Here is a 52,123-nt window from a genome sequence, read left to right on the forward strand (position 1 = left end):
CGGCAATGACCGCCGTCGTCAGGCCGGCGGCGGCGCCGAGACCCGAACTGATCCCGAACCCCAACGCCAGCGGCAGCGCCACCAGCGCGACGATCAGCCCGGCGAGCAGGTCCGCGCCCGGGGCACCAGACGCGGGTGTCCACTCACCCCAGCGCGGCAGCAGCGCGGCCACCGACCGCGCCGCCCGCACGAGGGCGCTCTCGGCCGCGTCGGCCGGGCCGGTCGGGGTTGGTTCGGTCATCGACGTTCCTCGGTAATGACGGCCAGCGGGCCATCTGTTCTATAATTGCTAATGTTAGCAAGTAACCATCATGGAAAGTTGAGTGATGCGGGTAACCCCGATCACCGCCCTGCGGGGGCGGATTCTGCACTGCACCGACTGCGGACGGTGGTGCCGGGTGTCGGCGCTGCGGACCGGCACCGACTGCTGCCCCAGGTGTGGGCACGGGGCGCTGGTCGTGGGCGGGACCGGACGGCCTCACCGCTCGGAACCCGGCACGGTCTCGAACTGATCCGTGCTGCCCGGCCGGCATGGGGGACCAGGCGCCCCAGGGGCGTTGCGCGTCCCGGGTCAGAACTGCGGTTGTGACCGGCGCGAATCCTTCTCGGGGGAGGTAGGGTGAGCGCCCCGGCGGTGGAGGACGTCGCCGAGTTCGAGATCGGCCAGGCGGAGCTTGAGGGCCCCGAGCTCTTCGCGCAGGACGTCGGGCAGCGTGTTGCCGCCGATCCTCGCGTACCACTCGTCGATCAACCGGGTCTCGGCCACCCATTCGGTCGTGTCGACCTTCAAGGCGGCGGCGATCTTGGTGTGATCGAACTTCAAGCCCGTCAGGTCGAGGGCGCCCGGGGTGGGCACCAGGCCGATCGGGGTCTCGTCGGCTTCGGCGGTGCCCTCGATCCGCCGCAGCGCCCACTCGAGGATCCGGGAATTCTCCCCGAAGCCCGGCCAGAGAAATTCGTCGTCATCGCCGCGGCGGAACCAGTTGACGTAGAAGATCTTCGGCAACAACCCGGCGTTCGTCCGGGTGCCGATGTCGAGCCAGTGCTGGAAGTAGTCCCCGACGTGGTAGCCGAGGAACGGCAGCATCGCCATCGGGTCGCGGCGCACGACGCCGACCTGCCCGGCCGCGGCGGCCGTGGTTTCCGACGACAGGGTCGAGGCCAGGAACACCCCGTGCTGCCAGCTGCGCGATTCGGTGACCAGTGGGATTGTGGTGGCGCGGCGGCCGCCGAAGAAGATCGCCGAGATCGGCACCCCGGCCGGATCGTTCCATTCGGGGGCGACGGTCGGGCACTGGGCGATCGGGGTGCAGTACCGGGAGTTCGGGTGCGCGGCAGGCTCTCCGGAGGTCGGGGTCCAGTCCCGTCGTTTCCAGTCCGTCAGGTGCGGCGGCGGCGTGTCGGTCATCCCTTCCCACCAGATATCGCCGTCGTCGGTGCGGGCGACGTTGGTGAAGATCGAGTTGCCCCGCTCGAGAGTGGCCATGGCGTGCGGGTTGGTGTGGACGCCGGTGCCGGGGGCGACGCCGAAGAACCCGGCCTCCGGGTTGACCGCATAGAGCCGGCCGTCGTCACCGAACCGCAGCCAGGCGATGTCGTCGCCGATCGTTTCGGCCGTCCATCCGTCGAGGGTGGGGTCGAGCATCGCGAGGTTGGTCTTGCCGCAGGCCGACGGGAACGCCGCGGCGACGTAGTGCACTCGCTGCTCGGGTGAGGTGAGTTTGAGGATCAGCATGTGCTCGGCAAGCCAGCCCTCGTCCTTCGCCATCTTCGACGCGATCCGCAGTGAGTAGCACTTCTTGCCGAGCAGGGCGTTGCCGCCGTAGCCGGAGCCGTAGCTCCAGATGGTGCGCTCCTCGGGGAAGTGGGAAATATATTTGGTGTGGTCGCACGGCCACGGCACGTCGGCCTGCCCCGGGTACAGCGGGGCGCCGACCGAGTGCAGGCATCGGACGAACTCGGTGCCCGCGATGAGCCTGTCCCACACCGGGGTGCCGGAGCGGGTCATGATCTGCATCGAGACCGCCACGTACTCCGAATCGGTGATCTGGACCCCGAACTTCGGCTCGGCCGCATCGAGGGGGCCCATACAGAACGCGATGACGTACATCGTCCGCCCGGCCATCGCGCCGCGGAAGTGCTCGGTCATCACCGTTTTCATGTCGACCGGGTCCATCCAGTTGTTCGTCGGACCCGCGTCGGCCTGGAACCGGGAACAGATGAAGGTGCGGTCCTCGACCCGGGCGACGTCCTCGGGGTCGGAGACGCACCAGAAGGAGTTCGGTTTGCGCTCCAGCCGCACGAAGGTGCCCCGCTCGACCAGTTGGGTGGTCAGCCGGTCCCACTCGCCGGCGCTGCCGTCGCACCACACCACCTCGTCCGGTGCGGTGAGGTCGGCGATCTCGTCGACCCAGGACACGACGGCGGGATGCGCGGTCGGGGCGGCGGCGGTGGGGGTGCTCACGGTGTTCTCCTCAAAAGAATTCGACAAAAGACTTCGACAGAATGTGTTTGCGGCGCGGTGCGTTCGATCACCGATGGTGATCGCGATACGGGACGGGATGGCCCAGGGCCCGGCTCACGTGGCGGGCGACGGCGGACACCAGCAGCCGATCATCGGCGAACGGCAGCATCTGGTCGGCGGGGGTGATCAGCGCCAGCGCCCGCACACATGCGGGCACCACCTCGACCGTCACGGTCCGCACCTGGTGTCCACACAGCGCGGCGAGCAGCCCGGGTAGCACCAGCGCACCATAGGCGAAGCCGTCGGCGGGGACCGTCACCGTGCGCCCGAGCGCCGCACCGTCGGGGGCGCAGCCGGAGAGATCGACCAGGACATCGTTGTGTTCCATCAATCGGCGCAGCGGGAACGCCTCGGCATCACGCTTGTGCCAGCTGCTCAGATCCCCGACTCGGGAGGCGATCAACACCGGCGCCAGCAGCGGCGCCCACGACGCGCCGGTGATGACGACTCTGCCGGCGCGTGGGGGGACGCTGCGGCGGCGCAGGGTGGTGATCGTCGCGGCCGCCACCGCCGCTGTCAGCACGTCCAGTTCGGTGAGGATCACGGGCCCGCGCTCGGTCAGTATGTGCGGTTCACTCGTGGTCACCGTAAGGCACAGCGCGCGCATCGGAGTCCGCTCCCGGATGAGTGCCGCATAGTCCTCCATCGCGACCCACGGCGGCCGGGTCCGCGCCGACCCGGCCGTGCCCGAGCGGGTGGTGGACACCGCGACGACGGCAACGCTGACTCCCGTCAAGGCCGGACCGGCGCCGTCGGGCGAACCGCTGGCACCACCGTCGTGATTGTTCGTCACCGCCCACTTCTCTTTTCTCGTTTTCCGATCGAGTGTGAAATCTCCGCGCCATCATCTACACGATGTACGCACTTAAGAAAATTCGCAATCAGCATGTGCAATGGGGGGATTCCTGCCTCGGTGAGCCCCCGTCAGCCCCCGGGTTCACCCACCAAGGCAGGAGGTTCGGACACGTCCTCGAGTACTTCGGCCTGCCCGGCGACCACCCCGGTCAAGATCCCCCGCGCAACCCGCAGGAGCTCGGCGATGCGGGGGGAAGTCAGCGCGTAGGACACCGACAGGCCCTCGCGGCGGGCGGTGACCAGGCCGGCCCGTCGGAGGATCGACAGCTGCTGGGACAGGTTCGCCGGCTCGATGCCCACCTCGGGCAACATCTCGGAGACGGCGTGTTCGCGTTCGCTGAGCAGCTCGAGGACCCGGATGCGCGCCGGGTGCCCCAAGGTTTTGAAGAAGTCCGCCTTCATCTGATACAGCGGTTGGCGCGAGTTCGCGGTCATGGCTCCTCCTGTCGTCCGGGTCGAGCCAGCGGCGGCGAGGTGCGTGTCGCGCTCGCCGCGGCGCCGGGTCTGCTGCCTCGCCTGCAACCTGCAATCCCGGCAGGTTGCGTTACTTGCGAATCTTAGCAATTCGCTAGAATTCGCGCTGCAGAGCCCCTTCCGGCCCCGCATCCCGAAACCCGGGGCGCCCGTAAACGGTCGCGGCAGGCGCTCGCCACCGAGGGGAGAGGACCGGACCGACTGCGCTGGTCAACGATCCCCACCCTGTCCGATGCCGGCCATCGGCCGGTGGTGAGAGAGCCGATGAGCACAGCCGATGCAGAGATGACAGCGCCACCTGGGTTACGGCGACCGGGGCGACGATCGTTGCGATGCACCTCGGTTTCGTCGACGCCTTCGGGTTCGTCGTCTTCGGCGGGTTCTTCGTCTCCTCGGTCGATGCCACCACCACCCGGACCGGCGTCGCCCTCGGCGGCAGTTCGTGGTTCGTCGTGGGCCTGGCCGGGGCCATTCTTGCCGGGTTCGTCGTCGGTGTCGTCATGGCCGCGGTGGTCGGCCGGATGTGGCCACGCCAGCGGGTGCCGGGGGTTTTGCTGCTCACGGCGGTTCTCCTCGCGGCGGCCGGCGCTCTCCATGCGGTCACCACCACTGCACCCCTGATCGGATTCGCCCTCGCCCTGGCTATGGGCGTCGAAGCCACCCTTCTCGGAGACCGGTGGCCTGCTCGCCGCGGCGGCGCGGTCCCTGACCGACCGCCTGTTCGGCAGAGGGGATCCCGGTGATGGGTTCGATACCTGCGGCTCTGGGGTGCGGTCGCGGTGGGGGCGGCCGCTGGCGCGGTGGCATACCGGGTGCTCGCATTCAACGCCGTGTGGATCGCCGTGGGTGCCGCGACCCTCGCCGCCTACGCATTCAGGAACAGCCCCACCGACCCGGCCGACGCCGCCGGCCCGTAGGGACTGGAAAGCTTGGCGCCCCACCGCCGACCGATCAGCGCGGGGGTCCCGTCGGCCAATCCGGACCGGACCCCGGAGTCGTGTACAGGCCCCCGGAGACCGCCGCCCGGCCGCGCAAGGCCGCGGTGTCACCGCGACGACGGCCTCGTGCGAACCGGGATTTCCATTTGCGGGTGGTGTGCGGTGGTGGTGTGCGGTGGTGGTGTGGGGCCGGAAGGGTGTGCCTTGGATGCGGGGAGACTTGCACAACTGACCCGCGCCGAGGCATCGTGCCTTACTTCTTCTGACACGTCCCGTCGCCGGTGCGCGAACCGGAATTTCCGTCGGCGTAATGTTCCCGCCGAGCAGGCGCAACAGGGCGGGTGAACAATCACCGCATGCCCCACTCCCACCCGGTCTCCGCGTGGAAAACCCTCCGCCAGGGTAACGAGCGCTTCGTCAGCGGAGTCTCGATCCACCCCAGTCAGGGAATCGCCGACCGCGCGCAGCTCGTCGACGAGCAGCACCCCACCGCGGTGGTGTTTGGATGCGGAGACTCACGTGTCGCTGCGGAAATCATCTTCGATCAGTGCCTCGGTGACATGTTTGTCGTCCGAACGGCCGGCCACGTCCTCGACGACGCCGTGCTCGGTTCCATCGAGTACGCGGTGCAGATTCTCGAGGCGCCCTTGATCGTCGTGCTGGGTCATGACGGTTGCGGGGCCGTGAAGTCCACACTGGACGCGCTGGACAAGGGCAAGGTTCCGGACGGCTTCATCCGCAGCATCGTCGAACGGGTGGCGCCGTCGATCATGATGGGTCGCAAGGAGGGCCTCACGGCCGTCGACGAACTCGAGGGCCGCCACGTCGTGGAGACCGGGGCTCTCCTCATGCAGCGTTCGCGCATCATCGTCGATCGCGTCGGAAGTGGTGCCTGCGCGATTGCCGGCCTCACCTACAAGCTGTCGGACGGCCGGATGCACCTGCAGGGAGGGGTCGGAGACATCGGCGAGCTCCGCGACTGACGCGGCCGAACCCGCTGAGCCGCTGGAGCACGGCACCGAACTACCGTGCGGAACGGTGTGCACCCACGATTTGCGCACCGCGGTCGGCCCCGGGGTACCAGATAACAGCGATCGCTCGGAAAGACCCCACCGACCCGCCTCGTAACCCGACGTCGACGACACCCTTCGGAGCAGCCAGGCGAACATATGTACTGCTGATCCGTTGAGCGGGGTCTGATTATCAACTTCACCGAAAGTGGTTGCTGGAGGGGCCATACCGTCGCCCTGACGGCAGCATCGGCCGGCGGATGATCGTGCAGCTGCGGGATATCACCGAGGAATGAGGGGAACGAGATGGGACTGTTCACCGACGACAAGGGCCGACCCGAGTTGGTCGTGCACCCGGACATCAAGTTGGGACGCGCGCACTTCCGGCCCGTCGACGACCAACCCGAGAGCGAACCCGAGGAGACACCGAAGCAACGCGCCCGCCGGGAGCTGAGGAAGCGGATGACCGAGGAACGGCTGTCGAGACAGAAAACCGAAGGCACCAACCCCGAGAAGGGGTAAACGCGTCCGGCTCATCCTGTGCACCCGCAGTGTCCAAACTCTAGCCCATTCTTGCTCATGTACTAGACAGCACGCGTTGTTCGAGCGGCCCCGACACCGCGATCAGAGGATCGGGGGACGTGTCATCATCCCTGGTGAAAACCGCACTCCGTAGCGGTCGGAGCGGCGGCAAGGAACGGGCGCACCTCGAGCCACTCGTGGATCGGCTTGCCACCCGCCCCCGGAGCCGCGGGCAACTCGCCGGCCAGTTCGAGTGCCCGCTCGTGGGTCTCGACGTCGATCACCATCCAGCCGGCGATCACGTCCTTGGTCTCCGCGAACGGGCCATCGGTCACCGGCGGCCGCCCCTCGCCGTTGTACCGGACGAACGTGCCCTCCGCGGAAAGTGTCTGACTGTCGACGAATTCGCCGGTGCCCTCGAGCCGGGCGGCGAAGTCGTGAGCAGCAGCTCACGGGCTGCCGGAGAGGCACCGGCGAGCATCTCGTCCCGGTGCTCCTTCCAGTCATCCCAGTCCCAGCCCGCACCGGCATCGATGCAGCTCTCGAACCGCTTTCCAAACACTCACTGAGTGGATGTACGAGAACCTCACGTAGGGATCGCCGGTGCCATCGGTGTTCCGCCGAGATGTGACAACGCTGCTGCCGCCCTATATCTCGGGCGACTGCGGCGTTGAGGTGGGTGGGTTTAGATGGCTTGTGCGGTGGGGAGGATGGTGATTTCGGTGAGGTTGACGTGCTTGGGGACGGCGGTGAGGAAGGCGACGGTTTCGGCGACGTCTTCGGATTGGAGGACGTCGATCTGGTCGATCAGGTCGGCCATGAGTTTGCTGGCGTCGGGGTCGGTGACGTGGTCGGGCAGTTCGGTGTCGACCATGCCGGGTTCGATGGTGGCGACGCGGACGTTTTTTCGGCCGAGTTCGGTGCGCAGTAGGCGGGTGAGCTGGCTGATGTAGGCCTTGGTGCCGGAGTAGACCTGGAACTTTTCGAGGACGCGGGTGGCGGCGATCGAGGAGGTGGTGATCAGGTCGGCGGGTTTGTCGTCGGCGGCGGCCTGGACGAGGGGTTCGACGAAGGCCTGGATGGTGTTCATCACGCCCTTGATGTTGAGGTCGATCTGGGTGTCCCAGTCGTCGACCTTGAGGTCGACGATTTCGGAGATCAGCTGGACGCCGGCGTTGGCGAAGACGAGGTCGACGGGGCCGAGTTCGGTGGTGATGCGGTCGGCGGTGGCTTGCATGGCGGTGCGGTCGGTGACGTCGGTGGTGACGGCGATCGCGGTGCCGCCGGCGGCGTTGATGCGGTTGGCGGTGGTGGTGATGCGGTCGGTGCGGCGGGCGAGGAGGGCGACCTTGGCGCCGAGTTGGGCGAGTCGTTCGGCGGTGGCTTCGCCGATTCCGCTGGAGGCGCCGGTGACGACGGCGATGCGGCCGGTGAGGGGGGTTCCGGTCAGGACCTGGCTCATGGGGTGTGTCTCCTTGACGGTGGTGTTTCGAGGTGTGGTTCCCTCGGGGTACGGATTCCATCGTCGGCGTGATCGGGGTGGGCGAACAGGCCGCGATCTGCCTAGGTGCGCCACACCCAGGCAAATCGCTATGCCGAGGCGGGGGCCTTCCTCATTGAGCCGCTGATGCTTCGTCCTCCGCATACCGGAATGCTCTGTCCAGTCAGGTAACCGGATCCGGCGTCGGCGAGGAACGCAACGGTGCGTGCGACATCGAGGGGCTGTCCCACTCGGCCGACCGGGATGGATTGGCGCACTCGCTCGATGATCTCGGTGGGCATTGAATTCGACATCGGTGTTTCGATGAACCCGGGCGCGATGCAGTTGACGGTGATGCCGTCGGTTGCAAGACCCAGCGACAGGCTTCTACTCACGCCGGCGATCCCGCCCTTGGAGGCGGCGTAGTTGGTGGAGCCGAAGTTGCCCAGCCATGCGCGCGAGGTCAGCGAGATGATCCGGCCACTTCCCGAGTGGCGCAGCGCCGGTAATGCGGCGGCAGTGGTGGTCAGCATCCCGATCAGATTGACATCGAGAACCTGCCGGAAGACTGCGGGATCCATCTTCTCGATTCGGGCGTCGTTGAGGATTCCCGCGCAGTTCACCAGAACATCGAGCCCGCCGAGTCGGGAGACGGTGGCGTCGACCGCGGCCTGCACGGATTCCCGGTCGGCTAGGTCCGCGGCGCGGGCAGAAACAGTGACACCGGTCTCGGTGATGTCGTTCGCGACTGCCCGCAGTCCGGTTTCGGAGATGTCGGAAAGGCCGAGACTGTATCCGAGTTCGGCCAAGTGTTCGGCGATGCCTCGCCCGATACCGCCTGCAGCGCCGGTGATGAAGGCGACCCGAGGTCGTGGTGCGAGTCTTTGGCCGTCTGAGTTCATGGGTGCAGCCTTCCGAGGTCGGTGCCGTTGGCGGCGTAGATTTCCTGACCGGTCACCGCAGCCGCGTGCTCGGCGGTGAGTGTCGCGATCAGTTCGGTGACGGCCGGTTCGTTGGGATCGGTGTCGTAGAAGACTGCGTTCGCGGCACCGCCGTGCCGCTGCAGCTCGATGGCAACAGACCGGACGAAGCTGATCAGTGCACCGGTAACCGCGCAGTCCAACGGTCTGAGCGGGTCTCCCAATGCCGCCGACGCCGGGGCGAGGATGACCACCCGGCCGCGATGGCGTGCCTCGGTGATGGCTGTCCAGTGATGCTGAACGGCGGAAAATGCAGTCATCAGTGGATCTACCACCGCCCGCTCGAGGTCCGCGGTGTCGAGCGTGGGGTCACCCTCGGCGCCACGGTAGACGAGCACCACGACCGAGGAGGCGGGTGCGTCGGCGGGAGGGGTGGTGTCGGCGAGATCGATCGTAGTGAACGCCGAGGTGGTCATCGCGTCACCAGCAGGACTGTGACAGAGCCACCGTCGGTGCCGCTGACAGTGCCTCCCTTGCAATAGGCGAGCCCGATATTCGCGTCGTCGACCTGCCGTTGCCCGGCACGGTCGGTGAGTTGCCAGGTGAGCTCGCAGATTTGTGCGACCCCGGTGGCACCCACCGGGTGTCCACGACTGAGGAGTCCACCGCTGGCGTTGACGGGGAGTTTGCCGCCGATCGAGGTGTTACCGTTCTCGGTCCACCTCCCGCCCTCGCCGACGGGGACGACGCCGAGGCCTTCCAGGCGGACGATCTCGGCGATCGTGAAGCAGTCGTGCATCTCTACCAGGTCGATGTCTTCCGGCCCGTATCCGGTGATGTCCCAGGCCTGTTCGCCGGCGCGGCGTGACACGTCCTCGTCGTTGAGGTTGGTGTCGGCGGTCACGATCTTGCCGCTGACGAGGGCGCAGCCGGCGATGCGCGGAGCTGATGATCGCCCGAGTTTGGCGAGACCGGCTGCACTGCACAGCACCACTGCGGCGGCGCCGTCGCTGATGGGACTGCAATCGAGCAATCCCAGGGGATCGGCGATGGTGCGGGCGTCGAGAACTTCCTGCAAACTGATCGGCCGCTGGTATTGAGCGAATGGGTTGTGCACCGAGTGTGCGTGATTCTTCACGGCCACCGCGGCAATCTGCTCGCGGGTGGCACCGTGGTCGGACATGTACCGCCGAGCGCTCATCCCGTGATTGGCGGCCATGACCAAGCCGTTGATGGCATCGAGGTCCGTGGGATCGGGCATGACCCCACCGGACACGCGGTCGGTCATCTTCTCCGCGCCGATGACCAGCACGATGTCGTACAGGCCGGCCTTGATCGCGATCCAGGCTTCTCGGATCGCGGTGGCACCGCTGGCGCAGTAGTTTTCGTGGTTGGATACGGGGAGTCCGCCGAGGCCCATTTGCGCCGCGACGCGTTGGCCGGCGACCGGACCGCCGAAGACATGCCCGACGTAGACGGATTCGATGTCCTTAGTGCTCACGCCCGCGTCGGACATCGCTTCGCGTGCGGCGCCGACGGCAAGTTTCTCGAACGTGACGTCGACGGGGTACTTGCCGAATCGCACCATGCCAGCGCCGGCGATGTAGGTCTCGCTCATCGGTTCTCCTCGGTGCCCCGGAAGCGGTACCACCACAGTGGCTCTCCGGAGGAATCGGTCTTCAATGTGAACAACTCGACAGCAACTTCGTCGTCGATCTCGACGGCACCTGTCGCCGCGCCCAACAATCGGACACCGTCGTCGAGATCGACGGTCACCAGGGTGTACGGCGTCTGCAACGGGGGCGGGGCCTGGTGAACGACGGTCCAACTGACGACTCGACCTCGGCCGGCCAGCAGGACGTTGTCGACGGCGTCAGCCCCGCAATGAGGGCACAGCGGCCGCTCCGGGAACGAGCGTCGGCTACACACCCGGCAGGCAATACCCTTAAGGCCCTGCGGCTCCAAATTGACGACATCGCTTCTCAGTGGTGAACCTGTGGAAATCATGGGCTACATTCCGCCTCTCTGAACTAGCTGCGCTGCAATGACGTTCTTCTGGATTTCGTTGGTGCCCTCACCGACGACCACCAGGGGGCGTCGCGGAAGTCGCGCGAGAGTTCCTCGGTGACCTGGACATAGCACGGCGTCGAGACCGGGGCGCCCCCGAATTCTTCGGGAACGGCCAGCCCGCAGATGCCGATATCCTTCATCTGTTCGATGAATTTCTCGGGGTACTCGTTCTGGTGTTCCATCTCGTTGACCACGGGCTTCACATCGCGGGTCGATGAAGTCGCGGACAGTCTGGATGAGGAGTTGTTCTTCCTCGGGGATGTCGAAGGTCACGTGAGAGTCCGTCTGTGTCAGTGGTCGGCGAGCGGAGTGGGAACGGACCGGGTGGGCATCCCGGTGGCGTCGAGCCCGAGTTCGGTGAGCGCAAGTTCGCGTAGGCGGGCCTTGGGTACCTTGCCGCTGGCGACGCGCGGGAAGCTGGCGCTGGTTCCGTAGATCGCATGGTGCGGGGCTTTGTATTTGGCGGCCTTGCTGCGGACGTGGTCCTGGATCCGGGCGAGGGTGACGTCGTCGCGGTCGGCGTCGACGAAGACGACGATCGCCTCACCGCGGACGATGTCGGGGATGCCCACGGCATGCACTTCCCGGACGCCGGCGATTTCCCCGACCAGGAGTTCTACTTCGAGGGGGCTGACGTTGATGCCGCCGGGTTTCATCATTTCCGAGAGCCGGGAGTGGAAGTGCAGGTACCCGTGCTCGTCCATGTATGCGAGGTCGCCGGTGCGGAAGAAGCCGTCGGGTGTCATGACCTCGCGGTTGCGGTCGGGATCCTTGTAGTAGCCGCGCATGACGTGTCCGCGGATCAGGATCTGTCCGATTTCACCGGCCGGTAGGGGGTCGTCGGTTTCCGGGTCGGCGATGCGGAAGTCCCAGTCGGGGAGGGGTCGGCCGATGGTGCCCTCGGCCCGTTCGACGGGGTCGTGGGCATCGGTCAGCGCGCACAACCCGTAGGACTCGGTCAATCCGTAGATGCTGGTGCCCAGGGTCAGTCCGAGTTCGGTGCGGGCGAGTTGGCGGTCGGCTTTGCTCAGGCCGAGGACACCCTTGCGGAGGCTGAGTTGGCGGCGAGCGCGGTCGGGATGGTCGACGAGGCTTCGGGTCATGTTGCCCAGTCCGTAGTAGGCGGTGCAGCGTTCACGTTCGAGCAGTTCGAGGGCTCGGCCGGGTTCATACACCTCCATGAGGACCACGCACGCGCCGTGGGTCCAGGTCGCGCCGAGGGCCTGAATGACACCGAGACCGTAGAACAGCGGTGTCGCGAGAAATGACCGGTCGTGCTCGTCGAGCGCCTGCCGTTCGCCGATGTTGAAGGTATTGACGATGGCGTGGTGGTGTTCGAGAGCGACACACTTGGGTCGGGCCGTGCTGCCACTGGTGTAGATGAGGTACGCGAGGTCGTCCGGTTCGACAGCGGCTTCGGCATCGGTCAGTGCGGCGTCGCTGATCTGTTCTCCGCGCCCGAGGAACTGGTGCAGCGGTACCGCAGCCGGGAGACGGTGGTCTCCGAGCTCGACGACCTGACGCAACGTCGGCAATGCCGTGTCGTGGAGTACGCCGTCGGGGCCGGGTGAGTCGGTGACCGCCGCGACGGCGCCCGCGACGATGGGGGCATAGTCCGTACCGCGCAGTCGGTCGAAGAACAGCAGGGCTTTCACGTCGCCGTGGTCGAGCGCATACGAGAGTTCATCGGTCTTGTACCAGGTGTTGATGGGCACGACGGCGGCGCCTATCCGGGCCCCGGCCATCGCGGTATATAGCCACTCGGGCCGATTGCCTGCCAAGATGGCGATCGAGTCACCGCGACCGATTCCTATGGCGAGCAGTGCCTTCGACCATCTGCTGACCTCGCGATCGAGGTCGGCGAAGGTGATGTCGGTCCCTTCGAAAGAGAGCGCGGCGCGTCTGGGGAAGCGGTCGGCCATTTCGTGCAGCAATGCCCCCCAGGTGTGAGCGGCAGGAGCTGATGCGGTCATTGGAGTTCCTCGGGTTGTGCAGGCGACGAAACGATGGGGACAGCTGCAGGCGGGGTGGGTAAGCCGGGTGTGTCGACGGCAAAGGCGAGTACGCGCCCGCCTTTGGCGACCGTCACGATGAGACGGTCGAGCGCGGCGCCGGCGAAGCAGACACTGGTGGGCATCGTTCCTTTACCGATCGCCAACTGCTCGCGCAGCTGCGCGGCCGGGTCGAAGTAGGTAACCGTGCCCGATTTGCTCCCCGCCACCCACAACCCGCCGCGTGCGTCGACGGTGATGCCATCGGGGGTTGGGACGGTGATCTCCGGGAAGTCATGATCGACGGTCGCGGTCGAAGCTGTGACCACATAGCGGCGCACCCGGTCGCGCGCGGTCTCGGCGACGTACAGGTGTTCCGGGGAGGTTCCGAACGCGATGCCGTTGGGGAAGAAGACGTCGTCGAGAATGACGGTTGCGTGATCGGCCGCGGGATCGTATCGCCAGACGCGGCCCGGCAGGGCTGCGTCGCCGAAGCCGTGACCGTTCGGGTCGGTGAACCAGAGCGCGCCGTCCGGCCCGAACGCACAGTCCGAGGGAGCATGGACGTTCTCGCTGAGGATGGTGCGCGGCGCGGCGGGAGCGTGGTGATCCCAGACCTGGATGGACGGGGTGGTGTGCAGCTGTGACCTGGTGGGCATCGCCTCGCCACCATTCTGGGTGATCCACAGTCGACCGTCGCACCCGAGCGTCATGCCGTTGGGTCCGCCACCGGTTTCGGCGACCGCAACGGCCGGTTGGCCGTCGAGGAAGACCTCGTACAACGCGCCGCGGCTGACGCTCGTGACGAATAGTCGGCCGTCGGTGGTCCACACGGGGCCCTCGGTGAAGCCGATGTTCTCTGCGAGTGTCAGGCCGTCCTCGACTGTTCTGGTGGTGATCGATGGTGCAGCCATCAGTGTTGTCCTGTTCTGGTCGTCGCCGGTGTCGTGCAATCGGTCGACGCACAACGCGTCATCAACGTTGTTGCCGGCTCCGTGTTTTCACCGTGTCCGCCGGCATTGCCCGGTGTTCTGCTGTATCGGGGAGCGGGGGCAGGTTCGACGCGTTCTCCCCGGATGAGGGTGTTTCGGAACTGCATGTGTGGGTCGGTCACCGCTTCGTCGAGAGTGAGAACCGGGGACACACACGCGTCGAGTTCGGCGAAGACCACCGTCCATTCTTCGCGGGTTTTCGTCCGGAAGATACTCGCGAACCGATCCTTCATGGCCGGCCACTGCGCCCGGTCCTGTTGTGCCGGCAGGTCGGCGTCGGCGAGCCCGAGCCCGAGGAGCAGCCGCTGGTAGAACTGCGGCTCGATACTGCCCACGGCCATGAAAGCGTCGTCCGAGGTCCGGTAGACGTTGTAGAAGTGCGCACCACTGTCGATACTGTTCGTGCCGGGTTCGCTCGACCAGTTCCCGGTGGCCTTGCGGTTCCAGATACCGCTCATCAGCAAGCTGGTTCCGTCGATCATCGCAGCGTCGACGACCTGACCGACATTGCTCGACACCCGCTCGTAGAGCGCGGCGAGTATTCCCGTGACCAGCAGCATCCCGCCGCCGCCGTAATCACCGACGAGATTGAGCGGCGGAACGGGAACTTCCCCCTGGCGGGCGATGGACCGAAGGGCACCGGTCAGCGCGAGATAGTTGAGGTCGTGGCCGGCGGTATCGGCGAGCGGTCCGTCCTGCCCCCAGCCGGTCATTCGGGCATAGATCAAGGCAGGGTTGCGGCCTAGACAGGTATCGGGTCCGAGCCCAAGTCGTTCCATCACGCCCGGCCGGAATCCTTCGATGAGCACGTCGGCGCGATCGATGGCGTCCAGGGCACGGTCGCGTTCGCAGGGGTCCTTGAGATCAAGGCTCAGCGTGGTCCGTCCCCGGCCGAGGATGCCGGCGTCGTCGGTGGTCTGGCCGGGCCGGTTGATCCGCAGGACTTCCGCGCCGGCGTCGGCGAGCATCATCGCGGCGAACGGTGCCGACCCGAGCGCGGCGATCTCGACGACGCGCAGTCCACGGAGCGGGCCGGGGGAGGGGGCTGTGTCGGTCATGTGCCTTCCTTGTCGGCTGCGACGAAGATCAGGTGCGACTCTCCGTCGTCGGTGATGAATTCGGCGCGGACGCGCTGCCCGATCCGGAGGGAGGGCATTGGCACGCCGACGAGGTTGCCGTAGATTCTGGCGCCTTCGTCGAGTTCGATGACCGCGACGACGTATGGACTCGGCAGGTGGAAGTCGGTCCGGTAGGTCTTGCGGAAGGTTGCGTAGGACCATAGGTGGCCCTCTCCGGTCACCGCGTTCCACTGTGGAGTCTCTGTGTCGCCGCATCGAGTGCAGACCGCTTTCGGAGGGAACTGCTGGGTTCCGCAGGCCGCGCAGGCACTGATCAACAGCTCGTGGCGGGCCAGCCCCTCGCGATGGGCGGTCAACGAATAGCGGGGGCTCATGCCTGTGCTCCGTATACGACCGAGGTCACCACGGGAGCGGCGCACAGGTATTGAGCGATCGTCGCGTCGTGCACCTGGCGATCGCCGCAGGTCTTCCTCAACTGGCGGATCGCCTCGACGTTCAACCCCCACCCTTGCATGTAGCTTTCCGACAGGTGTCCGCCGGAGGTGTTGATCGGCAGCTCACCACGCAGCCCGATTCGGCCGTCCTGGATCCATGCTCCGGACTCGCCGGGTGCGCAGAATCCGAGGCCCTCGAGGGTGAAGAGCACGTTGGGGCTGAAGTTGTCGTAGGCCATCAGGACGTCGATGTCGGCGCGGGTGCAGTCGGCCATTGCGTAGGCCTGCTGCCCGGCGCTGGCGATCGCCTCACGCCAGAAGTCGTCCGGGGGGAAGTCAGAGTTGCGTAGCTGCCCTTGTTGTCCGAGCCCGAGGACATGAACGGGCGGTTGAGCACAGTCGCGGGCCCGGTCCGCGGAGGTGAGGATCATGGCCACCCCGCCGTCGTTGATCAGGCAGTAGTCGTAGATCTTCAGCGGTTCGACGATGAATCGGGACTCGAGGTAGATCTCGCGTGAGATGCGGTCTGTGAACACGGCCTGCGGGTTGAGCGAGGCGTGCTCTCGGAGGGTGATCGCGACTTGCGCCAGCTGTTCGGCGGTGGTGCCGTACTGCGCACAGTGCCGCTGGAACATCATTGCGTAAAAGGCTCCGGGAGAAGTCATTCCGTAGGGCAGGGTCAGCGCCGGGGTGGTGCCGTATCCCTCGGCGGCCGCGCTGGCGCTCGCGCTGCCGCCTCCATAGGTGTGCCCACCGGAGCGCCCGTTGTTGCCGTACACCAGCGCGATGGTGGAGGCCATCCCGGTAGCGATGGCCAGTACCGCCATCTGGATGGCGATGCCGGTCATGCGTCCCTCCGCCGGTAGCTGCGCCGACCAGCGTGGTTCGATTCCCATCCGTGAGGCCACTGCTTCGTAACTACTGACCCGGTTCACGATCAAGCCGTCGAGGTCGCCGGGAGTCAGTCCGGCATCGGTGAGTGCCGCCTGAAGGGCGGTCAAGCCCAAATCGTCGGCGGAGGAACCCGCGAGATTGCCGAATTCGGTCGTGCCGACCCCGACCACCGCGGTGGCCGCGCGAAGTACGGCCTTATCTGTGGGCCGGTATGGCTGCACTACAACTCCAAATTTGATAACTGATACGTACGGACAATTTACTGTGCCATGCCCGGCGACGTTTCCGCAAGGGGGGACGAGAATCGGGCAGCAACGTCGGATAACGTTGTGCAGCGGTGGATTCGATGCGAGGAAGAACGGGCGCCACCGGCCGCGCGGGCACGCCAGGCACCCTTCCGGTCTCATAATGCGAGGAGACCGGAAGGGTCGAAGCACCCCGGGGGAGGTCAGAGTGAGAAGTCGATGACTCCGCGGATGTTCTTACCGTCTCGCAAGTCCTGATATCCCTGGTTGATCTCGTCGAGCGTGTAACGGGTGGTGATGAGCTCGTCGAGTTTGAGCCGACCTGCATCGTAGAGTCGCAGCAAGCGGACGATGTCGTACTGCGGATTCGACGATCCGAACAGGGTGCCCTTGATGGTCTTCTCCATGAACACCATTTCCTGGCCCGACACGTGGACGGTGAGGTTGGCTGCGTTGGACACACCCGTGACCACGACCGTCGAGCCCTTCCCGATCACGTTGAATGCCGCGGTGATGGTTTCCTCGTCCATGGTTCCGATGAGCACGAGGGCCTGGTCGGCACCCTGGCCCCAGGTCAGTTCGGTGACCTTCGCGTGCGCATCTTCGGCATTGGAGAAGACGTGGGTCGCACCGAATTTGAGTGCCGTCTCTCGCTTGAACTCGACGGGATCGACGCACACGATGTACTTGGCACCGGCGTGCACCGCACCCTGCACCGCGTTGATACCCAATCCGCCGATCCCATAGATGACGGTGGTGTCCCCGGGGCGAACGTTGCCGGCGTTGACCGCGGTTCCCCATCCGGTCGGGACACCGCACCCGACGAGTACCGCGGAGTCGAGCGGAAGCCAGTCGTCGACCTTCACGACCGAGTATTCGGACACAGTCGCGAATTCGGAGAATGCCCCGAGCATGCAGAAAGCGCTGTAGTCGGTGCCGTCCTTGTGGAGACGGAAAGTGCCGTCCGGCATGCTGCCTTCGAGAATCGTGGACCCTGCGTCGCAGAGATTCTGGCGTCCGGTCGAGCAGTACCGGCAGATGCCGCAACTCGGGGTGAAGCTGCAGACCACGTGGTCACCGACCGCGACCTTCTTCACTCCGGGGCCAACCTTCTCGACGATGCCCGCCGCTTCGTGGCCGCCCACCATCGGATAGCGCACCGACAGATCTCCGTCCATCATGTGCAGATCCGAATGGCACAGCCCGGCCGCGGACATCCGCAGCATGACCTCCCCGGGGCCGGGATCGTCGATGTCGAGTTCCATGATCTCGAAGGGGGCGTGGGGCGCGGTCAGTACGGCAGCGCGTGTCTTCATTGTTCTTTCCGATCGTTCGAGGGAAATTCAGCTGTGCATGGTCCAGACGGACTTGGTTTCCAGGTATCCGTCGAGGCTGTCCGGGCCCAGGTCGCGGCCGTAGCCGGACTGGTGGAACCCGCCGAAGGGAGCCGCCGGATCGGTCAACCCCCACCCGTTGACGTAGACGGTTCCGGCCTGCAGTCGGCGGGTCATCGTCTGGACGGTGTTCACATTCTTCGTCCAGATGCCCGCGGCCAAGCCGTAGTCGCTGGCATTCGCGCGCTCGATGACCTCGTCGATGTGGTCGAAGGTGAGAACGACGACGACCGGACCGAAGATCTCCTCACGGGCGCATTCCATGTCGTCGGTCGCATTGGCGATGATCGTCGGGGGGTGGAAGTGTCCGGTCAGATCCTCGGGTATCTGCGCGCCCTGATAGATCGTGGCGCCCTCTTCCTTTGCGCGCTGGACGTATCCCCGGACACGCTCGAGTTGCGCTTTGTTGGCCAGGGGCCCGAAGTCGACGCCCTCCTCGATGCCGGGCCCGATCCTCAACTGGCCGGCGATCGCGGTGAGTCGCTCGATGACCTCGTCGTGAATGTCATTGTGCACAAACAATCGCGATGGGGCGCTGCAAGTTTGGCCGGAGTGCCAGAAGATGCCACCCGCCGAACCGGTCACCGCCTCCTGCACATCGGCGTCGGGAAGGATGATGTTGGCGGACTTGCCGCCCAGTTCGAGCGTCACCCGTTTGACGTCGTCCGCGGCTTGGCGGGCGATGTGCTTGCCGACCTTCGTCGAGCCGGTGAAGGTGAGCTTGTCGACCCCGGGATGGGTGACCAGTGCTTGCCCGGCGGTTCCGCCAGTGCCGGGGACGACGTTGAGCACGCCGGCGGGAAGTCCGGCCTCGGTGGCCAGCTCCGCCAGCCACAGCGCCGACAGGGGCGTTTCCTCGGAAGGCTTGAGGACAATCGTGCACCCGGACGCGAGGGCGGGACCGATCTTCCATCCGCACAGCAGAAGCGGGAAGTTCCACGCGGTGATCGCGCCCACCACCCCGACCGGCTCACGTTCGGTGCGTATGTAAATGTTGGGATGAGATACCGGGACGGTCGAACCGACAATCTTGGTGGGCCAACCGGCGTAGTAGTGAAATGCTCGGGCGGCGAACTCGACATCGATGTTTCGTGCTGCGCCGAGAACCTTTCCTGCATCAAGGACCTCGAGCTGAGCGAAGTCGTCGGCGTGCTGGTAGATCAGATCGCCGATCCGGTGGAGGATGCGTCCGCGGTCGAGTGGGCTCATCTGCCGCCAGGGAGCGGACTCGGCGAACGCGCGCCGGGCCGCCTCGACCGCGTCGGCGACGTCGTCCACCCCTCCCGAGGCCGCAACCGCAATCTGGCGCCCGGTTGCCGGGTCGAAGATGGGAAGCTCCTCGCCGCTGCGCGCTGCGCGCCGTTCGCCGTCGATGAAGACGTGCGGCGCCGCGTCCAAACGCTTGACGACAGCCGAGGAGAGCAGGTGATCAGTCGATGCGGTGGTTGTCATCGTGCCTCTCAAAATGGATATGTGATACATCAGGTGTGACGCACATTACGTCAGGACGCCCATGAAGTCGAGTCCGACCTGGACGGTGTGGAAACGCGATACGCAGAACTCGACGGGCTGACGACGGATGGTTTCGAAAACCAGCAGGTCAGAGCGATGCTGAAGGTGTCTCGGCGGGGAAAAGCGCGGGTGTGGTGTGTTGCCGAGGGCGATGTGCCCGCCCTCCTGTCGACCGCGTTACACTAGCGATTGTTGATGATTGATCAAATTAGGAGTCGATATGACCACGTCCGACGCTGAGGTCGAATTGTCGAATCGTCGTGCACGGAACGGTGGCAGGAGTGAGGATGCTCGTCCTCATGTCTCGCGGCGGAACATGAGTGGTCAGGTCGTCGACTACATCAAGAACATGATCTTCGACGGGTCTCTGATCCGGGGGCAGCGAGTGCCACAGGACCAAATCGCCAAAGACCTCGGGGTCAGTCGCCTGCCGGTTCGGGAAGCGCTCATCACTCTCGAGGCCGAGGGGTTGATCGACTCCGAACCTCATCGTGGTTCTTTCGTCGTTCCCATCCTGCGCGAGGACATCGACGATCACTACCGGATCTACGGAATGGTGCAGGGGCTCGCATCGCGGCGCGCTGCGTCGCGGATCACGCAACCAACGCTTGCCCGGCTGCAGGAGCTGCACGAGGGCATGCAGGCGAGCGATGATCCTGATCTATTACACAACCTGAACTGGGAGTTCCACGCTCTCATCAACCAGACCGGTGGCAGTCGGCGCCTGTTGTCGGTGCTGCGGCAGCTGGCCAAGAACCTGCCACGGGCCGTGTACGAGGCACCCCCGGGGGCGAGCCCGGAAGCCAATCGGGGGCACCAGAAGATTTTGGACGCCTTGAGGAGTGGAGACGCGGCAGCGGCGGATGCCGCATCGCGCGAACATGTCCAGTTCGAGGGGGAGTACGTGATCGCCAAGCTCAAGCGCGATGGGATCCTCGCCGACGACGCCTAGTGGCAGGCACAAACTTGTCAGTTCTACGTCGTTCACGGCCTGGCCGGCAGGTGGCCGGGTACGGCGGGGCGAGTGTCAGCGAGTGGGGCATGCGATTCGCGGCTGGCGCAACACCAGTGCAATGACTTCTGCCCGTGTGCGCACGCCCAGCTTGCGCAGGATACTGCTGACGTGAAAGCGCACGGTGCTCTCGGCGATGTAGAGCTGCTGTCCGATCTCGCGGTTGGACGAGCCCGCGACCAGGCACCCGAGCACGTCGCGCTCTCGGCCGCTCAATGATGGCCAGGATGCCGAACCGCCGGTGCCATGGATGTCTTTTGGAACCGCGACGAGCTGACTGAGGATGTCGAGAGCCACACGACGGGCGGCCTGGTCGTCCAGCTCGTCCGATCGCAGTGCCGTCACTGCGCGGTGGACAGCGGAACACCTCACGGCACCAGGAACTGTCTCGTTCCGCGAATAGCAGTCGGGACAGGATGTCGACACCTATACCTCCTTTCTAGGCACTGCCGCTTCACGAAGCTCAGATTGTATCAACTATCCGTGCGCTTCCAGCGGGTGCGGGGGTAAACGTCCGGCAGCCTTGTCGAACATCGCCAGTTTAACCGTCCTTTCAAGGACGAAGGGACGAGTCGTTGGCCGTAAGACTTGATAAGTGATACAAAAAGACGCACACTTTGTGGCGCGCGCCACAGCGTGTTCCCCTCCTCCTCGATCGCCCCTCGACGTCACCAGGAGATCCGATGACAGAAATAGCCGTTGACGATGGTTTGCGCGAGAGACCGCCAGCCACTCCTGCCTCGGAGGGGCCGCTGAGGCCCTATCACTGGGCCGTCATGGTGCTCGGCGTGCTCGGTTACGCGACCATCGCGGCCGACGCCGCAATCTTCCCCACCAGTTACCCCCTCGTCCAACAAAGTCTGGGATTCTCCGACAGCGCTGTCGGATACATCTATGCAGCCGGATTCTTCACCTGCGGTGTCATCGCTATGTTCCTCATCGGCCCCATGACCGACCGGTTCGGCCGTAAGCCTCTATTCATAGCGGCTATCGCGATTTGCTCGGCGTTCACGATTCTGACTGGCTTCGCCTGGAACACAGCATCATTCGGTGTCATGCGGTCGATCGCAACCATCGGTTATGTCTCGTGGGGGCTAGCCACCGTACTCATTGCGGAATCGGTACCCGCGAAGCATCGCGGATGGATGACCGGGACTGTGCCAGTGGGGTGGGCCATCGGATTCGGATCGTCGGCGTTCTTCTCCGAACACATCGCCGCCGGCATGGGATGGCGGGCGGTGTTCTGGATCGTCGGCACACTCCCCTTGGTCTTCGGTATCGCCGTCTCCTTCGTCATCAAGGAAACACCGCACTTCCAGGATCTCCAGCATGCCCGTCGAACTGGGGCGAGCAGGTTCCACATCGACGTCGCTATGACGGAGAAGAGTGTGCTCGCTCAGCTGTGGGCAGCCGATATGCGTCGCCGCACCATCGGCGTCACCGTGTTCTTCCTCTTCATCGTGCCCCAATACGCCATCATGTCCTACTTCGGACTGAGCTTCATGCAGGCGAAGGACATTTCGTTCCTCGAGGCCAACCGTGCGATCAGCTGGGCGAACTGGCTCGGTATCGTCACCATCCTCGCCGCCAGTTTCCTCACACGGGGCAAAGGTGCCCACTACACCCTCACGGCCGTTGGAGTGCTCGGATCTGTATGCGCCATCTTCATGGTGTACCTGGCGACACCGTCGACGATCGTGCCCTGGTTCATCGTGTACGTCTTGATCACCATCGGTCTCTGGGGCGGATCCTCGAATTTTCTCCAGGAAGCCTTCCCCACGCGTATCCGTGGCACGGGCGGAGCCTGGGGTTCGGGCATGCTGTGGGCCAGCTACGGAACTCTCGCGCTCGTCGTCGCCCCGCTGCTGACCCTCTACAGCTGGAATGTGCTGGTCATCGTCTTCGGTGCCGTGCTGCCGCTGATCGCGTTGGTCGGCCTGTGGCTGGTCCCGCAGCCGAAGGCGCTCAACTCCAACCTCGAAGACCTGGTGCACTGACATGCGTTGCTGCACAACCGGGACCAACCGGAGCATTGCGACCCCGCCATCGAACAAAATCCCCTTGTGCTACCCCACCGGCCCCTGGCCGAGCGACACGATGCCCTGGCCCGAAGGAAAGAACCGATGAACGTTTTCGACGTCGAAGATCACGGACCCGGCCCAGCAGTGCTTTTCAGCCACGGCACGCTCCTGGATCGGACCATGTACGCCGCGCAAACCGCTGCTCTGGCCGATCGCTACCGAACCATCGCCTATACCAGCAGGGCCGGAACATCGGAATACGCCACCGCGTACGACCTCGACTCGCTGGTCTCCGATTGCCTGGAGGTGGCCGCGCGAGCAGGAGTCGACCGATTCGTGCTGGTGGGAATGTCGGTGGGCGGGTTCATGGCGATCGAGTTGGCCTTGAAGTACCCAGAACGGCTGGCCGGGCTGGTCCTGATGGACACGATGGCAGACGCCTACACCAGCGAGGAGAAGGCTCAGTTCGCCGAAGTGTTCCTGCCCATGAAGAGCGAAGACCCCATCCCCGCGACCTTCGCAGAAACTTTCATTCCTATCATTTTCGGCCCGCAGGCCGTCGCGAACCGTCCTGACTTGATCGATTCGTGGGTGCGCAAGTGGCGAGCTAGACCATCGCGGTCGGTGTGGGGCGAATACAACTCGTGGATCAGCAAGAGCGACCGCCTCTCCCGCCTGTCCGAGATAGAGATCCCGACCCTCATCGTGCACGGTGAGCAGGACAACGGCATCGACATTGCAGCTGCCGAACGGATGCATGCCCGGATACCGGGATCAGCTTTCGCCCGAATCCCCGGCGCGGGCCACCTGGTGACTGAGGAAAACCCCGACGCCGTATCAACGGCGCTGGCCAGCTTCCTTGACGCCCTTCCGCGTTGGTAGGCCCGACCGCACAGCCTCGCCCACCCCACGCCACCGACGACCCTGAACATGGACACCGAATGAAACCCACCACCCTCGACAACGACGTCACGATCATCTCCGGCGGCAGCCGCGGCATCGGCACCGCCATCGTCCGGACACTGAGCGAGCACGGCAGTGCGGTCACCATCGCCGGCGGCTGCGCCGAGAGCGGCCGTCGACTTGCCGACGAACTGGGTCCACGATGTCACTACATCCCACATGACGTCACCGACGAACAATCCTGGCAGGACGTCATCGACAGCACCGTCGGCCGGCACGGCAAGGTGACGGCACTGGTCAACAATGCGGGTATCTACAAACCGGAAGGCGACATCGAGAACACCAGTCCGGAGAACTTCAACTCCCATTACCGGGTCAACCAACTCGGAGTCTTTCTCGGCATGAACGCCGTCGCGGGGCTGATGAAGGCAGCCCGCCACGGCAGTATCGTCAACATCTCCTCCATCGCCTCCCACCGCGCCTACCCCAACCAAATCTCCTACACCACAACCAAATGGGCGGTTCGAGGTATGACCAAAGCTGCCGCAGTGGATCTCGGACAGTTCGGCATCCGGGTCAACTCGGTTCATCCCGGATTCATCGATACCAGCATGCTGGACGTTGTTCCCGACTCACAACGAGAGGCCGTGGTCAGCGCGACACCACTCGGGCGCCTCGGCCAGACCGACGAAATCGCTGCATTCGTGGCCTACCTTGTCTCCCCGTCGAGCGGCTTCGTTACCGGCGCCGAACTCGTGATCGACGGCGGACTCTCCGCATGAACGTCGCCCACTCCCAGCCCCCGTGCCAACACGTCACCACGACTACTCCCTCGAGCCATTTTCCTGGAGGAACCCATCATGAGCGTGACTGAAAAACGCTCCACCACAAAGATGCTGCGGGTTACCGCAGCAGGATTCGCCGGCACTGCCCTCGAGTACTACGACTTCTTCCTGTACGGCACCGCCGCAGCCCTCGTGTTCGGGCCCTTGTTCTTCCCGTCATACAGCCCGCTAGCAGGGACCCTCGCCTCCTTCGCGACTTTCGCGGTCGGATTCCTGGCCAGGCCGTTGGGCAGTGTTCTCTTCGGCGGAATGGGGGACAAGGTCGGTCGGCGCAAGACGCTCGTGTTTTCGCTGTTGATGATGGGCACCGCGACGGTTCTGATCGGCGTACTTCCGACATTCGAGCAAGTCGGCTGGTTCGCTCCGCTCCTGCTGGTCACCCTCCGATTCGTGCAAGGCATCGCGATGGGCGGAGAGTGGGGTGGAGCTGCTCTGATGCTCGTCGAGCATTCACCCCCGCACCGGCGCGGGCTGTACGGAAGCACCGTTCAGATGGGGGTACCCGGCGGACTCCTGCTGTCGACCATCGCCATCACCGTCAGTGACCACATTTCCGGCGACGCCTTCGAGACCTGGGGTTGGCGGATCCCGTTCCTGCTCAGCGCCGTCCTTTTCGCCATCTCGATGTTCATTCGCCTCGGCGTCGAGGAAACTCCGGACTTCACCGAACTGCAGACCGCCTCGGCCCAGCAAAGCACCCCGGTGCGTTCACTACTGCGCAATCAATGGCGGGAAGTCGCTCTGGCCGCGGGCGTCATCGCGCCTGGAGGCATCCTGTTCTATCTGGTGTCCACCTACGCCGTCTCCTACGGCACCACGATCTTGGACATCAGCCGCACCTCGATGCTCAATGCGCTGCTCGCCGCATCAATCGTCTACTTGATCAGCCTGCCGGTATCCGGTCATCTGAGTGACCGGTTCTCCCGCCGCATCGTCATTCTCGCCGGGTGCTTCACCGCTCTGTTCGGAGGTTTCGTGCTGTTCGCGCTGATGGATACCGGGTCGGGGTGGGCCGCGTTCTTGGGTATCACCTTCATGCTGGCGGTGGTGCATTCGGCACTGCAAGCCCCGCAGCCGGCGTTCCTTGCGGAGCGATTCAGTGTCGATGTCCGGTTCAGCGGCGTCGCGTTGAGTCAGGCGCTGTCAGTTAGTGTCATCGGTGGCACCGCCCCGTTCATGGCGACGCTGTTCTACAGCTGGACACACTCCACCTGGCTGATCTGTACCTGGCTCGCACTCTGGAGCGTGGCTGGGGCCGTCTCGACGATCGCGCTCAGCAGGAGACCATGCGCGATCGACGATGCCGACCAGCGACCGGCCGATACCGACCGGGAACCCCGACTCGGTGCGTCACGACAACTGACCGGCACCCACGAATAGTTCCGTAGATGCGCATAGCTCCGCGGACACCGCATCCGCGGAGCTATGCGCCGGGGGTACCCGGCGCGCCACCGACATAACGCCACTCGATCCGACCACGCAGTCCGCCGAGAATCTCGGCGGGCGTCGTCCCGAGCGCGTGAGCCCACCGCTGCGCACCCGCGGTGCTGCCAGCGGTTCCCCCGAACAACACGGCGCGATCTCCTTCCACCACATCGGTGTCGGTCCCGAGGTAGACCAGTATCTGATCCATGCACACCCGCCCGACCTGAGGGCGCCACCTGCCGCCCAGCAGCACCGACATACGGCCACCCAGCGCACGCGGAATCCCGTCCGCGTACCCCACAGGCAGCAATGCGATCGAACAGTCCCTCTCTGCCACCCACCGGAATCCGTACGAGACCCCGTCGCCCGCCGCGATCTTCTTCACCAGCGCCACCTCCGCCGACAACGTCAGGGCCGGAACCAGTTCCGCTTCGAGGGCAGAACCGGTTGGCGCGACACCGTACAGACCGAGATCGGCGCGGACCAGGTCGAAGCGTAAGTCACTGCGACGCAGCGCCTGCGCGCCGGCGAGATGGGCGGATTCGAAGGTCACCCCGGCTGCGCGTGCGAACCGTAAGTACTCGAGAAAATGGTCGCGGTCTCGATCCACCACAGAGTCGGCATTGGTGTCGTCGCCGGTCGACGAGTAGATGCCGCGAACGTGCACCGTCCCCTCCGATTGAGCGGCGCGTAGCGACCGGATCAGATCTGCCCAGTGCGGGACCCGCTGGGGTGCACGTCCGCAGTCGACGGCCACCTGGACCGTCGCAGTTGTCCCGCACCGTGCCGCCGCCCTCACGGCCGCCACCTGATCGGCGGATTCAACCGTTACGGCGACGCCGGTTCGTATTCCCGCGTCGAGGCAGTCCTCCCCGTACCCACGTACCGGCGCGAACGCCAGGATCGGGGCGCCGATACCGGCCCGGCGAAGTGCGCACCCTTCATCGATCGTCCGAACCCCCAGTTCCCGCGCCCCAGCCGCCAAGGCGGTGACCGCGACCGGCACCGCACCGTGGCCGTACGCGTTGGCCTCGACTACCGCCATCAACGACGCCGTCCCGGCCCGAGCGGCCAGGGCCCTCGTGTTCCGGGAGGTGGCGTCCAGGTTCACACAGGCCTCGATCACCGGTCGACGGCCCTCCAGAGATCCGGCGCCGGGAGCGACATCGGTCTCCGAGTGGAAGGCTGACACGGTTCTGGCCCTCGATTCAATGGCAAGCACCCACCCATACAGGGGTGGGGAGGACGGAGTGCCTCGGACGAGGCTGCGAATTCTGCCTGACACCTTACTCGGCCACAACCTCGGTCATCGGGCATGTAATTTGACCACGTTAAGCCCAGTTCGGTCGACTGCCAGATTATCCTCGATTCAGTAGGCGAGGTGGGTGATGAGCCGATTCAAGGCACCAGATGCCGGTCCGAGGGGATAGATGGCCGAGACCGATCCGGGGGCAACACAGCGCGACCAGACTCCAGACATCGCCACGGAGCTGGCGGCGGAGGGATTCGAGTGCGCCACCGAGATCGGACGGGGCGGCTTCGGGATGGTGTACCGCTGCGAAGAGCGGACTCTCGATCGCGTCGTCGCGGTCAAGGTGCTCACCACCTATCACGACTCGGAAGGCGTGGCCCGCTTTCTCCGTGAGCAAAAAGCAATGGGACGCCTGTCCGGGCACCCCAACATAGTCACGATTTATCGCGTCGGAACGACGGGCGCCGGCCAACCGTACATCGTCATGCACTACCACGAGCCGGGCTCCCTCCAGGCACTGATCGAGTCGGGTCCGATTTCCTGGATCCGTGTCCTGCACCTCGGGATCAAGGTGGCCGACGCGCTCGAGGCCGCCCACCAGCAATCCATCCTGCACCGAGACATCAAACCCGCGAACATCTTGATCGACACCTTCGGAGAGCCGCAGCTGACAGATTTCGGCATCGCCCGCATCACCGGCGGATTCGAGACCACGGCCGGTGTCGTGACCGGATCACCCGCCTACACCGACCCCGACGTGCTGCTCGGGCATCCCCCCAGCCCAGCCGGCGATATCTACAGCCTCGGAGCGACCCTGTTCAGCGCGCTCACCGGACACGCGGCCTTCGAACGGCGCAGCGGTGAGCCTCTGATCGCTCAGTTCCGGCGCATCACAAATCCGACCGGTCCCTTGCTAGGTGACTGGCGGGGAGACATCCCCGAGGAACTCTGCACTGCGATCGAGCATGCCATGGACCGCGATCGCGGCAACCGTCCCCGCGCGGCAGCCGAATTTGCGGACCAGTTACGCCACGTCCACCACAACTCCGAGAGCAGCGCACCCGAGGGGATCGCGCCAGAATTGAGCGCCGACCCGGAACACCATTCATCAACGTCCGGTTTCCAATCCCCGTCACCGCACTCGCGGACGCCGACACCCTCCGGTCGGTACTCGGCACCTCCCACGCCCGCCACCAGATTCCGACCACCACCACCGAGCCGCACCCTGGTCCCCCGTGCCCGCCTGATGCAGGCTCTCCACACCGATCGACGGCGGCGCCTGGCCGTGATTCACGCACCCACCGGCTACGGAAAAAGCACCACGGCGGCACAGTGGCTCCGTCAGCTCGCCGACGAGGGCATCGCCACCGCATGGTTGACCGTCGACCGAGACGACAACAATCCGCTGTGGTTCCTCGCACATCTCATCGAAGCCGTCACCACCGCATTGCCGGCCGTGGCGACCGACTTGCGGGACACCTTCGAAGCACACGGTGACCACGCATGCCCGCACGTGCTGACAACGCTGATCAACACACTGCACGATCAGGACCAACACCTGGCCCTCGTCGTCGACGACTGGCATCGGGTCTCGGATCCCTCGAGTGTGGCGACGCTGACGTACCTACTGGACAACGGGTGCCACCACATCCAGGTCATCGTGACCAGTCGCAGCAAAACAGGACTGCCGATGAGCCGAATGCGCGTTCTCGACGAACTGGTCGAGATCGATTCGGCAGTACTGCGATTCGACGAAGAAGAAACACGCACCTTCCTCACTGAAACATCGGGAGTGGACCTGGCGACAAGTGACATCGCCAACCTGGCGAGGTCGACCGACGGGTGGGCCGCCGCCATCCAGCTGGCGTCGCTATCTCTGCGCTCGTCCGCGGACCCCGCCGGTTTCATCGAACACCTCTCGGGCCGCCACCAAGCGATCGGAGATTTCCTCGCCGAGAACGTCCTCGACTCCATCGACACGGACACACGCGCATTTCTGCTGGCCACCGCCATTCCCGACCGCATCTGCGCCGACCTCGCCTCCACCCTGACCGACGTGCGACGCGGACAGGCGATGCTCGAGCTGATCGAAGAACGCGACCTGTTCCTGCGCCGAGTCGACGACGAAGGACACTGGTTCCGCTACCACCACATGTTCGCCGAATTCCTACGCGGCCGCCTCGACACCGACTTTCCCGGACGATCGACGCAGTTGCATCGCTCCGCCTCCACCTGGTTCGCCGAGCACCACTTCCTCAGCGAAGCGGTCGATCACGCACTGCGTGCCGGCGATACGACCGGTGCGGCGGAACTGATCGAACGCGACGGGACGTATCTGCTCGAGCATTCGCAGATGTCGACGTTGCGTGGACTCGTCGACAAGCTGCCGATCGACAGCGCGGTATCGAATCCGCGGCTGCAGCTCGCCGCCGCCTGGTCGAACATCCTGCTCTACAACCCCGACCCGGCTCTGCAGGCACTCGACCGCGTCGATACCGCGCTCACCCACCGCAGCGACCCGGACACCCCCGCGCTGGCCGCCGAAGCGTCGGTGGTCAGAGCAGTCGTGGAATTGCGCGCCGACCGCGCCTCTCGCATCGACGACTTGGTGCGTCCGTGTCTCGATCGACCCGATGACCTCAGGCCGTGGGTCGTATCCGTCGCGGCGAACGTCGCGACGTTCGCCGCAATCTGCCAAGCGGACTATCGCGCCGCCTATGCCCTTCAGCAATGGGCCGCAACGTATCACCAGCGGAACAACGGGCCGTACAACTCGGTGCACGGACACTGTTGGGTGGGTATAGCCGCCTTCGAGCAACTCGACGTGAGCTTGGCGGAATCGAGTTTCCGAACCGCGATGAAGATCGCTCAGCAAATGGATGGACGTCGGTCGTACACAGCTCGGCTGGCCGGGGGCCTGCTCGGTGAAGTTCTGTACGAGAAGGGTCAGATCGTCGAGGCCGAGCGACTGCTCGACGACGGATTCGACCTCGGGCCACACGCGGGGGCCGTCGACTTGAAGATCACCCGGTACGTCGTCGGAGCCCGAATCAAAGCGATTCGCGGTGACCGTTCGGCGGCGGTTCAACGGCTGGACGAGGGCGCACGATTCTCCATGCAGATGCAGCTGCCGAGGCTCCACAGCGCCATCGTCAACGAAGCGGCGCGCCTGGATCTCGTCCTGCCGTCCTCAGATGCACAACCTGAGGACCTCACCTATGCCGAACGCGCCGAGCAAGTGTCCGGTCTCGACGAGGCGATCGCGCAGTACCGGGAGGAGGCGGCAATCCGGGGATTGGTGCGAACCGGATCCCCGGCGAATACCGACCTCGCATGCCAGTGGGCCAGAGAGTGGGTAGAGCGCCTCGCGGACAGCGAACGCCACCGGGCCGCGCTGCGGGCCCGCCGACTGCTGGCCGGCTGCCTCGCCGCATCCGGCCGCAGCGAAGAGGCCGGAAAGGTGCTCACCGGGGTGATAGCCCGCTGCTCGCAGGCCGGGTTGGTGCGGTTCCTCGCCGACGGGGGCGAACACGTCATGGACACCCTCCAACACATCGTCGACACCGACCATCCACCAACTCATCCGCCGCACTCGTCGGACGTGCCCCGCGACTTCTTGTTGGCGGCGCTCGCGGCTGATGCCGGCCTGACGTGAGACCCCCTACCGCAGGGGGGACACCGCATCGTCGGTGTCGTGTTGAACTGACCGTCGGGCCACGGTTCCCGCGGCAGAGAAGAGGATCAGGCCCGCCCCGATGGCGAGCCAGATGGCTGCCGTAAGCATGCCGATGCCAAATCCCCACGGGCTGACCCCCGAAGCGAGTGCCGGACCGGCGCTGGCACCGAGGAAGGTAAAGGATCCGTACAGTGCCGTTGCGCCGCCCGTTTCCTCCGGATGTACTTGCGCCAGAAGTGATTCGACGATGGCCGACGCCGTAATGGCGATGGCCGCCACGAGCACCAGCACCGTGATCGACAAGGCAACCAGGGAACCTGACAGAACCGATCCGCCCGCACCCATCGCCGCCACACCCATCGCCGCCACACCCATCGCCGCCACACCCATTGCCGCCGCGCCCCGGCGGGCCGGTCGGCACCGCCTCAGCACCCGACCCAGAAATGGAATGACGAGCAGTGCCGGCACGGTGGCCAATCGCAGCACCTGCAGGGCCTCGGGATTTCCGGCAATTGAAGGCGGCCCCACCAGCGAGATGGTGGTGAAGACGCTGACATACGCCCCGAGGAAAGTGGCTGCAGCACCAAACAGCGCGACCAACCGCCACCTGCCCAGAATCGTCACCAGGACTCCGAAAAGGCGCGTACCACCGGGGTGGTCCCTGGGCTGCGCCCTCGGAACCAACGCAGCAACTGCCACGGTTGCCACCACGAGCGCGCCTGCGCCGACCACAAAGACCGCACGCCAGCCGGCTGCAGCGGCGATCATCTGCGCGGCGACGGGAACGACCGCCGCAGCGGCGAGAAAACCGCTGGTCAAGCAGCTCAAAGCGAGTAGGCGGTGGCGCGGATCGATGCTCTCGGCGATATACGTGAACGCGGCCGGGGCGAAGGCGGCGGCTGCGCAGCCCTGCCCCGCGCGAGCGATCAACTCCAGAAGGAGCGTGGACGGCAGCGCTGCCAGCAGTGTGGTGACCGCGGCGGCGAACAGGCCGACCGTCATCACGGTATGCGGCCCGAACCGCGACGCCAGCGGCCCCGCGGCGAGGAAGCCGAGAGCATAGGCGACGCCGAACACAGTGGAGGTTGCCGTCACGTGCGCAGGGTCGACACCGAAGGTAGCGGCCATCTGCGGAAGTAGCGCCAGTACCGAGTACATCTGTCCCACAGCGGTGATGGCCGTAACGGTGAGAATGACGATTACTCGTCCGGACGGGGCATATCGATCCCGGACTACGTTGATCGGACCGATGTCGGTGTTCGGCTGTAGGCCCACACCGCCTCCTTCGTGCGTTCCCGATGGGTGAACCGTGTGATGGTCGCGCCTATCGCTTCGTGGTGGCCCAGTAGCACACCGGGCACGGATCGTGGGCCCCCATCAGCGGCGCCGGCGCAGGTCCATCCGGTAGCTGTAGCGGCGGGGATTGAGTCGCGAGGTGGTGAACTCGACCGGCCGCCCCCCGGCGTCGTGGTACAGCCGCTCGATGAGCAAGACGGCGTCTCCCGCCGAGCATCCGATCAGTTCGCTCTCCGCCTCCTCGGCTTGGGTGGCGTGGATATTCTGAGTTGCGGAGACGATGCTCTCGGGTAGTAATCGCTCTGCCGATTGAATGATCGTGCTGTCGGTCTCCCACAGTCCCCGCTCGATCACGTTGTCCGCCAATGAGGAAACCATGTAGTGCCGGGTCAAGGCGAAAGGCGCATGGTTGTAGCAGCGTTGGACGAGTGCGCAGCGGACGTCTGAGATATCCGCACCGAGGTGGCGGGCGATCGCGGGCTCGCTCACTCCCCGTCGGAAAGGCTCGAGTAACCGGGTGGTGGTGCCGGGCCAGCTCATGATTTCGTCGAGCGATCCGATTGCACGCTGGTAGCGACCTGAGTTCGTCTCGTGCCCAATCAAGTACGTGCCACTGCCCTGGACGCGGTGCACCATGCCCTCCTCGACCAGGTGACCGATCGCTTGCCGGATCGTGTGTCTGCTGACGCCGAAACTCTGCCGAAGTTGGTCTTCGGTGGGCAGCTTGTCACCCACGGCGTACTCACCGCGTTCGGCTCGCCGCCGAAGTTGTTCGGCGACGAGCCGGTACGCGGGACGCCTGAGATACGAATGCGTCTCCACAATCACGCCTGTCTGTCATTTCCTCGCGGAGGGTGCTTCCTCGCTGAACAGCGACACCCCGCGGGTCTCGGGCAGATACCGCAGCAGAAGCACGAACGACAGCGCTGCAATCGCGACCAGGTAGAGAGCGGGCGCGACGATGAGCGCTGCCGCAGCTGCGATGGCGGTGGCGATGAACGGGCCGGGCCCGCCGATGAGGGCCTGCGCGACGTTGAAGCCGATCGAGCTACCCGTCACCCGCAGTCGGGCCGGGAAGAGCTCGACCATGAGAACGCCGAGCATGACATTGGCCAGGGCCTCGAAGGCCGCGAAAATCACCAGGCCGATCAGGGCGAGGTACCAGGTGCCGGTCGAGAGCAGAACGAAGCAGGGGACGGCGGTCAGAGCAATGCCACCGGCGCCGAGCAGCATCGTGCGTCGGCGACCGATACGGTCGCCGATCATCCCTGCCACGGGGCACATGAGCGAGTAGATGAGCAACCCGAGCACCGCGAGTTCGAGGGCGGCGGTCTTGGTCATGTGGACCTCGACAGTGAGGAAGGTGACCACGAAGGTTGCAAGGTAGTAGAAGCCGAGGCCGGTCACCGCGGTGCAGACGAACACCAGGAGGATTCCGGATCGGCTGTGCTTGCCGGCGTTGCGCAGGGGGGCGTGCTCGACCTCGTGAGCGCGCTGGAGCTCCTGGAATACGGGAGTGTCCTCGAGCCGGAGCCGGACGTAGAGGCCGAGGACGGCCAGCGGGCCGGCGACGAGGAAGGGGACGCGCCAACCCCAGGTCGTCATCTGGTCGTCGGACAGCAGGGTGGTCAGCAGCAAGGTCACCGCACCCCCGGCCATGACCCCGATGCCGGCGCCGGCGGAGACCACACTGCTCCACAGCCCGCGTCGGCGGGCCGGTGCATATTCGACGAGGAAGGCAGCTGCGCCGGCGTACTCGCCACCCGCGGAGAATCCTTGGGCGCACCGAAGGAGCACCAGAAGAGCGGGAGCGGCAAGGCCGATCGTGGCGTAGGTCGGCAGGATGCCGATGCCGATGGTGCAGATACCCATGACGACGATTGCGAGTGAGAGCGCCGCACGGCGACCGGCGCGATCGCCGAAAGCCCCGATCAGCAGCCCCCCGAGCGGACGAAAGAGGAACGCGACGCCGAAAACGGCGAGGGAGGCCAACAGCGACGTAGTGGCGTTCCCGGACGGAAAGAACAGCGCCCCGATGGTCGCGGCCAGAAACCCGTACACCGCGAAGTCGAACCACTCGAGGAAGTGGCCGATGCCCGCGGCGACGGCCACGCGTCGAGACACGTGGGGTGCCAGCGTCCCCGATGAGGTCAGCGCATCAGTCGTCGGTGCATCTCCCGCAATCGTGGGGGGTAACGGCGATACAGGGGGTGGGTTCGTCATCGAGGTCTCCTCGGGAAGCGTCGTGGACTTCTTTCGCCACGACGTGAATTTGGTCCTGCGGGAATCTGATCGGTCTTTTGGCGCGCCCATGATCCTCCGCCTGGCAGCTCGCAGTGAAGTAAGCCACAGTTGTACGGATGACTTGAAGCTAGTCAGGGTCGGTGCTTGCGTCAACCCCTCAAAAGTTGCGCGCCGGCCGCTGGGCGGGAACTGGCCGATGAAAATGCTGTGAACTGGCAATTGAATGCCCACTGGCGTCTAGTCCATGGGCGGAATGGGAAGGGGTCGGTTTCCATTCGCGTCATGATTGACAGATGTAAGACTTCGCAATAGTGTCTCAAGTCATACGGACAAATTGTGGCGACGGCGGGGATCGGATCCGCGTCCGCGGGCGGCTCCCACAGGAACCGCAACTGACGTGTCCACGAATCATGGAAGGGAAGTGCGCATGTCTGGCAGCACGATCGCCGAACGACTCGGTGTCTTCGCCGCAGGTCTGGAGGTCGATGCGCTTCCACAATCGGTCGTCGAGCGGACGACAGGGTGCCTCATCCACGCGTTGGCGGTGGGGATGGCCGGGTCTGCGGCCGGCTTCGGTCGACAGGCCGAGCAGGCCAGCCCTGGAGTGAGTTCGCCTCCGAACCTGGAGGGATACGCCCGCTCGCTGGTGACCGGGCAATGGCATCCGGCCTCGACGGCGGCCTTCATCAACGGAGTGCATCTGCATGCCCGGGCGCAGGAAGACACACACGGTACTTTTCATCCGGGAGTGAGCGTCATCCCCGCAGCCCTGGCGGCCGCAGAGTCCAGCGCTGTCGACGGCCGGACCCTGCTGGCGGCGGTGGTCGCGGGTTACGAGGTGGGTATTGCACTGTCGGGGCCGCTCACGGACCTGACCACCCCGCCCTTTCGTGCGACGGCGGTCTTCGGGCCGGTGGCTGCCGCCGCTGCCGTCGGGCGGATCCGCGGCCTGAGCGGCGAACGCATGACCTCCGCACTGGCGATCGCCGCATCGATCTCGGGCGGCACGTCCGAATCGTTCGGTGCGGGAACCGACGAGTGGCATTTCCAGTCGGGGATCGCGGCGACGAGCGGGCTGATGGCAGCGCAACTCGCCGAAACCGGTGTCGCGGGGTCCCGGACGGCGTTCGAGGCCGAAGCAGGATTCCTCGACTGCTTCTCGCGATCGCGGGAGGCAGCGGAAACACTCGCCCGTGACCTCGGCCGGTCCTGGAACATCCTCGACGTCACCTTCAAGCCGTACCCGGTGTGTGCGTTCAATCAGGCGCCGGCCATGCTCGCGGTGCGGCTTCGCGAGTCCGGTCTCCGCGCCGACGAGGTCGCGTCGATCCGGCTGCGGATGAACGAACGCGAAGCCACCTATCCGGGCATGCCCTCGCGGGGGCCCTTCGCCAGCACCTCACAGACACTCATGAGCGCCAGATTCGCCTTCGCGACCGGTCTCGTCCAAGGCGACATCACCTACGACCTGCTGCAACAGTTCACCGATCCCCAGGTGCTCGACCTCATCGGCAAGATCGACCTCGTCGCCGAGCCGGGACGCTCAGCGAAAACCGCACACGCTACCGTGACCCAGATCGACGGCACCACGGTCCACGACGCCATCGAGGACTCCGATGCGATGCTGTCGTGGCACATGGACGGCGTCGTCCGCAATGCCGAACGCCTCGCGACCGAGATTCCGTTGGTGACAGAGGAATTGGAGACCTTGGTCGACAGCGTGGCCACGTTGCCGCAGGCGTCCTCCGTCGACCCGTTGATCCGGTCGGCACTGGCGGGAATCTCCGTCGGAACGTGAGGACAGCATCCCCACATCCTCCTTGATGTGCGCGGTACCTCGAAGCCGATACCGCGGCCCCAATTGACAGTGCCGGGCACTCGGTCCGGCCGTGAAACGAGAAAGAGCACTATGACCGAGAACGTCGTTGCCACCGCCGAGAGACGAAACAGCGAACTCCAACACCGAAAGATGTACATCGACGGCGAATGGGTCGATGCGATTTCCGGTGAGGTTTTCGAGACCGTCAACCCGTACAACGGGCAGGCCTGGGCCACTGCACCACTCGCTGGACCGGCCGACGTGAAGAAGGCCGTCGAGGCCGCACGCCGGGCGCTGTCCGGGCCGTGGGGATCGATGTCCGCGGCGCAGCGAGGTGTCCTGATCCGCAGGTTGGCGGCGCTGATCGAGCCCCAAGCAGAGGAGCTCGCGCGCATCGAGACCACCGACAACGGCAAGGTCATCCGCGAGACACGCGGCCAGATGGCCGGGCTACCGGCGACCTACGAATTCTTCGCCGGCGCTGCCGACAAGATTTTCGGTGACACCATCTCCGCGCCCCAGACGAACTTCTTCACCTACACCCGCCGCGAGCCGATCGGCGTGGTCGCCGCAATCTTGCCCTGGAACAGCCCGCTGTTCCTGCTGGCGAGCAAGCTCGCGCCCGCCCTGGCCGCGGGATGCACATTTGTCGCCAAGCCGGCCGAGCAGACGCCGTCGTCCACCCTCGAGTTCGCGAAACTCGTTGATGAAGCCGGTTTCCCGCCTGGAGTGTTCAACGTCGTCACCGGCGCCGGAGCCACTGGAGCCGCGCTGACCGCCGAACCCGGGGTGGACAAAGTCACCTTCACCGGATCGACTGCCACCGGAATCGCGGTCATGAAGAGCGCCGCCGACCACATCGCGGAGGTCACCCTCGAACTCGGCGGCAAGTCCCCGAACATCATCTTCCCCGACGCCGACATCGATGCGGCCGTCAACGGGGTGATGGCAGGAATCTTCGCCGCCACCGGTCAGACCTGCATCGCAGGAAGTCGGTTGCTGGTCCACGAATCGATCCGCGACGCCGTCGTCGAACGGCTCGCCCAGCGCGCACCCCAGATCAAGATGGGTGATCCGCTCGACATCGAAACCGAAATGGGCCCCATCGCCTTCGCCGAGCAACTCGAGAAGGTTCGCTACTACGTCGACCTCGGAGTCAGCGAAGGCGCCACGGTGGTGTGCGGCGGAGAGCGTCCGCAAGACACCGACCTGGCCGACGGGTACTTCTTCCAGCCCACCATCCTCAGCGGCGTCGACAATTCGATGCGCGTGGCACGGGAAGAAATCTTCGGACCGGTGCTGTCGGTCATCACCTTCACCTCGGAAGAGGAGGCGGTCCAGATCGGCAACGACACGACCTACGGACTCGCCGCGGCGGTGTGGACCAAAGACATCCAACGCGCACACCGCGTGGCGCACCGCCTCGAGGCCGGCACGATCTGGGTCAACTCCTACCGTGTGCTCGCCAACAACGTCCCCTACGGCGGCTTCGGCCAGAGCGGCATCGGCCGCGAAAACGGCATAGAAGGCCTCGACGCGTACCTGCAGACCAAATCCATCTGGGTCGAACTCACCGGCGAAAGCCGCGACCCCTTCAAACTCGGCTGAGCCCACGAGGAGAACAAACTGATGACTACCACCTTCGACATCCCCAAGACCAGCCGGGCGGCGGTGCTCACCAAGCACAGCGAGCCGCTCGAGATCCGCGAAATTCCAGTGCCTCAGACCCTCGAACCGGGCGCACTCCTGGTCCGAATCGAAGCCGCGACGGTGTGCGGATCGGACCTGCACCTGTGGGACGGCTCCCTCGGCGGCAGCCAAGCGCTGGATCTGCCCGTCATCCCCGGACACGAAATGGTCGGCCGGGTAATCGCATTCGGTGACGGCGCCGAGCGGGACACCTTCGGTACACCGCTCGAGATCGGCGATCGCATCTGCTTCACCCACGCCTCATGCAACCAGTGCGAGCACTGCCGGTTCGACAACCAGCCCACCCTGTGCACCAACCGCCAGTACTACATGTTCACCAACTGCGAACGTCCCCCGTATCTGGTCGGCGGCTTCGCCGAATACGCCTACGTCTTCCCCAACTCGGGACGAGTGCGCGTGCCGGACGAGGTGGAAACCTCCTGGGCATCAGCGGCCAGCTGCGCATTGCGAACGGTCGTGCACTCCTTCGAGCGCATCGGCAAGATGAACCCCTGGGAAACCGTCGTCATCCAGGGCGCCGGCCCGCTCGGTCTGTTCGCGACCGCCCTCGCCGATCACCTCGGCGCCGGGCGAATCATCACCATCGGCGCCCCCGACAACCGCCTGGCCATCGCCAAGCAATACGGCGCCACCGACCTCGTCTCCGTCGCCGAACACCCCGAACCCGAAGACCGAATCGCCGCGGTCCGCGACCTGCTCGGCGGCCACGGCGCCGAAGTTGTCTTCGAATTCTCCGGCGCACGCACCGCATTCCCGGAAGGCTTGGGAATGATCAAAGAAGGCGGCCGCTACATGGTCACCGGCCAGATCGACGGCCCCGGCAAGGAAGTCCCGGTCCGGCCCGGCTTCATCACCCGACAGCAGCTGACCATCATGGGGACCTGGTCCGGACACATCGCCGAGTACCGCAAGGCACTCGAATTCATGAAGAACACGCACGGCAAGTACGACTTCGGTGCACTGGTCCCGAACCGGTACCGGCTCGACCAGGCCACCGAGGCGCTGACGCGGATGCGGGCGCAAGAGGACATCAAGCCGATGCTCGTCCCGCACGGAACCGAAGGAATCTGACGTGAGGCCCCTCGACGGCATTCGTGTGCTCGAGATGGGCCAGTACATCGCCGCCCCCTACTGTGCGATGATGCTGGCCGACCTGGGCGCGGAGGTCATCAAGATCGAGCGGCCCGACGGCGGCGATCCGCGCAGAATCTATGATCCGCTCGAGCAGACCGAGACCGGGTCCATGAGCGGCGGGTTCCTGAGCTACAACCGCAACAAGAAGTCCGTCACCCTGGACTTGAGCGCGGAGAGTGACCGAGCACGGTACCTGGCTTTGGCGGCGACCGCCGACGTCGTCGTAGAGAACCTTCGCCCCGGGGCAGTCGACCGCATGGGAGTGGGATACGACGCGCTCAAGGAGATCAATCCACGCCTGATCTACTGCGCCATCAGCGGATACGGGAGGTTGTCGACACATCGGGGTGAATTCGCCGAACGGCCGGCCTTCGACACCGCAATCCAGGCGATTGGTGGGCTGATGGCGGTGACCGGAGAACCGGGGGGCCCGCCGTTGCCGACGGTGACCGGTTTCGCGGACGTCTTCACTGCCGTGCATGCCACCGTCAGCGTGCTCGCCGCTCTTGAGGGCCGTCACCAGTCCGGTACGGGTACGTTCGTCGATCAGAGCATGTACGACTCGGTGGCGTCCCTGCTCGAACGCGAACTCATGCTGTGGGATTTCACGGGCGAGCATCGAGTGCGCGGGGTGGATCGGTATTCGCCACTCGGCGCTCTCGAAGCCGAGGACGGTTATGTTGCACTGATTCTGCCCACCCATGAGATGTGGCGGCGGCTGTGTGTGGCAATCGAGCGGCCCGACCTGCTCGACCATCCGCTGCTGGACTCCGTCGTTCACCGGGCCGAGAACTTCGCATCGGTGATCCGCCCAGAAGCCGAACGGTGGACACGGTCCCGCACCCGCCGCGAGATCGTCGAGCACTTCGCCGCGCATGGGCTTCCCGCCGGAGAAACCCAGACCATCGACGAGCTCTACCAGTGCCAACACCTCGACGCGCGTCGCATGTTCCTCGAGATCGACGATCCGCATGCCGGTCGCCGTCGGATGATCCGGACACCGTTCCTGACCGACATCTACGAGGAGCCGCGCACCGACTCCGCGCCCCAGCTCGGCGAGCACAACGACGAACTGCTTACGGAGGTGGAACCGACCACCGCCTGACGCACCCCGCCGACATGCAGGCGGCGGCGGGGACACCAGTACCGCCGCGATTAGCCCGACATCCGTATCGCGGCCGTGTTCTGGTGACGGAAGTCCGTCGGCGGCCTGACTCCGGCGCCGGACGGACTGAGTATGGAGGTGTGATCGCAAACGGTCACACCTCCATACTCGATTGATCAGTATCAATTTTCGAGCTACAGATGTCGAGATGGACTCTGTGGCCACGAATGCTCTGGTTTCGCAGTAGATCACCAATGCGGAGCGGCCCCCGTTGAAGATTCATCCGGACGAGCACTAGTGTGGTGGATGGAACCCTGCCGGCCGCATCAGGGAGAAGGAGGGGCCCGTGGTGACGAACAAGGTAGCTCCCGCGGAGCGTGGTGTGCCGGCGTACAAAGTGCTGGCCGAGAAGTTGCGGACCGACATCGAGGCCGGTGTCTACTCGGTCGGACGGAAGATGCCCACCGAAAGCGTGCTGCAGTCGGTCCACAACGTCAGCCGTCACACGGTCCGCGAAGCCCTGCAGATACTGCTCTCCGACGGGCTGATCTACCGCGTGCAGGGCAGCGGAACCTATGTGAGCGGCCGCCAACAGGACACCCGGGGCCGCTACGTCCGCTCGATCGGATCCCTCGACGAAATCATCGTCTGGCCCGACACGAACACCGAGGTGATCGAACCATTCACGGTCGTCGTCGAGCCCTCCATCGCGTCCCGATTGGAATTGCCGTACATCGAGGTCAGCAAGGCCACCGTTCGCCGTTCCTTTGAGGGGATCCCCTTTGTCCTAACGCGCCACTACGTCGAACCCGACCTCGGTGCGAAACTGGCCGCGGAGGGGGTCCCGTCGGTCGGCGAGGGAACCGTGATCGGGGCGGCAGAAAAACTGCTCACCAAGCCGATCATGGGCGCACGGCAAGAGATCACCGCCATGAACGCCCCGGAGTACGAAGCCGAACTGATCGGATGTCAAGCAGGAGACGCCATACTGCTAATCGAGCGTCTCTACTACGACGCGGACGGGAAATTCGTCGAATTCACGTCCTCTCACTTCAATCCGCGCCGGTACTCGTACCGCATGGAATTGCGGCGGCGAGGAGCCTGAGCACGAGGAAGTGAACGTGTGACTCGCGGCCGTTATAGCGCATGGCGGCGAGCCGCACATTTCCTTGTTGAGTGAACGATTGGGACGCTGTAAGTGGCCCTGGTTGGCCCCTTGTACAACCGTCCGAAGTCCGCATTGAGTGTCGACATCGCGCGCCCTCGCGCGCCTCTCGACGACTAAACGCTGCCACAGAGCTGTTCGCTACAGTTTTTTCGCGCTCGGCTCCTCCGGGCAGGACGTCACCGTCGAGTTCAGTTTCGCCTCGGTTGTATCCAGCAGCGACTGGACCCGTAAGAACACAGCATCGTCGATCTCGTGTCGTTCAAACATGGTCAGAAGCCGACTGCGCTGGGCAGCGAGGATCGCCCGGCGCATCGTCAGTATCTGTATCTGGAGCGATACCGGGTCCTCCTGCCGGACAGTCAGTGCGCGCAGGTGCTCCTGAAGCTCGGCGTCGAGCCGATCGGCAGGGAGGGGGGCGGTGTCGCGCTGAGCCGGGTCCGTCACATACCGCAACCCTTCCTCGGTCAGAGCGATTTCCGCTGTCCGCTGTCCGGCAGAGTCGTCGACGGAGTCATAGTGGGCCCATTTGATCACGCGCGGCAGGGACATGCCCTGCCCGAACAGGGTCACAACGATGACACCAGCTGTGATGAACACGATCAGGCTCTTGTACTCGAAGGGACGCCCATCTGCCGTGGTGTCGGGAACAGCGAGCGCGCCGGCCAGCGATACCCCGCCACGGACACCGGACCATGCGAGCGGAAAACGCTCACGCACACTGATCCGGCGTGAAACTTGACTACCGCGGCGGTCGATAGCCCGAAACACGGAAGGCATCGTGTAGAAGTACAGCAGCCGACAACCGATCACGCCGAAACCGGCCAAGACAACCGCTGCCCACCCTACCAATCAACGATTGAGGCGCCAGATCATCTACAGCGGAGGGGATTTGAGTACCCACCAAGACGAACAGTCCCGAATTGAGGACATACGTAGTCAGTGACCAAAAAGGCTGAGTTTGCATTCGAGTGGCTGGCGGAATTACACGCGGTCCACGCCGGGCAAGCAGGAAACTCGCCGTCACGACAGCAATGACACCCGAGGTATGTATCTGCTCTGCAAGCAGGTACACCACAAACGGCGTCAAGACGCTGAGCACACTCGATAGCATCCAGTCTCGGAGAAACCGGTGAGCGACCAGTGCGGTCCCGGCGACCGCGACACCGAACACCACCCCGCCAAGATAGCTTGCGGCGAAGGCCCAGCTGATGTGCAGCAGATCGAGATGGCGCGCGCCGATCGCGACCGGGACGGCGGTGGCCAGAAGCGCCAGCGCAGTCCCGTCGTTGATCAGGCTCTCCGCTCGCAGCAACGTCATGAACCGGGGCGGTAGGAGGTGAGCCAGCGCGGCAATGGCGGCGGCATCGGTCGGGGCAAGCACGGCCCCGACGACGAACGCAACCGCCCACGGAATGTCCAGGATCCAATGCAGGCAGGCGGCCACTGCGGCGGTCGTGGCAACCACGAGCACGACCGCCAGCAGAACCACAGAGCGGGCATCGCGACTCGCCGTTCGCGTAGAGGTCGTCAGAGCCTCCCAGTACAAGATCGCAGGAAGGAACAGGACGAGGACCCACTCGGGGGGCAACTCGAAAGCAGCAATAGTCGGGTTCAACCCAGTAGGCAGCCACCGAGCAGCAGGGCGGCCGGTTGGACCATCCGAATCCGAGCGCCCCATACGGTGAAGATGATGACCGTACCGAGCACTGCGACGAGTAGTTGAATCGACTGCAATGGTCACCTCATGGCTATTGAGTGCTGCGGGGTACGTGCTTTCTGCGCTGGCGGAAGGTGTGGGTCGGCCGCCAGACAGACGTTGTCGGACCCGCCTCGAGGCGGGTCCGGAATGAGATTGCACGACGGGGGTCGGAGACCCACGTCGTGTTCGTCCCTCTTTGATCCAGTGGGGACCTTTCCCGCCCTCGGGTTGCCCGGGGGCGGGAACGGTGGTGTGGGTGGGTTTAGATGGCTTGTGCGGTGGGGAGGATGGTGATTTCGGTGAGGTTGACGTGCTTGGGGACGGCGGTGAGGAAGGCGACGGTTTCGGCGACGTCTTCGGATTGGAGGACGTCGATCTGGTCGATCAGGTCGGCCATGAGTTTGCTGGCGTCGGGGTCGGTGACGTGGTCGGGCAGTTCGGTGTCGACCATGCCGGGTTCGATGGTGGAGACGCGGACGTTTTTTCGGCCGAGTTCGGTGCGCAGTAGGCGGGTGAGCTGGCTGATGTAGGCCTTGGTGCCGGAGTAGACCTGGAACTTTTCGAGGACGCGGGTGGCGGCGATCGAGGAGGTGGTGATCAGGTCGGCGGGTTTGTCGTCGGCGGCGGCCTGGACGAGGGGTTCGACGAAGGCCTGGATGGTGTTCATCACGCCCTTGATGTTCAGGTCGATCTGGGTGTCCCAGTCGTCGACCTTGAGGTCGACGATTTCGGAGATCAGCTGGACGCCGGCGTTGGCGAAGACGAGGTCGACGGGGCCGAGTTCGGTGGTGATGCGGTCGGCGGTGGCTTGCAGGGCGGTGCGGTCGGTGACGTCGGTGGTGACGGCGATCGCGGTGCCGCCGGCGGCGTTGATGCGGTTGGCGGTGGTGGTGATGCGGTCGGTGCGGCGGGCGAGGAGGGCGACCTTGGCGCCGAGTTGGGCGAGTCGTTCGGCGGTGGCTTCGCCGATTCCGCTCGAGGCGCCGGTGACGACGGCGATGCGGCCGGTGAGGGGGGTTCCGGTCAGGACCTGGCTCATGGGGTGTGTCTCCTTGACGGTGGTGTTTCGAGGTGTGGTTCCTCGGGGTACGGATTCCATCGTCGGCGTGATCGGGGTGGGCGAACAGGCCGCGGTCTGCCTAGGTGCGCCACACCCAGGCAAACCGCAAAACCGTTACCCAATTCATCCGTACGTATCCTCCCTATGATTAGCGGTGCGGTCACAGTGCAACCGATGAAACTGTGTGTTAGTAGATGTTTTGACTGATCAGTGCATGTTCTCGCTCACTCCATCAGGCGTGCTGCAAACCAAAAACCAACCGGATGAATAGTGTCGAAGGAGACTGTGGTGAATGAGATCGCTACGCGGCGGCGGTCAGTGCTGATCGCGCCCGGTTCCGACAAATGGAAGGCGCGCAAGGCGCTGGCCTCGACCGCAGGGGAGGGTGGGTCTCGACCTTGAGGACTCCGTCACCGCCGAAACAAGGAGCAGGCCCGCGACCTCGTGCGCCGACTGGTGACCGAGACCGACGCGCGAGGGCAGTGTGTCGGTGCGGGTGAACGGGCTGACCACCCCCCTGGACACGGGACGACCTCGCCGCGTGCGCCTGGCCTGGCCTGGCGAACATCGTGCTCCCGAAGAACGAGACCGCACGCGACCTTGAGATCGTCGATGAGGCGCTGACCGGCATCGACGCGTACCGCACGCGGGTGCCGGGCACGCATTTCGATGCCGGGCTCGGGGCGGTGTTCGGCAGCAGCGGCGACATGGTCTCGAGCGCCCCGAAACTGGCGCGGCTCAAGCTCAAACATCGCCGCCACCCACCACGAACGGGTCAGTGCCGCCGGCCGCCTCGTCTACGGCGGCACATGATCGGCATCGCCTCGGCCAGGCCACCCGTGTCCTCCCGAACCTGGTGAACGGTCCTGGGCTGGACCTCCTGCGATCACACCGGGCCGGTCTCCGAAGGCGACATTCGCACAGGCGAACTGCAGGTCGAAGGCACCGACGCCCTCGGCGACCGTGAGGTCCTGCACCTTCACTCACTGGTGTTTCTCACACACCGCGACCGCACCGACGCCTCCGTCCTCGACTGGCGGTTCTCCGCCCTCACGGCTTGAGTCTGAAGTGCACGACCCCGATGAAGCCGCTGGGTGGTTCGGCGCTCGGCCTGCTTTCGTATCTAATCCATTGACGCGGTGGGTCGGTCCGCCTGCCCAGCGGGCTGTGCGCTACGTACACCGGCATCGATGCGGTGTGTCGCCAGGTCGAGCAGACGGGTCTCGCCGAGCGAGCCGGGCTCGACCTGGTACACCAGAAGCTGATGACCGGGCGCGCTTGGGACACCGAATGCGTGAAATTCGATCGTGAGCTCGCCGGCGGTGGAATGGCGCAGTTGTTTGACTTCATGAGTCTTCGGCTGTACCTCATGTCGGGCCCACAGCTCGCAGAAACGAGGGCTTCCGGCCTCGAGCCGGGCGATGAGGTCGGTGAACCGGTGAGGAGTCGAGGAGAACTTGGCGGTCGCTCGTAGACTGGCGACCGTTGATTTCGCCGACTCCTCCCAATCGACAAAGAACTCACGGGCGGCCGGATCACAGAAAACCATCTCCACGAGATTGGTCGTATCAGCGAACGGTTCGAACAGCGCCACCGCCAGGGAGTTCATCGCCGAGATGTCCAAGACCGGATCGAGTACGAACGCGCCGGAGCGCTCCCAGGACTCCATCAAACGCAGTAACGCGGGATCGACCTCCCGGCGAAGCTCGGCACCGTCGAGTCGCCACGCCACACCTGCCAGCGAGTAGAGGTGCCGACGTTCCTCGAAAGTAAGAACCAGAGCCTTACTGAGCCCCTCGAGGACCGCTTGGGACGGGTGACGTTCACGGCCCTGCTCCAGCCGGCGGTAGTAGTCAGGACTGACATCGGCTAGCATGGCCACTTCGTCCCGGCGTAACCCCGGCACTCGCCGAGGTCCCGCGGACGCAAACGGAACAGAATCCGGTGATGCAGCAGCACGTCGGGCCCGCAGAAATTCCCCCAACTCAGTGCTCGCCATGGCTTGATTCTAAGGCAACCGGTCAAGTTCCAAGGGGGGTGTGAAAGGGCCACGCGACCATCAGCTGAACCCTGAAAACTATAGGTAATCAACCTGATCGGAAGGAAAACCGCATGACTGGTCCGGATCAATTCTCCCCGTACCCAATTTCCAAAGTGCACAGACTGATCGAGCCAGGCCCTGTGATCACGATTTCGACGTCCGACGGACGGCATGACAATCTGATGACAAATGGTTTCAACATGCCCGTGCAACATGGCGGTCTCATCGGATTCGTGCTCGGCCCGTGGGACTACAGCTTCGACACGCTGCGCGACACCCGCGAGTGCGTCATTGCAATCCCGGCCATCGAACTCGCTGAGCAGGTCGTCGACGTCGGGAACGTATCCGGTGCGGACGTCGACAAGTGGGAGCGTTTCGGCCTCACCCCGCTGGCATCGGCATCCGTTGCGGCCCCCCTCGTCGCGGAGTGCTTCGCGAATATCGAATGCCGCGTCGTCGACGATCGCCTCGTCGATGACTACGGACTCTGGATTGTCCAGGCCCAGCATGTGTGGGTGGACGATTCGAAGCGAGGCACGGGCGAGATCCATCACCGCGGCGACGGAACGTTCTCCGAGAACGGTGAGGCGATCGACCTCCGTGAGCGGATGACGAAGTGGCCATCGTTGATCGACTAGTCAATATCCCGGCACCCGTGTGCAGCCCCGTTTCAAGCTCAGCAAATGGGAGCAGGAGTGGGGGTCGGTAGCCGCGCGACGTCAGTCGGGCGAACTTGCTTCCGCCTCCCGCCGCTCCCGGTCCCTGGTCGCAGTGAGCGAACAAAGCAACTTCAGCGCCTGATCACTCGGGGACCCGCGCTCCGCCTGATAAATCACCAACTGTTGTCCCGGCTTGTCACGCACATCGAAAGCTTGAAACGTCAAGCTCAACGTTCCCACATCGGGATGAACGAGCTCCTTCGCATCCAGTGTCTTGCCCCGCACCTGCCCCTCTTCCCAGTACTGGCGAAACGCGGGGCTGGCCGCCGACAGCTCATCGACCAACTGGGTGAGACGAGCATCATCCGGGTCGTGGCCGACGGCCAAACGTAATGTTGCGACGGTGGCCTGTGCCGCGCGATGCCACTCGGCGTAGAAAGACGCTCCCGCTGGATCGGTAAACACCATCCGCAGCAGATTGTCAGCAGCGGTGAACGGCGAGAAGAGCGCTTCGGCGAGCCGGTTGCACGCGAGAATGTCGAGTGTCCGATTCAACACGAACGCCGGAGTCGAGTCGTAGGTATCCATCAACTGGAGAAGTGCCGGACTGACCGACTCCCGTGCACTGGACCCGCGGGCGCTCGGCACCAGCCGGGCCAACCGGTACAGGTGCATTTCCTGGTCGGCATCGAGGCGCAACGCGCGCGAGAGAGCATCGAGCACCTGAGCGGACGGATTACGTTCGCGCCCTTGCTCTAAGCGGGTGTAGTAATCGGAGCTCAGTCCCGCAAGGATCGCGACTTCCTCACGTCGAAGGCCTGAAACTCTTCGAGTGCCATAGCCGTGAATTCCTGCGTCCTTCGGTGAAACCTGAGCACGACGTGACCGAAGGAAATGTCCGAGTTCGCTGGAAGGCATTTCCCAATGTTAGTTCTGAATTGCCTGGTAGTGGGTGGGTGCACTGCACCCACGACAGACGGGCCGGTCTTCGGCGACAGTGGAACCATCGCCGACGCCCAGCGTCCGGCGCGGAATCCGGACCACACGACCCACAGCAACCACGAAAGGATCCGAGGAGCATGTTGACAGTTCATGCAGAAGTTCGTACCCCGCTGGACCAGAAGTTGGTGTGGGGGAGAATCGGAGACTTCTTTGCCATCCATCGTTGGCATCCCGATGCCGAACACACTGCACGCGACGACAGCCGGAACAGCGTCCGCTGCGTCGCTCTGCAAGGTGGTGGTGAGGCGATCGAAGAACTGATCAATCAGACCGAGCAGTCGTACAGTTACAAGATGGTTGGTGGGTCCATTCCCGTATGCAACTACCAGGCAACCGTTGCCGTCGCCCGGGACGGCGAGTCAGGGGAGACCGTTGTTTCCTGGGACGCCGAGTTCGACGCCGACGGAATCCCTGCCGAGCAGGCTCGCCAGCTCATCACCGGCTTCTACGAAGGCGGGTTGGCTGCCGCCGTGCGGTGACGTTTCGGAGCATCCGCGACCCGAGAGGACGCCGTTCTTCACGAACTGTCCTCGAAATGACGCCCCGGAAACGTTTGTGATGACGCCCATCCGAGGATGGTCTGCAAAACGCGGCAGCATCGGGCCGGACCGGCCACGGGACAGGCGGTCAACTCGCCGCTGTATCTTATAGCGGGCAAAGGATAGTCCTCAGCACTGTCTGTGGTAGCAACCGGACCGCCCAGCCTGGCTGCAGATACGGCGTCGCTTCCGGGTTTCATCATCCTCGGTACGCTTGTGCCCGTCACAGCGAGCACACAAGGCAGATCAGGGGGAGGACGTACGCAGATGTCACCAACCCGTCCAACTAGTGTTGTCCAGCCGGGCCACAGCGTCTGCGACCAAATGCCGTGTATCTGAGGGCGATATCGGCAATCGGCATGACGACATCCGGAAATTGACGAGTGGTCTGAGGTGGCCGTCTCGTCGGGAGACGACCACCTCGGTCCGGCCGAACTACTGTGCGCTCGCGGCGGGGCGAACGACAATCTCGTTCACGTCCACATCCGCCGGCTGATCGATGGCGAACGCGATCGCATTGGCTATCGCCGCGGCCGGAAGTGCGACGGCGCGGTATGCCTTCATGTCTTCGCGTGCCATGTCGTCCGAAATGCTATCCGCTAATTCAGATTCCGTCACACCTGGAGAGACGACGGTGACACGGACATCGCCTGACGATTCTTGTCGCAGCCCTTCGGAGATCGCGCGCACCGCAAACTTCGTCGCGCAGTAGACCGCCGCTGTCGGCACCACTTCGTATGCCCCGACGGATGCGATGTTGACGAAATGTCCATTACCTTGTGCCCGCATGACCGGTAGTGCTGCGGCGATGCCATTGAGAACGCCACGAACATTCACGTCGAGCATCCGGTTCCACTCGTCGATGTTCAGCGCGGCCAGCGGCGACAGGGGCATGACTCCGGCGTTGTTGACCACTACATCGACGCGACCGAAACGCTCGCGGGCAGTCTCCACGAAGGACTGGACGTCGGCTACGTCAGTGACGTCCAACTTGCGGAATGCTGCACCGCCGTTGGCATCGCCAATCTCCTGGACCAAGTGCTCGAGTCGTTCTGTGCGCCGTGCGCCGATAAAGACGTGGTGGCCGTCGGCGGCTAACTTCCGCGCTGTCGCCTCCCCGATCCCACTACTTGCCCCCGTGATCAGGACTACCTTGTGCTCGCTCATGACTGCTTGTCCTCTCGGTATAGGACGAGATGCTCGTGGAACAGCACCCCGTCACTGATGTCTCCTGTTGCGGTAAAACCAAGGTCGTCGATGTAGTCGAGATGGTTTCCTGTCACCGTGTAACTTCCGGTGTACGCACCCAGCCGTGTGCCACGCGCCTCGTCGTACCGCCCATCCGCACGCAGTTCCTGGCGAATGAAGCCGTCTGCTGTCACCCACATGCCGATGACATCTGCCCGGTCGATGGTGGTTCCGGATTCATCCATCACGATCCTCTCTCACAACTTGGTGATCCAATTCTTGCGAGAAGTGGGATGCGTAGACAGGACGCAGCTCGACTAGGTGCCGCGCACCCAGTCAGGTCGCGACCTCGCGCGACGCGTGGGACATATCAAACCGATGGGGCGGAGATCACGCCTTCCACCCTGGGGCGCACAGAGAGGTTGCCGGGCAGCCTGGCATCGATGACCTGCGCACACGGCGTCGCGAGAGTGCGGCGATGGACCTCGGTTGCTCACACCCGCGGTCCTCGGCGCGATCGACACCGGCGTGCCACCACATGACGGAACACCGTAACTGCAACAATACGATCCGAATCACCGCGATGTATTCGACCAAACAGGCCCGCTACGAGTACATCGTCACAGACAAGGGGCGTGACCACGCCCGGTCATCGTGGCCTTGTACCTTTGGGGGACCAAGAACGCGGCGGACGGCCCGCAACGTCGTCCTGGTCGATCAGGTCACCGGATCGGAGATCGTCCCCGAGTTCGTCGATCACTACAGTGGCCGGCCGCTGTCCTCGATGAGGGCCGAGTTCGTCGCCGGTCCGGACGCGTCCGAGGACATGCGACGCAGGCTCGATCCGGACAGGCGGGCGTGCCCGGCGGGACCGCCACAACGCTCGAAGCTCGCCAAGACCCTAGGTCATCCGCATGGTGGATGCGGCGAATGACGTTGCAGGGAAATCTTTGTGCGGCGCGGCCGCGCGCTCGGAACTCGGCCACGCCGAGGTCGTGTTCACCATCCCGCCGAATCGGTGCGGCAGGCCACCTCGACGGCCTTGGCGGTCCTGGAGACCTCCCCCTGGCCGTTGCGGTCGCTGCGGGTGCTCACCACCGCCGATTTCGATCGCCTCACCGACGCGATGGACCTCCGCCGCTGGTGTCGGTGCAGGAGGCCGCCGACGGCCTCGTCAATGACCCGCCAGGGCGTACTGAAGGCGATCAAGGGCAAGGTGCTGCCGGCCACCCGTGTCGGCGGTACCTGGGTGCTCCAGCAGTCCGTGGTCGAGGGCGCCCGCGCCCGCCGCGGCGCATAGCCACCGACAGCCCGACCGGGGGTGACCATCCCGGGGCGTCGGGACCTTCCGGGCGGCTCAGAAAGGCCGACACAGAAAACGGTAATCGGTCGGATAGAGCCGAATCAGTGGTTGAAGATTTTCAGCCCCGGGCGCTGAACGGGACACCCTCGGGGACGCCTCCGGACTCAAGGCGGCGGCGGGTTTCGTCTCGGCGCATGGTCCGCCACAGCGTCTTGGTGACCTGCCGTTCGAGACGGCGTTGGGCTTCGCGGGCGGTCTTGCCCTCGTCGAGTTTGCGCCCGGTATAGGCGTGATCCTCGTTGCCCGAGACCGTTGCCTGACTCAGGGCGACGACATGGATGGCGGAGTTGAGTGTGCGGTTGCCGAACCGGGAGAGTCGGGGCCGGGACTGGTCGGCGCTGAAGATGGGGTGCGGCGGCAACGTCACCGGTGAACGACATCAGGGACAAGCGACGGACTGCAGAGAAGTTTGCCGAGCCGCCCCTACCTTAGAGTCCACCCGTGACACAAAGAAGTTGGCGTGGTACCTGGCAGCCGGTATGGGAGCGGTTGTTCTCTTAGTCCTGGCTGTAGTGGCCGGCCACTATATCTTCGTCTTCATCACAGGCACCCGCTTCAGCGTCGATCAATGGTCAGCGGCCGGTGGCTGGGTCGGCGGCTTCGGGGCGCTGGCAGCGGTAGTTGTCGCGCTCTGGCAGATTAAGAGCGCGCGAGATGATGCAGCTGACGCGAAGGTTGAGGCCGATGAGCGCCTTACCCGTGAACTAGAAGCGGCAGACCAACGCCTAGTGAAAGAGCTGGAACGGGTACACGCAGTTTCGGTTGAACAGATGGTCGCTGCTGAAGCTCGGCACACCGCACAGCTCATGAAGTCAGACGAACTGCTCGCCAATGAACTTGACGCACAGCGCCGCGCTGAACAGATCCGCTGCATTCCGCCGATTTGGGAAGAGATAGCAAACCTCGCCTTCCCATTCCAATCCTTCCTGGAACTCCTGCAAGATGTGCCCTCGATGCCACGCACGAACGAGGCAGCTGCAGAGTTCATGGCTAAGGCCGAGATCTGGATACGAGGCCTGATGTCCATAGAAATGGGATTTAGTACTGCGCACCTCATCGTGAGTGAGCCACATACACACGCGGCTCTTAAGACGCTGTACATCGATACGCGGCGATTCCACGAATTGAGTGCGACCGCCTCGCAGCAAGCAGTGATTCAGCGGTCCGTGCCCGACCTATCTGGACTGCGCGAGTGCTACTCAACGATCATCAATCAGCGGAAGACGATGACAGAGATTGTTCGGGAACACCTAGCGCAGGTACCGCCGCTGGCCCAACCTGATGCCACCGAGGACAGCCGGCACTAAGAAGGAAAGCAGGGGGTCTGCGAGGCGGCACACCGCCTCCTCGTCGGGAATTCCGAACTCTGGGTCGCACACTCGCGGGCCGCGACCGAACTATGAGATTAGCGCCATCACTGCTTCCCACCATCGTGTCGCAATCGTTCCGATGCAGGCCCGCGAGCCCGTCGGTGCAGTGGCACTCGCGCGCTTACCGAGGCAGGTGACTCGGTACCGGCGACCTGACACTCGACCTGCCTTGTCCTGCCCGGGGCGAGCAGCATTTCCTCGTGTCGGAAATCGATCGATTTCTGTCACATGCCTCAGTCCTGGGGGGTGTTACCGGGG

49 protein-coding genes and 3 pseudogenes are annotated in these 52,123 nt (G+C 64.7%); 21 read left to right on the forward strand and 31 right to left on the reverse strand.

Features of this window, described 5'->3' with window-relative positions; all coding sequences use genetic code 11:
- From G9373_RS28480 to G9373_RS28495, 4 genes are all read right to left on the reverse strand, one after another.
- Positions 1–241: SulP family inorganic anion transporter (locus tag G9373_RS28480; RefSeq protein WP_346842855.1), on the reverse strand; the 241-nt coding region annotated here is incomplete at its 3' end.
- A gap of 330 nt (positions 242–571) precedes the next feature.
- Positions 572–2,464 (reverse strand): phosphoenolpyruvate carboxykinase (GTP), encoded by a 1,893-nt coding sequence (locus tag G9373_RS28485; protein ID WP_167117890.1) that lies wholly within the window; start codon positions 2,462–2,464, stop codon positions 572–574.
- 67 nt (positions 2,465–2,531) lie between these two features.
- Complete coding sequence (locus G9373_RS28490; RefSeq protein WP_167117892.1) at positions 2,532–3,317, reverse strand: hypothetical protein; 786 nt, start codon at positions 3,315–3,317, stop codon at positions 2,532–2,534.
- A 131-nt stretch (positions 3,318–3,448) separates the two neighbouring features.
- Positions 3,449–3,814, reverse strand: coding sequence for a metalloregulator ArsR/SmtB family transcription factor (locus G9373_RS28495; RefSeq protein WP_164065334.1), 366 nt, complete (start codon positions 3,812–3,814; stop codon positions 3,449–3,451).
- A 371-nt stretch (positions 3,815–4,185) separates the two neighbouring features.
- Between G9373_RS28495 and G9373_RS28500 the strand changes: the two genes are divergently transcribed.
- From G9373_RS28500 to G9373_RS28510, 4 genes are all read left to right on the forward strand, one after another.
- A complete protein-coding gene (locus G9373_RS28500; RefSeq protein WP_240960782.1) occupies positions 4,186–4,596 on the forward strand; it encodes a DUF1275 family protein in 411 nt (136 codons plus the stop codon).
- 36 nt (positions 4,597–4,632) lie between these two features.
- Positions 4,633–4,770, forward strand: coding sequence for a hypothetical protein (locus G9373_RS46765; protein WP_240960783.1), 138 nt, complete (start codon positions 4,633–4,635; stop codon positions 4,768–4,770).
- Positions 4,771–5,147: 377 nt separating this feature from the next.
- Positions 5,148–5,774 carry a carbonic anhydrase gene (locus G9373_RS28505; protein WP_167117894.1) on the forward strand — a complete coding sequence of 209 codons (627 nt, stop codon included), beginning with the start codon at positions 5,148–5,150 and terminating at the stop codon, positions 5,772–5,774.
- A gap of 333 nt (positions 5,775–6,107) precedes the next feature.
- Positions 6,108–6,323 (forward strand): hypothetical protein, encoded by a 216-nt coding sequence (locus G9373_RS28510; RefSeq protein WP_167117896.1) that lies wholly within the window; start codon positions 6,108–6,110, stop codon positions 6,321–6,323.
- Positions 6,324–6,448: 125 nt separating this feature from the next.
- Here G9373_RS28510 and G9373_RS28515 read toward each other — a convergent pair.
- The 14 genes and pseudogenes from G9373_RS28515 to G9373_RS28580 form a co-directional block, all read right to left on the reverse strand.
- Positions 6,449–6,760, reverse strand: a pseudogene (locus G9373_RS28515) (YciI family protein); the annotation flags it as partial.
- A 248-nt stretch (positions 6,761–7,008) separates the two neighbouring features.
- The gene (locus G9373_RS28520; RefSeq protein ID WP_167117898.1) at positions 7,009–7,785 is read right to left on the reverse strand and encodes an SDR family oxidoreductase; all 777 of its coding nucleotides are present in this window, start codon (positions 7,783–7,785) and stop codon (positions 7,009–7,011) included.
- A 128-nt stretch (positions 7,786–7,913) separates the two neighbouring features.
- On the reverse strand, positions 7,914–8,705 hold the full coding sequence (locus G9373_RS28525; protein WP_167117900.1) for an SDR family NAD(P)-dependent oxidoreductase: 792 nt from the start codon (positions 8,703–8,705) through the stop codon (positions 7,914–7,916).
- Positions 8,702–9,199 (reverse strand): hypothetical protein, encoded by a 498-nt coding sequence (locus G9373_RS28530; protein ID WP_167117902.1) that lies wholly within the window; start codon positions 9,197–9,199, stop codon positions 8,702–8,704. Before G9373_RS28530 ends, G9373_RS28525 begins: the two co-directional genes overlap by 4 nt.
- A complete protein-coding gene (locus G9373_RS28535) occupies positions 9,196–10,341 on the reverse strand; it encodes a thiolase family protein (RefSeq protein WP_167117905.1) in 1,146 nt (381 codons plus the stop codon). Before G9373_RS28535 ends, G9373_RS28530 begins: the two co-directional genes overlap by 4 nt.
- Positions 10,338–10,730, reverse strand: coding sequence for an OB-fold domain-containing protein (locus G9373_RS28540; protein WP_240960784.1), 393 nt, complete (start codon positions 10,728–10,730; stop codon positions 10,338–10,340). Before G9373_RS28540 ends, G9373_RS28535 begins: the two co-directional genes overlap by 4 nt.
- A gap of 101 nt (positions 10,731–10,831) precedes the next feature.
- Positions 10,832–11,066 (reverse strand): annotated as a pseudogene (locus tag G9373_RS28545) (acyl-CoA dehydrogenase family protein); the annotation flags it as partial.
- Positions 11,067–11,083: 17 nt separating this feature from the next.
- Positions 11,084–12,766 carry an AMP-binding protein gene (locus G9373_RS28550; protein WP_167117908.1) on the reverse strand — a complete coding sequence of 561 codons (1,683 nt, stop codon included), beginning with the start codon at positions 12,764–12,766 and terminating at the stop codon, positions 11,084–11,086.
- The gene (locus G9373_RS28555) at positions 12,763–13,698 is read right to left on the reverse strand and encodes an SMP-30/gluconolactonase/LRE family protein (protein WP_167117911.1); all 936 of its coding nucleotides are present in this window, start codon (positions 13,696–13,698) and stop codon (positions 12,763–12,765) included. Before G9373_RS28555 ends, G9373_RS28550 begins: the two co-directional genes overlap by 4 nt.
- Positions 13,698–14,834, reverse strand: a complete 1,137-nt coding sequence (locus G9373_RS28560; protein ID WP_167117914.1) for a CaiB/BaiF CoA-transferase family protein — start codon at positions 14,832–14,834, stop codon at positions 13,698–13,700. The genes G9373_RS28555 and G9373_RS28560 overlap by 1 nt, the downstream gene beginning before the upstream one ends.
- Positions 14,831–15,229 (reverse strand): Zn-ribbon domain-containing OB-fold protein, encoded by a 399-nt coding sequence (locus G9373_RS28565; RefSeq protein WP_167117917.1) that lies wholly within the window; start codon positions 15,227–15,229, stop codon positions 14,831–14,833. Before G9373_RS28565 ends, G9373_RS28560 begins: the two co-directional genes overlap by 4 nt.
- The gene (locus G9373_RS28570; RefSeq protein WP_346842856.1) at positions 15,226–16,404 is read right to left on the reverse strand and encodes a thiolase family protein; all 1,179 of its coding nucleotides are present in this window, start codon (positions 16,402–16,404) and stop codon (positions 15,226–15,228) included. Before G9373_RS28570 ends, G9373_RS28565 begins: the two co-directional genes overlap by 4 nt.
- Before the next feature lie 227 nt (positions 16,405–16,631).
- Complete coding sequence (locus tag G9373_RS28575; RefSeq protein ID WP_167117923.1) at positions 16,632–17,744, reverse strand: NDMA-dependent alcohol dehydrogenase; 1,113 nt, start codon at positions 17,742–17,744, stop codon at positions 16,632–16,634.
- A 27-nt stretch (positions 17,745–17,771) separates the two neighbouring features.
- Positions 17,772–19,274 carry an aldehyde dehydrogenase family protein gene (locus G9373_RS28580; RefSeq protein ID WP_167117926.1) on the reverse strand — a complete coding sequence of 501 codons (1,503 nt, stop codon included), beginning with the start codon at positions 19,272–19,274 and terminating at the stop codon, positions 17,772–17,774.
- A 280-nt stretch (positions 19,275–19,554) separates the two neighbouring features.
- Between G9373_RS28580 and G9373_RS28585 the strand changes: the two genes are divergently transcribed.
- Positions 19,555–20,286, forward strand: a complete 732-nt coding sequence (locus G9373_RS28585; RefSeq protein ID WP_167117931.1) for a GntR family transcriptional regulator — start codon at positions 19,555–19,557, stop codon at positions 20,284–20,286.
- 75 nt (positions 20,287–20,361) lie between these two features.
- On the opposite strand, the gene G9373_RS28590 is transcribed toward G9373_RS28585, so the two are convergent.
- Complete coding sequence (locus tag G9373_RS28590; RefSeq protein ID WP_241031751.1) at positions 20,362–20,691, reverse strand: helix-turn-helix transcriptional regulator; 330 nt, start codon at positions 20,689–20,691, stop codon at positions 20,362–20,364.
- 338 nt (positions 20,692–21,029) lie between these two features.
- On the opposite strand from G9373_RS28590, the gene G9373_RS28595 reads away from it, so the two are divergent.
- From G9373_RS28595 to G9373_RS28610, 4 genes are all read left to right on the forward strand, one after another.
- On the forward strand, positions 21,030–22,343 hold the full coding sequence (locus G9373_RS28595; protein ID WP_167117937.1) for an MFS transporter: 1,314 nt from the start codon (positions 21,030–21,032) through the stop codon (positions 22,341–22,343).
- Positions 22,344–22,469: 126 nt separating this feature from the next.
- Positions 22,470–23,249 (forward strand): alpha/beta hydrolase, encoded by a 780-nt coding sequence (locus G9373_RS28600; protein ID WP_167117940.1) that lies wholly within the window; start codon positions 22,470–22,472, stop codon positions 23,247–23,249.
- 59 nt (positions 23,250–23,308) lie between these two features.
- On the forward strand, positions 23,309–24,052 hold the full coding sequence (locus tag G9373_RS28605; protein ID WP_167117943.1) for a glucose 1-dehydrogenase: 744 nt from the start codon (positions 23,309–23,311) through the stop codon (positions 24,050–24,052).
- A 78-nt stretch (positions 24,053–24,130) separates the two neighbouring features.
- On the forward strand, positions 24,131–25,495 hold the full coding sequence (locus G9373_RS28610; protein WP_167117946.1) for an MFS transporter: 1,365 nt from the start codon (positions 24,131–24,133) through the stop codon (positions 25,493–25,495).
- A 43-nt stretch (positions 25,496–25,538) separates the two neighbouring features.
- Here the strand turns inward: G9373_RS28610 and alr are convergent, their stop codons facing one another.
- Positions 25,539–26,732 (reverse strand): alanine racemase, encoded by a 1,194-nt coding sequence (alr, locus tag G9373_RS28615; protein WP_167117949.1) that lies wholly within the window; start codon positions 26,730–26,732, stop codon positions 25,539–25,541.
- A gap of 238 nt (positions 26,733–26,970) precedes the next feature.
- Between alr and G9373_RS28620 the strand changes: the two genes are divergently transcribed.
- On the forward strand, positions 26,971–30,447 hold the full coding sequence (locus G9373_RS28620; protein ID WP_167117952.1) for a serine/threonine-protein kinase: 3,477 nt from the start codon (positions 26,971–26,973) through the stop codon (positions 30,445–30,447).
- 6 nt (positions 30,448–30,453) lie between these two features.
- Here the strand turns inward: G9373_RS28620 and G9373_RS28625 are convergent, their stop codons facing one another.
- The 3 genes from G9373_RS28625 to G9373_RS28635 all read right to left on the reverse strand — a co-directional run bounded on the left by G9373_RS28625 (position 30,454) and on the right by G9373_RS28635 (position 33,987).
- Positions 30,454–31,743: an MFS transporter gene (locus G9373_RS28625; protein ID WP_167117955.1), complete on the reverse strand. Its 1,290-nt coding sequence runs from the start codon at positions 31,741–31,743 to the stop codon at positions 30,454–30,456.
- Positions 31,744–31,845: 102 nt separating this feature from the next.
- Positions 31,846–32,592, reverse strand: a complete 747-nt coding sequence (locus G9373_RS48280; protein WP_346842857.1) for a GntR family transcriptional regulator — start codon at positions 32,590–32,592, stop codon at positions 31,846–31,848.
- A 9-nt stretch (positions 32,593–32,601) separates the two neighbouring features.
- Positions 32,602–33,987, reverse strand: a complete 1,386-nt coding sequence (locus G9373_RS28635) for an MFS transporter (RefSeq protein ID WP_240960787.1) — start codon at positions 33,985–33,987, stop codon at positions 32,602–32,604.
- 448 nt (positions 33,988–34,435) lie between these two features.
- Here G9373_RS28635 and G9373_RS28640 point away from each other — a divergent pair, with 448 nt between their 5' ends.
- From G9373_RS28640 to G9373_RS28660, 5 genes are all read left to right on the forward strand, one after another.
- A complete protein-coding gene (locus tag G9373_RS28640; RefSeq protein WP_167117957.1) occupies positions 34,436–35,806 on the forward strand; it encodes an MmgE/PrpD family protein in 1,371 nt (456 codons plus the stop codon).
- Positions 35,807–35,917: 111 nt separating this feature from the next.
- Entirely contained in the window at positions 35,918–37,435 is a 1,518-nt protein-coding gene (locus G9373_RS28645) for an aldehyde dehydrogenase (protein WP_167117959.1), read from the forward strand.
- Positions 37,436–37,456: 21 nt separating this feature from the next.
- The gene (locus G9373_RS28650; RefSeq protein ID WP_095869774.1) at positions 37,457–38,608 is read left to right on the forward strand and encodes a zinc-binding dehydrogenase; all 1,152 of its coding nucleotides are present in this window, start codon (positions 37,457–37,459) and stop codon (positions 38,606–38,608) included.
- A gap of 1 nt (position 38,609) precedes the next feature.
- Complete coding sequence (locus tag G9373_RS28655) at positions 38,610–39,776, forward strand: CoA transferase (RefSeq protein ID WP_095869775.1); 1,167 nt, start codon at positions 38,610–38,612, stop codon at positions 39,774–39,776.
- Positions 39,777–40,125: 349 nt separating this feature from the next.
- A complete protein-coding gene (locus G9373_RS28660; protein ID WP_241031749.1) occupies positions 40,126–40,881 on the forward strand; it encodes a GntR family transcriptional regulator in 756 nt (251 codons plus the stop codon).
- 201 nt (positions 40,882–41,082) lie between these two features.
- On the opposite strand, the gene G9373_RS47780 is transcribed toward G9373_RS28660, so the two are convergent.
- The 3 genes from G9373_RS47780 to G9373_RS28675 all read right to left on the reverse strand — a co-directional run bounded on the left by G9373_RS47780 (position 41,083) and on the right by G9373_RS28675 (position 43,682).
- Positions 41,083–41,754, reverse strand: a complete 672-nt coding sequence (locus G9373_RS47780; protein WP_346842858.1) for a cation:proton antiporter — start codon at positions 41,752–41,754, stop codon at positions 41,083–41,085.
- Entirely contained in the window at positions 41,684–42,622 is a 939-nt protein-coding gene (locus G9373_RS47785) for a cation:proton antiporter (protein WP_277346650.1), read from the reverse strand. Before G9373_RS47785 ends, G9373_RS47780 begins: the two co-directional genes overlap by 71 nt.
- Positions 42,623–42,905: 283 nt before the next feature.
- A complete protein-coding gene (locus G9373_RS28675) occupies positions 42,906–43,682 on the reverse strand; it encodes an SDR family oxidoreductase (protein WP_095869778.1) in 777 nt (258 codons plus the stop codon).
- Positions 43,683–44,335: 653 nt separating this feature from the next.
- Between G9373_RS28675 and G9373_RS28680 the strand changes: the two are divergent.
- Positions 44,336–44,764: pseudogene (locus tag G9373_RS28680) on the forward strand (acyl dehydratase); the annotation flags it as partial.
- A gap of 62 nt (positions 44,765–44,826) precedes the next feature.
- Here the strand turns inward: G9373_RS28680 and G9373_RS28685 are convergent.
- Positions 44,827–45,702 carry a helix-turn-helix transcriptional regulator gene (locus G9373_RS28685; RefSeq protein ID WP_095869779.1) on the reverse strand — a complete coding sequence of 292 codons (876 nt, stop codon included), beginning with the start codon at positions 45,700–45,702 and terminating at the stop codon, positions 44,827–44,829.
- A 113-nt stretch (positions 45,703–45,815) separates the two neighbouring features.
- Between G9373_RS28685 and G9373_RS28690 the strand changes: the two genes are divergently transcribed.
- Positions 45,816–46,382: a flavin reductase family protein gene (locus G9373_RS28690; RefSeq protein WP_167117964.1), complete on the forward strand. Its 567-nt coding sequence runs from the start codon at positions 45,816–45,818 to the stop codon at positions 46,380–46,382.
- 81 nt (positions 46,383–46,463) lie between these two features.
- Here the strand turns inward: G9373_RS28690 and G9373_RS28695 are convergent, their stop codons facing one another.
- Positions 46,464–47,321, reverse strand: coding sequence for a helix-turn-helix transcriptional regulator (locus tag G9373_RS28695; protein ID WP_095869781.1), 858 nt, complete (start codon positions 47,319–47,321; stop codon positions 46,464–46,466).
- 161 nt (positions 47,322–47,482) lie between these two features.
- Between G9373_RS28695 and G9373_RS28700 the strand changes: the two genes are divergently transcribed.
- Positions 47,483–47,884 carry an SRPBCC family protein gene (locus G9373_RS28700; RefSeq protein WP_095869782.1) on the forward strand — a complete coding sequence of 134 codons (402 nt, stop codon included), beginning with the start codon at positions 47,483–47,485 and terminating at the stop codon, positions 47,882–47,884.
- A gap of 495 nt (positions 47,885–48,379) precedes the next feature.
- On the opposite strand, the gene G9373_RS28705 is transcribed toward G9373_RS28700, so the two are convergent.
- Together G9373_RS28705 and G9373_RS28710 are read right to left on the reverse strand one after the other, a co-directional pair.
- Positions 48,380–49,111 carry an SDR family oxidoreductase gene (locus G9373_RS28705; RefSeq protein WP_167117966.1) on the reverse strand — a complete coding sequence of 244 codons (732 nt, stop codon included), beginning with the start codon at positions 49,109–49,111 and terminating at the stop codon, positions 48,380–48,382.
- Positions 49,108–49,377, reverse strand: a complete 270-nt coding sequence (locus tag G9373_RS28710; RefSeq protein WP_095869784.1) for an Atu4866 domain-containing protein — start codon at positions 49,375–49,377, stop codon at positions 49,108–49,110. Before G9373_RS28710 ends, G9373_RS28705 begins: the two co-directional genes overlap by 4 nt.
- A 338-nt stretch (positions 49,378–49,715) precedes the next feature.
- On the opposite strand from G9373_RS28710, the gene G9373_RS28715 reads away from it, so the two are divergent.
- Positions 49,716–50,066 carry a hypothetical protein gene (locus G9373_RS28715; RefSeq protein ID WP_167117969.1) on the forward strand — a complete coding sequence of 117 codons (351 nt, stop codon included), beginning with the start codon at positions 49,716–49,718 and terminating at the stop codon, positions 50,064–50,066.
- 84 nt (positions 50,067–50,150) lie between these two features.
- Positions 50,151–50,432 (forward strand): hypothetical protein, encoded by a 282-nt coding sequence (locus G9373_RS28720; protein ID WP_240960789.1) that lies wholly within the window; start codon positions 50,151–50,153, stop codon positions 50,430–50,432.
- A 121-nt stretch (positions 50,433–50,553) separates the two neighbouring features.
- On the opposite strand, the gene G9373_RS28725 is transcribed toward G9373_RS28720, so the two are convergent.
- Complete coding sequence (locus G9373_RS28725; RefSeq protein WP_095869786.1) at positions 50,554–50,862, reverse strand: hypothetical protein; 309 nt, start codon at positions 50,860–50,862, stop codon at positions 50,554–50,556.
- Positions 50,863–51,007: 145 nt separating this feature from the next.
- On the opposite strand from G9373_RS28725, the gene G9373_RS28730 reads away from it, so the two are divergent.
- Positions 51,008–51,802 carry a hypothetical protein gene (locus tag G9373_RS28730; protein ID WP_167117972.1) on the forward strand — a complete coding sequence of 265 codons (795 nt, stop codon included), beginning with the start codon at positions 51,008–51,010 and terminating at the stop codon, positions 51,800–51,802.
- Positions 51,803–52,123 lie beyond the last annotated feature (321 nt).

Source organism: Rhodococcus sp. A14 (assembly GCF_011603105.1).
Classification (GTDB): domain Bacteria; phylum Actinomycetota; class Actinomycetes; order Mycobacteriales; family Mycobacteriaceae; genus Rhodococcus_F; species Rhodococcus_F opacus.

Excerpts from the sequence above, each read along its gene's own strand:
- G9373_RS28495 (WP_164065334.1), bottom strand. The coding sequence starts at position 3,814 with ATGACCGCGAACTCGCGCCAACCGCTGTATCAGATGAAGGCGGACTTC.
- G9373_RS28500 (WP_240960782.1), top strand. The coding sequence starts at position 4,186 with ATGCACCTCGGTTTCGTCGACGCCTTCGGGTTCGTCGTCTTCGGCGGG.
- G9373_RS28505 (WP_167117894.1), top strand. The coding sequence starts at position 5,148 with ATGCCCCACTCCCACCCGGTCTCCGCGTGGAAAACCCTCCGCCAGGGT.
- G9373_RS28510 (WP_167117896.1), top strand. The coding sequence starts at position 6,108 with ATGGGACTGTTCACCGACGACAAGGGCCGACCCGAGTTGGTCGTGCAC.
- G9373_RS28520 (WP_167117898.1), bottom strand. The coding sequence starts at position 7,785 with ATGAGCCAGGTCCTGACCGGAACCCCCCTCACCGGCCGCATCGCCGTC.
- G9373_RS28525 (WP_167117900.1), bottom strand. The coding sequence starts at position 8,705 with ATGAACTCAGACGGCCAAAGACTCGCACCACGACCTCGGGTCGCCTTC.
- G9373_RS28530 (WP_167117902.1), bottom strand. The coding sequence starts at position 9,199 with ATGACCACCTCGGCGTTCACTACGATCGATCTCGCCGACACCACCCCT.
- G9373_RS28535 (WP_167117905.1), bottom strand. The coding sequence starts at position 10,341 with ATGAGCGAGACCTACATCGCCGGCGCTGGCATGGTGCGATTCGGCAAG.
- G9373_RS28540 (WP_240960784.1), bottom strand. The coding sequence starts at position 10,730 with ATGATTTCCACAGGTTCACCACTGAGAAGCGATGTCGTCAATTTGGAG.
- G9373_RS28550 (WP_167117908.1), bottom strand. The coding sequence starts at position 12,766 with ATGACCGCATCAGCTCCTGCCGCTCACACCTGGGGGGCATTGCTGCAC.
- G9373_RS28555 (WP_167117911.1), bottom strand. The coding sequence starts at position 13,698 with ATGGCTGCACCATCGATCACCACCAGAACAGTCGAGGACGGCCTGACA.
- G9373_RS28560 (WP_167117914.1), bottom strand. The coding sequence starts at position 14,834 with ATGACCGACACAGCCCCCTCCCCCGGCCCGCTCCGTGGACTGCGCGTC.
- G9373_RS28565 (WP_167117917.1), bottom strand. The coding sequence starts at position 15,229 with ATGAGCCCCCGCTATTCGTTGACCGCCCATCGCGAGGGGCTGGCCCGC.
- G9373_RS28575 (WP_167117923.1), bottom strand. The coding sequence starts at position 17,744 with ATGAAGACACGCGCTGCCGTACTGACCGCGCCCCACGCCCCCTTCGAG.
- G9373_RS28580 (WP_167117926.1), bottom strand. The coding sequence starts at position 19,274 with ATGACAACCACCGCATCGACTGATCACCTGCTCTCCTCGGCTGTCGTC.
- G9373_RS28585 (WP_167117931.1), top strand. The coding sequence starts at position 19,555 with ATGACCACGTCCGACGCTGAGGTCGAATTGTCGAATCGTCGTGCACGG.
- G9373_RS28595 (WP_167117937.1), top strand. The coding sequence starts at position 21,030 with ATGACAGAAATAGCCGTTGACGATGGTTTGCGCGAGAGACCGCCAGCC.
- G9373_RS28600 (WP_167117940.1), top strand. The coding sequence starts at position 22,470 with ATGAACGTTTTCGACGTCGAAGATCACGGACCCGGCCCAGCAGTGCTT.
- G9373_RS28605 (WP_167117943.1), top strand. The coding sequence starts at position 23,309 with ATGAAACCCACCACCCTCGACAACGACGTCACGATCATCTCCGGCGGC.
- G9373_RS28610 (WP_167117946.1), top strand. The coding sequence starts at position 24,131 with ATGAGCGTGACTGAAAAACGCTCCACCACAAAGATGCTGCGGGTTACC.
- G9373_RS28620 (WP_167117952.1), top strand. The coding sequence starts at position 26,971 with ATGGCCGAGACCGATCCGGGGGCAACACAGCGCGACCAGACTCCAGAC.
- G9373_RS28635 (WP_240960787.1), bottom strand. The coding sequence starts at position 33,987 with ATGACGAACCCACCCCCTGTATCGCCGTTACCCCCCACGATTGCGGGA.
- G9373_RS28640 (WP_167117957.1), top strand. The coding sequence starts at position 34,436 with ATGTCTGGCAGCACGATCGCCGAACGACTCGGTGTCTTCGCCGCAGGT.
- G9373_RS28645 (WP_167117959.1), top strand. The coding sequence starts at position 35,918 with ATGACCGAGAACGTCGTTGCCACCGCCGAGAGACGAAACAGCGAACTC.
- G9373_RS28650 (WP_095869774.1), top strand. The coding sequence starts at position 37,457 with ATGACTACCACCTTCGACATCCCCAAGACCAGCCGGGCGGCGGTGCTC.
- G9373_RS47785 (WP_277346650.1), bottom strand. The coding sequence starts at position 42,622 with ATGGGGCGCTCGGATTCGGATGGTCCAACCGGCCGCCCTGCTGCTCGG.
- G9373_RS28675 (WP_095869778.1), bottom strand. The coding sequence starts at position 43,682 with ATGAGCCAGGTCCTGACCGGAACCCCCCTCACCGGCCGCATCGCCGTC.
- G9373_RS28685 (WP_095869779.1), bottom strand. The coding sequence starts at position 45,702 with ATGGCGAGCACTGAGTTGGGGGAATTTCTGCGGGCCCGACGTGCTGCT.
- G9373_RS28690 (WP_167117964.1), top strand. The coding sequence starts at position 45,816 with ATGACTGGTCCGGATCAATTCTCCCCGTACCCAATTTCCAAAGTGCAC.
- G9373_RS28695 (WP_095869781.1), bottom strand. The coding sequence starts at position 47,321 with ATGCCTTCCAGCGAACTCGGACATTTCCTTCGGTCACGTCGTGCTCAG.
- G9373_RS28700 (WP_095869782.1), top strand. The coding sequence starts at position 47,483 with ATGTTGACAGTTCATGCAGAAGTTCGTACCCCGCTGGACCAGAAGTTG.
- G9373_RS28705 (WP_167117966.1), bottom strand. The coding sequence starts at position 49,111 with ATGAGCGAGCACAAGGTAGTCCTGATCACGGGGGCAAGTAGTGGGATC.
- G9373_RS28710 (WP_095869784.1), bottom strand. The coding sequence starts at position 49,377 with ATGGATGAATCCGGAACCACCATCGACCGGGCAGATGTCATCGGCATG.
- G9373_RS28715 (WP_167117969.1), top strand. The coding sequence starts at position 49,716 with ATGTATTCGACCAAACAGGCCCGCTACGAGTACATCGTCACAGACAAG.